Source organism: Marinobacterium iners DSM 11526 (assembly GCF_900107855.1).
GTDB lineage: Bacteria > Pseudomonadota > Gammaproteobacteria > Pseudomonadales > Balneatricaceae > Marinobacterium > Marinobacterium iners.
Genome location: NZ_FNRJ01000002.1, coordinates 122,931 through 180,078, shown reverse-complemented (window position 1 = coordinate 180,078; position 57,148 = coordinate 122,931). Strand labels below are relative to the sequence as shown.

53 protein-coding genes (1 of these 53 running past the window's edge) are annotated in these 57,148 nt (G+C 54.9%); 22 read left to right on the top strand and 31 right to left on the bottom strand.

Features of this window, described 5'->3' with window-relative positions; all coding sequences use genetic code 11:
* The first annotated feature begins 39 nt into the window (after positions 1 to 39).
* Positions 40 to 1,953 (top strand): molecular chaperone HtpG, encoded by a 1,914-nt coding sequence (gene htpG, locus BLV48_RS03790; RefSeq protein ID WP_091823333.1) that lies wholly within the window; start codon positions 40 to 42, stop codon positions 1,951 to 1,953.
* Between the two features lie 125 nt (positions 1,954 to 2,078).
* Positions 2,079 to 2,381 carry a c-type cytochrome gene (locus BLV48_RS03785; RefSeq protein ID WP_175527571.1) on the top strand — a complete coding sequence of 101 codons (303 nt, stop codon included), beginning with the start codon at positions 2,079 to 2,081 and terminating at the stop codon, positions 2,379 to 2,381.
* Positions 2,382 to 2,421: 40 nt separating this feature from the next.
* On the opposite strand, the gene BLV48_RS03780 is transcribed toward BLV48_RS03785, so the two are convergent.
* On the bottom strand, positions 2,422 to 3,660 hold the full coding sequence (locus BLV48_RS03780; RefSeq protein ID WP_091823330.1) for an EAL and HDOD domain-containing protein: 1,239 nt from the start codon (positions 3,658 to 3,660) through the stop codon (positions 2,422 to 2,424).
* A 245-nt stretch (positions 3,661 to 3,905) separates the two neighbouring features.
* Between BLV48_RS03780 and BLV48_RS03775 the strand changes: the two genes are divergently transcribed.
* On the top strand, positions 3,906 to 4,799 hold the full coding sequence (locus BLV48_RS03775; RefSeq protein WP_091823327.1) for a GGDEF domain-containing protein: 894 nt from the start codon (positions 3,906 to 3,908) through the stop codon (positions 4,797 to 4,799).
* Between the two features lie 18 nt (positions 4,800 to 4,817).
* On the opposite strand, the gene hisC is transcribed toward BLV48_RS03775, so the two are convergent.
* On the bottom strand, positions 4,818 to 5,879 hold the full coding sequence (hisC, locus tag BLV48_RS03770; RefSeq protein ID WP_091823324.1) for a histidinol-phosphate transaminase: 1,062 nt from the start codon (positions 5,877 to 5,879) through the stop codon (positions 4,818 to 4,820).
* 92 nt (positions 5,880 to 5,971) lie between these two features.
* Positions 5,972 to 6,499, bottom strand: a complete 528-nt coding sequence (locus BLV48_RS03765) for a MarR family winged helix-turn-helix transcriptional regulator (protein WP_091823820.1) — start codon at positions 6,497 to 6,499, stop codon at positions 5,972 to 5,974.
* A 270-nt stretch (positions 6,500 to 6,769) separates the two neighbouring features.
* Here BLV48_RS03765 and ectA point away from each other — a divergent pair, with 270 nt between their 5' ends.
* The 5 genes from ectA to BLV48_RS03740 all read left to right on the top strand — a co-directional run bounded on the left by ectA (position 6,770) and on the right by BLV48_RS03740 (position 11,527).
* Complete coding sequence (gene ectA / locus BLV48_RS03760) at positions 6,770 to 7,282, top strand: diaminobutyrate acetyltransferase (RefSeq protein WP_091823319.1); 513 nt, start codon at positions 6,770 to 6,772, stop codon at positions 7,280 to 7,282.
* A gap of 13 nt (positions 7,283 to 7,295) precedes the next feature.
* Positions 7,296 to 8,570 (top strand): diaminobutyrate--2-oxoglutarate transaminase, encoded by a 1,275-nt coding sequence (gene ectB / locus BLV48_RS03755; protein ID WP_091823316.1) that lies wholly within the window; start codon positions 7,296 to 7,298, stop codon positions 8,568 to 8,570.
* A gap of 81 nt (positions 8,571 to 8,651) precedes the next feature.
* Positions 8,652 to 9,050 (top strand): ectoine synthase, encoded by a 399-nt coding sequence (locus BLV48_RS03750; protein ID WP_091823313.1) that lies wholly within the window; start codon positions 8,652 to 8,654, stop codon positions 9,048 to 9,050.
* A gap of 96 nt (positions 9,051 to 9,146) precedes the next feature.
* Positions 9,147 to 10,577, top strand: coding sequence for an aspartate kinase (locus BLV48_RS03745; RefSeq protein ID WP_091823310.1), 1,431 nt, complete (start codon positions 9,147 to 9,149; stop codon positions 10,575 to 10,577).
* Positions 10,565 to 11,527: a TPR end-of-group domain-containing protein gene (locus BLV48_RS03740; RefSeq protein ID WP_091823306.1), complete on the top strand. Its 963-nt coding sequence runs from the start codon at positions 10,565 to 10,567 to the stop codon at positions 11,525 to 11,527. The genes BLV48_RS03745 and BLV48_RS03740 overlap by 13 nt, the downstream gene beginning before the upstream one ends.
* A gap of 24 nt (positions 11,528 to 11,551) precedes the next feature.
* On the opposite strand, the gene BLV48_RS03735 is transcribed toward BLV48_RS03740, so the two are convergent.
* Both BLV48_RS03735 and BLV48_RS03730 read right to left on the bottom strand, forming a co-directional pair.
* Positions 11,552 to 11,758: a PA3496 family putative envelope integrity protein gene (locus BLV48_RS03735; RefSeq protein WP_091823303.1), complete on the bottom strand. Its 207-nt coding sequence runs from the start codon at positions 11,756 to 11,758 to the stop codon at positions 11,552 to 11,554.
* A gap of 254 nt (positions 11,759 to 12,012) precedes the next feature.
* The gene (locus BLV48_RS03730) at positions 12,013 to 13,743 is read right to left on the bottom strand and encodes a PHA/PHB synthase family protein (protein WP_091823300.1); all 1,731 of its coding nucleotides are present in this window, start codon (positions 13,741 to 13,743) and stop codon (positions 12,013 to 12,015) included.
* A gap of 217 nt (positions 13,744 to 13,960) precedes the next feature.
* Between BLV48_RS03730 and BLV48_RS03725 the strand changes: the two genes are divergently transcribed.
* The 3 genes from BLV48_RS03725 (at position 13,961) to BLV48_RS03715 (ending at position 17,769) form a co-directional block, all read left to right on the top strand.
* Positions 13,961 to 16,696 carry a bifunctional acetate--CoA ligase family protein/GNAT family N-acetyltransferase gene (locus BLV48_RS03725; RefSeq protein ID WP_091823817.1) on the top strand — a complete coding sequence of 912 codons (2,736 nt, stop codon included), beginning with the start codon at positions 13,961 to 13,963 and terminating at the stop codon, positions 16,694 to 16,696.
* Between the two features lie 66 nt (positions 16,697 to 16,762).
* The gene (locus BLV48_RS03720) at positions 16,763 to 17,464 is read left to right on the top strand and encodes an AzlC family ABC transporter permease (RefSeq protein ID WP_091823297.1); all 702 of its coding nucleotides are present in this window, start codon (positions 16,763 to 16,765) and stop codon (positions 17,462 to 17,464) included.
* Entirely contained in the window at positions 17,440 to 17,769 is a 330-nt protein-coding gene (locus tag BLV48_RS03715; RefSeq protein ID WP_091823294.1) for a branched-chain amino acid transporter permease, read from the top strand. Before BLV48_RS03720 ends, BLV48_RS03715 begins: the two co-directional genes overlap by 25 nt.
* A gap of 6 nt (positions 17,770 to 17,775) precedes the next feature.
* Here the strand turns inward: BLV48_RS03715 and BLV48_RS03710 are convergent, their stop codons facing one another.
* Positions 17,776 to 18,063 carry an ArsR/SmtB family transcription factor gene (locus BLV48_RS03710; RefSeq protein WP_254774966.1) on the bottom strand — a complete coding sequence of 96 codons (288 nt, stop codon included), beginning with the start codon at positions 18,061 to 18,063 and terminating at the stop codon, positions 17,776 to 17,778.
* A 393-nt stretch (positions 18,064 to 18,456) separates the two neighbouring features.
* Here BLV48_RS03710 and BLV48_RS03705 point away from each other — a divergent pair, with 393 nt between their 5' ends.
* Positions 18,457 to 19,860, top strand: a complete 1,404-nt coding sequence (locus BLV48_RS03705) for a xanthine/uracil/vitamin C permease (RefSeq protein ID WP_091823289.1) — start codon at positions 18,457 to 18,459, stop codon at positions 19,858 to 19,860.
* Positions 19,861 to 19,898: 38 nt separating this feature from the next.
* Here BLV48_RS03705 and BLV48_RS03700 read toward each other — a convergent pair whose 3' ends face one another.
* Positions 19,899 to 21,182, bottom strand: a complete 1,284-nt coding sequence (locus tag BLV48_RS03700) for a GGDEF domain-containing protein (protein ID WP_139253879.1) — start codon at positions 21,180 to 21,182, stop codon at positions 19,899 to 19,901.
* A gap of 103 nt (positions 21,183 to 21,285) precedes the next feature.
* Positions 21,286 to 21,699 carry a YgaP family membrane protein gene (locus BLV48_RS03695; protein WP_091823283.1) on the bottom strand — a complete coding sequence of 138 codons (414 nt, stop codon included), beginning with the start codon at positions 21,697 to 21,699 and terminating at the stop codon, positions 21,286 to 21,288.
* 147 nt (positions 21,700 to 21,846) lie between these two features.
* On the opposite strand from BLV48_RS03695, the gene BLV48_RS03690 reads away from it, so the two are divergent.
* On the top strand, positions 21,847 to 22,785 hold the full coding sequence (locus tag BLV48_RS03690; RefSeq protein ID WP_091823280.1) for a universal stress protein: 939 nt from the start codon (positions 21,847 to 21,849) through the stop codon (positions 22,783 to 22,785).
* Between the two features lie 9 nt (positions 22,786 to 22,794).
* Here the strand turns inward: BLV48_RS03690 and xthA are convergent, their stop codons facing one another.
* Positions 22,795 to 23,610: an exodeoxyribonuclease III gene (xthA, locus tag BLV48_RS03685; RefSeq protein WP_091823277.1), complete on the bottom strand. Its 816-nt coding sequence runs from the start codon at positions 23,608 to 23,610 to the stop codon at positions 22,795 to 22,797.
* Positions 23,611 to 23,787: 177 nt separating this feature from the next.
* Between xthA and gor the strand changes: the two genes are divergently transcribed.
* Positions 23,788 to 25,143 (top strand): glutathione-disulfide reductase, encoded by a 1,356-nt coding sequence (gene gor, locus BLV48_RS03680; protein WP_091823274.1) that lies wholly within the window; start codon positions 23,788 to 23,790, stop codon positions 25,141 to 25,143.
* Positions 25,144 to 25,224: 81 nt separating this feature from the next.
* On the opposite strand, the gene BLV48_RS03675 is transcribed toward gor, so the two are convergent.
* Complete coding sequence (locus BLV48_RS03675; RefSeq protein ID WP_091823270.1) at positions 25,225 to 26,394, bottom strand: cation diffusion facilitator family transporter; 1,170 nt, start codon at positions 26,392 to 26,394, stop codon at positions 25,225 to 25,227.
* Between the two features lie 345 nt (positions 26,395 to 26,739).
* On the opposite strand from BLV48_RS03675, the gene BLV48_RS03670 reads away from it, so the two are divergent.
* A complete protein-coding gene (locus BLV48_RS03670) occupies positions 26,740 to 27,621 on the top strand; it encodes a bile acid:sodium symporter family protein (RefSeq protein WP_091823267.1) in 882 nt (293 codons plus the stop codon).
* Here the strand turns inward: BLV48_RS03670 and queE are convergent, their stop codons facing one another.
* The 14 genes from queE to ccoN all read right to left on the bottom strand — a co-directional run bounded on the left by queE (position 27,622) and on the right by ccoN (position 41,130).
* The gene (gene queE / locus BLV48_RS03665; RefSeq protein ID WP_091823264.1) at positions 27,622 to 28,254 is read right to left on the bottom strand and encodes a 7-carboxy-7-deazaguanine synthase; all 633 of its coding nucleotides are present in this window, start codon (positions 28,252 to 28,254) and stop codon (positions 27,622 to 27,624) included.
* On the bottom strand, positions 28,241 to 29,155 hold the full coding sequence (locus BLV48_RS03660) for a recombination-associated protein RdgC (RefSeq protein WP_091823261.1): 915 nt from the start codon (positions 29,153 to 29,155) through the stop codon (positions 28,241 to 28,243). Before BLV48_RS03660 ends, queE begins: the two co-directional genes overlap by 14 nt.
* A 79-nt stretch (positions 29,156 to 29,234) precedes the next feature.
* Positions 29,235 to 29,777: an adenine phosphoribosyltransferase gene (locus BLV48_RS03655; RefSeq protein WP_091823258.1), complete on the bottom strand. Its 543-nt coding sequence runs from the start codon at positions 29,775 to 29,777 to the stop codon at positions 29,235 to 29,237.
* Between the two features lie 230 nt (positions 29,778 to 30,007).
* Entirely contained in the window at positions 30,008 to 30,784 is a 777-nt protein-coding gene (fnr, locus tag BLV48_RS03650) for a fumarate/nitrate reduction transcriptional regulator Fnr (RefSeq protein WP_091823256.1), read from the bottom strand.
* Between the two features lie 106 nt (positions 30,785 to 30,890).
* Entirely contained in the window at positions 30,891 to 32,282 is a 1,392-nt protein-coding gene (hemN, locus tag BLV48_RS03645; RefSeq protein ID WP_254774962.1) for an oxygen-independent coproporphyrinogen III oxidase, read from the bottom strand.
* 69 nt (positions 32,283 to 32,351) lie between these two features.
* Positions 32,352 to 33,020 (bottom strand): sulfite exporter TauE/SafE family protein, encoded by a 669-nt coding sequence (locus tag BLV48_RS03640; RefSeq protein ID WP_091823250.1) that lies wholly within the window; start codon positions 33,018 to 33,020, stop codon positions 32,352 to 32,354.
* Positions 33,021 to 33,022: 2 nt separating this feature from the next.
* Positions 33,023 to 33,238, bottom strand: a complete 216-nt coding sequence (gene ccoS, locus BLV48_RS03635) for a cbb3-type cytochrome oxidase assembly protein CcoS (protein ID WP_091823247.1) — start codon at positions 33,236 to 33,238, stop codon at positions 33,023 to 33,025.
* Entirely contained in the window at positions 33,238 to 35,700 is a 2,463-nt protein-coding gene (locus BLV48_RS03630; RefSeq protein WP_091823244.1) for a heavy metal translocating P-type ATPase, read from the bottom strand. The genes ccoS and BLV48_RS03630 overlap by 1 nt, the downstream gene beginning before the upstream one ends.
* 7 nt (positions 35,701 to 35,707) lie before the next feature.
* Positions 35,708 to 36,223: a FixH family protein gene (locus BLV48_RS03625; RefSeq protein ID WP_091823241.1), complete on the bottom strand. Its 516-nt coding sequence runs from the start codon at positions 36,221 to 36,223 to the stop codon at positions 35,708 to 35,710.
* A 70-nt stretch (positions 36,224 to 36,293) separates the two neighbouring features.
* Positions 36,294 to 37,718, bottom strand: a complete 1,425-nt coding sequence (gene ccoG, locus BLV48_RS03620; protein ID WP_091823238.1) for a cytochrome c oxidase accessory protein CcoG — start codon at positions 37,716 to 37,718, stop codon at positions 36,294 to 36,296.
* Between the two features lie 133 nt (positions 37,719 to 37,851).
* Positions 37,852 to 38,847, bottom strand: a complete 996-nt coding sequence (gene ccoP, locus BLV48_RS03615; RefSeq protein ID WP_091823236.1) for a cytochrome-c oxidase, cbb3-type subunit III — start codon at positions 38,845 to 38,847, stop codon at positions 37,852 to 37,854.
* Positions 38,844 to 39,050 (bottom strand): cbb3-type cytochrome oxidase subunit 3, encoded by a 207-nt coding sequence (locus tag BLV48_RS03610; RefSeq protein ID WP_206834414.1) that lies wholly within the window; start codon positions 39,048 to 39,050, stop codon positions 38,844 to 38,846. The genes ccoP and BLV48_RS03610 overlap by 4 nt, the downstream gene beginning before the upstream one ends.
* Positions 39,051 to 39,056: 6 nt before the next feature.
* Positions 39,057 to 39,677, bottom strand: coding sequence for a cytochrome-c oxidase, cbb3-type subunit II (ccoO, locus tag BLV48_RS03605; protein ID WP_091823231.1), 621 nt, complete (start codon positions 39,675 to 39,677; stop codon positions 39,057 to 39,059).
* 22 nt (positions 39,678 to 39,699) lie between these two features.
* The gene (ccoN, locus tag BLV48_RS03600; RefSeq protein WP_091823228.1) at positions 39,700 to 41,130 is read right to left on the bottom strand and encodes a cytochrome-c oxidase, cbb3-type subunit I; all 1,431 of its coding nucleotides are present in this window, start codon (positions 41,128 to 41,130) and stop codon (positions 39,700 to 39,702) included.
* Between the two features lie 400 nt (positions 41,131 to 41,530).
* Here ccoN and rlmM point away from each other — a divergent pair, with 400 nt between their 5' ends.
* Positions 41,531 to 42,604, top strand: a complete 1,074-nt coding sequence (rlmM, locus tag BLV48_RS03595; RefSeq protein ID WP_091823226.1) for a 23S rRNA (cytidine(2498)-2'-O)-methyltransferase RlmM — start codon at positions 41,531 to 41,533, stop codon at positions 42,602 to 42,604.
* Between the two features lie 6 nt (positions 42,605 to 42,610).
* On the opposite strand, the gene BLV48_RS03590 is transcribed toward rlmM, so the two are convergent.
* Positions 42,611 to 42,892, bottom strand: coding sequence for an antibiotic biosynthesis monooxygenase family protein (locus tag BLV48_RS03590; protein WP_091823223.1), 282 nt, complete (start codon positions 42,890 to 42,892; stop codon positions 42,611 to 42,613).
* Positions 42,893 to 43,026: 134 nt separating this feature from the next.
* Between BLV48_RS03590 and tusA the strand changes: the two genes are divergently transcribed.
* The 3 genes from tusA to trxC all read left to right on the top strand — a co-directional run bounded on the left by tusA (position 43,027) and on the right by trxC (position 44,342).
* Entirely contained in the window at positions 43,027 to 43,272 is a 246-nt protein-coding gene (gene tusA, locus BLV48_RS03585; RefSeq protein WP_091823220.1) for a sulfurtransferase TusA, read from the top strand.
* Positions 43,273 to 43,842: a ProQ/FINO family protein gene (locus BLV48_RS03580; RefSeq protein ID WP_091823218.1), complete on the top strand. Its 570-nt coding sequence runs from the start codon at positions 43,273 to 43,275 to the stop codon at positions 43,840 to 43,842.
* Between the two features lie 65 nt (positions 43,843 to 43,907).
* A complete protein-coding gene (gene trxC, locus BLV48_RS03575) occupies positions 43,908 to 44,342 on the top strand; it encodes a thioredoxin TrxC (RefSeq protein ID WP_091823215.1) in 435 nt (144 codons plus the stop codon).
* Between the two features lie 3 nt (positions 44,343 to 44,345).
* Here the strand turns inward: trxC and BLV48_RS03570 are convergent, their stop codons facing one another.
* Genes BLV48_RS03570 through BLV48_RS03555 form a run of 4 tightly spaced genes read right to left on the bottom strand, consistent with a single transcriptional unit; the run spans position 44,346 to position 49,478 of the window.
* Positions 44,346 to 46,289: a bifunctional diguanylate cyclase/phosphodiesterase gene (locus BLV48_RS03570; protein WP_091823212.1), complete on the bottom strand. Its 1,944-nt coding sequence runs from the start codon at positions 46,287 to 46,289 to the stop codon at positions 44,346 to 44,348.
* Positions 46,289 to 47,002 carry a transglutaminase-like cysteine peptidase gene (locus BLV48_RS03565; protein ID WP_254774961.1) on the bottom strand — a complete coding sequence of 238 codons (714 nt, stop codon included), beginning with the start codon at positions 47,000 to 47,002 and terminating at the stop codon, positions 46,289 to 46,291. Before BLV48_RS03565 ends, BLV48_RS03570 begins: the two co-directional genes overlap by 1 nt.
* Positions 47,003 to 47,059: 57 nt before the next feature.
* Positions 47,060 to 48,133, bottom strand: a complete 1,074-nt coding sequence (locus BLV48_RS03560; RefSeq protein ID WP_091823814.1) for a DUF3080 family protein — start codon at positions 48,131 to 48,133, stop codon at positions 47,060 to 47,062.
* Positions 48,078 to 49,478 (bottom strand): MATE family efflux transporter, encoded by a 1,401-nt coding sequence (locus BLV48_RS03555; RefSeq protein WP_091823206.1) that lies wholly within the window; start codon positions 49,476 to 49,478, stop codon positions 48,078 to 48,080. The genes BLV48_RS03560 and BLV48_RS03555 overlap by 56 nt, the downstream gene beginning before the upstream one ends.
* A gap of 172 nt (positions 49,479 to 49,650) precedes the next feature.
* Here BLV48_RS03555 and BLV48_RS03550 point away from each other — a divergent pair, with 172 nt between their 5' ends.
* The gene (locus BLV48_RS03550; RefSeq protein WP_091823203.1) at positions 49,651 to 51,102 is read left to right on the top strand and encodes an NAD-dependent succinate-semialdehyde dehydrogenase; all 1,452 of its coding nucleotides are present in this window, start codon (positions 49,651 to 49,653) and stop codon (positions 51,100 to 51,102) included.
* A 57-nt stretch (positions 51,103 to 51,159) separates the two neighbouring features.
* On the opposite strand, the gene BLV48_RS03545 is transcribed toward BLV48_RS03550, so the two are convergent.
* Complete coding sequence (locus BLV48_RS03545; protein ID WP_091823200.1) at positions 51,160 to 52,902, bottom strand: PHA/PHB synthase family protein; 1,743 nt, start codon at positions 52,900 to 52,902, stop codon at positions 51,160 to 51,162.
* Positions 52,903 to 53,202: 300 nt separating this feature from the next.
* Between BLV48_RS03545 and BLV48_RS03540 the strand changes: the two genes are divergently transcribed.
* Positions 53,203 to 53,454, top strand: a complete 252-nt coding sequence (locus BLV48_RS03540) for a glutaredoxin family protein (RefSeq protein ID WP_091823197.1) — start codon at positions 53,203 to 53,205, stop codon at positions 53,452 to 53,454.
* A 7-nt stretch (positions 53,455 to 53,461) separates the two neighbouring features.
* Here the strand turns inward: BLV48_RS03540 and BLV48_RS03535 are convergent, their stop codons facing one another.
* A complete protein-coding gene (locus BLV48_RS03535) occupies positions 53,462 to 55,396 on the bottom strand; it encodes a transglycosylase SLT domain-containing protein (protein ID WP_139253878.1) in 1,935 nt (644 codons plus the stop codon).
* Between the two features lie 152 nt (positions 55,397 to 55,548).
* On the opposite strand from BLV48_RS03535, the gene BLV48_RS03530 reads away from it, so the two are divergent.
* Positions 55,549 to 57,148 carry the 5' portion of an ATP-binding cassette domain-containing protein gene (locus tag BLV48_RS03530; protein WP_091823191.1) on the top strand. Its footprint extends 275 nt past the window's final position, so the window shows 1,600 of its 1,875 coding nt (coding positions 1–1,600); its start codon is at positions 55,549 to 55,551; its stop codon lies off the right edge, out of view.

The window sequence follows — 57,148 nt, the reverse complement described above, 5'->3', positions numbered from 1 at the left end:
GACGTTGAACGTTAGTTTTCGGAGGTAGATAAGCCCGCCATGAGCACAGATACTCAGAAAGAGACACTCGGTTTCCAGACGGAAGTTAAACAGCTTCTGAATCTGATGATCCATTCCCTCTATTCAAACAAGGAGATCTTCCTGCGTGAGTTGATCTCCAACGCCTCGGACGCATCGGAAAAACTGCGTTTTGAAGCGCTGCATAACGATGCGCTGTATGAAGGGAACCCGGATCTGGATATCCGCATCGAATTCGATAAAAACGCCGGAACCGTCAGCATCGAAGACCGCGGCATCGGCATGAACCGCCAGGATGTGATTGAGCACCTGGGCACCATTGCCAAGTCCGGTACGGCCAGCTTCTTGTCCAACCTTACCGGAGATCAGGCCAAAGACAGTCAGCTGATTGGCCAGTTTGGTGTCGGTTTCTATTCCGCATTCATTGTGGCCGAGCGTGTTGATGTCTACACCCGTCGTGCCGGTGAGCCCGCCGAGAACGGTGTGCACTGGTCGTCTGCCGGTGAAGGTGAGTTTACCGTTGGCAGCATTAACAAAACCACCCGTGGCACCCGCATCGTACTCAAGCTTAAAGAGGGTGAAGAAGAGTTTGCTGATGGCTGGCGTCTGCGCTCACTGGTGCGCAAGTATTCTGACCATATCTCCATTCCGGTCAAAATGCTGAAAGAGGAGCAGCCGGCAGAAGAGGGCGAAGAGCAGACCGAGCAGAAAGCTGAGCTGGAAAGTGTCAACTCGGCCACTGCACTCTGGACGCGCAGCAAATCTGACCTGACGGACGAAGAATACCAAGAGTTCTACAAGCATATATCGCATGACTTTGCAGATGCACTGACCTGGTCACACAACAAGGTTGAAGGCAACCTGGAATATACCAGCCTGTTGTATGTGCCGGAAAATGCGCCATACGATCTTTGGAACCGCGAAGCGCCGCGTGGCCTGAAGCTGTATGTGCAGCGCGTGTTTATCATGGATCAGGCAGATCAGTTCCTGCCGCTGTACCTGCGCTTTATCAAGGGTGTGGTCGACAGCAACAACCTGTCACTGAACGTGTCCCGCGAGATTTTGCAGAAAGACCCCAACGTCGACAAGCTGCGCTCAGCACTGACCAAGCGTGTGCTGGATATGCTGTCGAAGTTGGCTAAAAACGATGCTGACAAGTACGCCAAGTTCTGGACCACCTTCGGTCAGGTCATCAAAGAGGGGCCGGCCGAGGACTACGCCAACCGTGACAAAATCCTCAAGCTGCTGCGCTTTGCCTCAACCCACAGTGGCAATGCCGAGCAGAACGTTTCGCTGGAAGACTATGTCACTCGCATGAAGGAAGGTCAGAAAAAGATCTACTACATCGTTGCTGACAGCTTCAATACCGCCAAAAACAGCCCGCACCTTGAGATCTTCCGCAAGAAAGAGATCGAAGTGCTGCTGCTGTCTGAGCGCATCGATGAATGGATGATGGGCCAGCTGTTCGACTTTGACGGCCACAGTTTCCAGGATATCACCAAGGGTGAGCTGGATTTGGGTGAGACCGAAAGCGAAGAGGATAAGAAAAAGCTCGAAGAGGTGGCGAAAGAGCACGAAGGGCTGGTGGAGCGCCTGAATAAGGTACTGGCGGATCGTGTCGACTCCATCCGCATCACCCATCGTTTGACCGAATCACCGGCTTGTCTGGTAATCGGTGACTACGATATGGGGCTGCAGATGCGTCGTATTATGGAAGCTGCCGGCCAAAAAGTGCCTGATACCAAGCCGATCTTCGAGATCAACCCGGAACACCCGTTGATCGACAAACTGGACAAGGAGCCGGATGAAGAACGCTTTGGCGAGCTTGCGCTGGTGCTGTTTGACCAGGCGGGACTGGCCGCAGGTGCTGCACTGGACGATCCTGCCAGCTATGTGTCACGTCTCAATAAGCTGTTGCTTGAATTGAGCCGCTGAAAGCGCGAGGTTGTATGAGCAAAACGGACGGCTCGGTGCCGTCCGTTTTTTTATCTGTTCCGGATCAAGGACATTCCCATATTGAGGTTGTAAGCTGTTATCAATTAACAAAATGGAGATCTCCCATGAAGCCTCTGCTCGCCATCACTGCTGCAACCCTACTGTCTCTTCCGCTGAGCGTTCAGGCCATGAGTGCCGATGAAGTGGTGCAAAAACATTGTGTTGCCTGTCATCAGGCCGGGCTGGGCGGAGCACCCAAAATGGATGACAAGGCTGCCTGGGCGCCAAGAATTGCGACCGGTGTGGATGCGATGACCGCCACTGTGCTGGCAGGCAAGGGAGCCATGCCGCCTAAAGGAACCTGTGGCAGCTGCAGTAAAGATGAAATTCGCTCAGCTGTTGAAGCGATGACGACACCACTGCAATAATTCTGAAGCCTCAAGTCGAGCATGCGGGCAGACGACTGTATCAGCCTTGTGTGCTCATCAATTGCATTGACTCGTGGGTCCATTCCAGGCTGCTGACGTAGAATGCCTGCATCGCTTTCATTCGAACCAGGTCTTTGTTTTCCCATTCGCCTTGCATGAATTGCTGCACTTGTTGCAGAAGATTGCCAAGGGGTGAGTCATCACCTCTGAGTGCACCCTTGATAGTATCGCTGACATCGACCTGAGACAGGATGTCATCTCGGCTGATGCTGAGCAGTGCGTCAAGATGTACCAGAAGCCCGGCCATGAAGGCTTGCTCAGCGTCCACATCGGCTGCGGGAGTGGCAACCAGTTCCGACATGCGCGCCAGAAGCAGAATCTGTCGTGTAAGCTCTGATGGCTTGCCGTAGTTGTCGGCCAGTGCAATCAGCGAAACCCACTTCTTAAGCTGGCTCATGCCAAGGTAGATCAACGCTTCCTGCAGGCTGCTGACTTCGCGCCTGAGGCCGAAGGCGGAAGAATTGACCAGTCGCAGCAGTTTGTAGGTCAGGGCCGGGTCTCGCTCGATCAGCTGTTTCAGTGTTTCGACCTGTACGTCAGGGTCATTCAGCGCACTGAGTAACTGCATCAGAATCAGTTTGTTGCCTTGTGGGCTGTGGCCTTTCAGCAGTTCGGGCTTGCTGAAAAAGTAGCCCTGGAACAGGTTGAAGCCCAGTTCTCGACAAAAGGCATACTCCTCGTGTGTCTCGACCTTTTCAGCCAAAAGGCTGACCTTGAAACGCTTCAGCAGCGCTACCTGCTCCTTCAGCTGTGACGCATCCATGGCGCGAATGTCAACCTTAACGATGTCCGCGATTTCAAGCAGAGGGTCGAAGCTTTCATCGTATATGAAGTCATCCAGCGCGATGCGGTAGCCTGCTTCCGCGTGTCGCTTGGCAGCTTGTATCAGTTTGGGGGTGACGACACTGTCCTCGAGAATCTCGATTACCATCTCTTGTGGAGGTACAGGCGGCAGACTGTCGGCTTCCAGCATCTGCTGGGTGAAATTGACGAAAGCGGGCAGAATGCGCAGGCTGCCGGCCTCACAAATGCTGGTGTAGGAGTGCAGAATGACGCGGCTGCTCGCCTGATCACCGCTTATTCTCGCCTGATCACCGCTAATCAGTGGCAGAGGGTTAATCCCATCTTCGCTGCGATAAAGCAGCTCATAGGCCACAACCTTCATATCCAGATTGAATATGGGTTGGCGGGCCATCAGGATTTTCGCGCTGTCAGTCATGTGCAGCCTCTATCTGTCGCCTTTGGGGGGGCGTTAACCCTTATCAGTGATGCCTACAGGCAACAGTTAACATTGTTATGCAGGTTGCACGCAAGCTCAAGTGTTCACTTCGTTTGAGTGCTGTTCTGGATCATGTGTTAATGCAGGGATTGCATACTGACCCCGTATCGGGGGTATTATCGGTCAGAGAAGTAATCAGCCCGCCGCCCGGGTGAGACATTAAACCGCATGTCTGGAGAGATGAAATGACAACGGATGCAACCGAGGCTCGTTACACGGCATTGCTACAGGTCTGTCAAGACCCGCTGCTGATTCTGGATGGCGAACGGATTGTGGACGCCGTGTCGGGTAGTGCCGGCTGGCTAAAGCCTGAGCAACTGAAAGGCAAGGTGCTGTCGGACTTTCTGGCTGAGGATCTGTTGGTTCAGGTCCGTTCGCTGATTGAGCGAGCCCGCCAGGAAAGTGCTCCTGTTCAGCATGAGTACCAGCTGAGGCCTGAGCATCTGCCGGAGCTGAGGGCGCTGGGGCTGCATGAAGCACTCTGGTATCGTGGCAGCTGGATGGTAACCGCTGCCGGTGAAATAGTCTGGAGTGCCCGTGATATCACGGCGCAGAAAAAGCTTGAACGTAAGTTGTCGCACCAGGCTCAGCGTGATCCGCTGACCGGCGCCTATAACAGGCGTGCGCTGGCGCCGGTGCTTGAGGTGTCGGTAGCTCAGGCGCTGCGATATGACGGTGCAAGCAGCTTGTTATTGATTGATATTGATGGCTTCAGCAATATCAACGAGCAGCACGGTTGGGATGCCGGTGATCAGGTTTTACAGCATACGGTTTCCGAATTGCACCGGCTCAAGCGGACAGCGGACTTTGTCTCCCGCTACAGTGATGATCAGCTGGTGATGGTGCTGCCTGAAACCAATCACGAACAGGCGATGTTGGCAGGTGAGCGCATGCGCTCTGCGGTAGAAGCGCTTGAAATTCCCTACCCTACAGGCAATCTGAACTGGACGGTCAGTGTGGGTGTGGCGTCTGCCCTCAATCTGGAGGATGATGCGGTGAGTGTGTTGCGTCGGGCTCATGAGCACCTGTTGATTGCCCAGCACAGTGGAGCCAACCGCGTTGAGGGTGAGGCGCTCTGAGCAGAGCGCCTTGTTGACCTAAAGTGACGGATGGTTGCGCAGGCAGTCGATCAAGGCCTGCATCTGTGTTTCTGTACCGATAGTGATACGCAGGTGGTTGTCGATACCCGGTTTGGTGAAATGCCGCACCAGAATCCGATTGTCTCTCAAGTACTGCATCAGCTCGGCCCCGGCCACTTTTGGGTGGCTGGCAAACACGAAGTTGGTGTGGGATGGCAGCACATCAAATCCCAAAGCTGTCAGCTGTGTTGTAGTCCAGTCCCGGGTTGCGATAATCTGTTGGCAGCACTGGTTGAAGTACGTTTGATCCTCCAGTGCTGCAATGGCACTTAGTTGTGCCAGCATATCCAGCGGGTAGGAATTGAAGCTGTTCTTGACCCGCTCCAGCCCATCGATCAATTCTGCCTGACCATAGGCAAAACCGACTCGCATGCCTGCCAGTGAGTGAGACTTTGAAAATGTCTGGGTGACCAGCAGGTTAGGAAACTCACTCACCAGCGCGGTAGCGCTTTCAGCACCAAAGTCCACGTAGGCTTCATCCACAATGACAACAGATTCCGTATTGCGCTCAAGCAGGCGGTGAATCTCGCTCAAGGGTACGGAAATGCCGGTAGGGGCGTTGGGGTTGGCAAAAATGATGCCGCCATTGCTGCCCTGGTAGTCATCCAGGTTAATACTGAAGTCGGCGTGTAGAGGTATGTGGCGTGCCTCAATGCCAAACAGGTCGATGTAAACGTTATAGAAGCTGTAGCTGGTTTGCGGCAGCAGCAATGGCTGGCTCTGGCGCAGGAAGGCCATAAAGGCCAGTGCCAGCACTTCATCAGAGCCATTTCCAACAAAAACCTGCTCTGGCTGCAGCCCCTGGTCGGTAGCAAGTGCCTGTTTGAGTGCCTGGCAGTCTGGATCCGGATAGAGGCGCAGTCGCTCGGCATCAAAGGTGGCAATCACCTGCTGTACGCCGGGTGCCGGGGGATAGGGGTTTTCATTGGTGTTGAGCTTGATCAGGCCATCAATCTTGGGCTGTTCCCCGGGTGTATAGGGGACCAGTGACTGGATGGCCGGGCTCCAGAATTTACTCATGCTCGGACTGCCCTGCAGCAATTGAATTTAAGGCTGCATGATAACAGAGCCGGCAGGCGGGAAGAAATGACGCGCCTGAATGTGGGTGCAGTTCAGTTCTTCAGCGGGCTCTGTTCATCACGCAGGTAGTCGGGGACACCGTTCTCGGTAGATCGGTCCAGTGCGCCGATATCGAGCATCGGAGCCGCATCAATGTGGTGTGCACCCAGTATGTGGGATACGCGCTCCAGAGAGGCAACGATCATCGATTGTTCCCAGTCGTGCATATCCTCGAACTCGCGGATAAAGGTGTCTTGCAAGGTGGCTGGGGCCGACTTGAGCAGTTCGAGACCAGCTTCAGTGGGGCAGGCCAGAACCTTGCGCTTGTCGGTGTGGCTGCGCTCGCGGCGGACCAGCTCCTTGCGTTCAAGCCGGTCAAGAATGCTGGTGACAGTTGCTTGTGCCAGATTCATTTCCTTGGCCAGCATACCAATTGTCAACGGGCCGTTGATGCGCAGCGTTTGCATGACCATCAGTTGTGGCATGGTGAGCCCGGTCAGGCGGCTCAAATGTTTGTCATGCAGGTCGGTGGCACGAATAATCTGGCGCAACAGCACCAGTGCGTCCTGACTCTTTTCCATAGCGCTCAGCAGATCTCCGGAAGCAGGTGTGAACTGATCGCGCTTTTTAGCCTGATTCGTAAAGTATTGCAAAATAAGTTTGTCACTCCTTGTTAAGTATTTTGTAATGCAAAGCAATGTAAGATTTCAGGTTTTGCCGTGTAAATAGCCTTGAAATGCGCTCAAATGGACTAATATATGTAGAGCATTACGATGACTTGTGAGCTTGCAATGCCATTCTAGATGTGTTTTATAATAAAAACCATAGCAATGCGAAATAAATCAAATACTATGGAATCTGACATTATTACTTTGCGTAAACCCAAGGCCACTGATGGCTATGCTCTACATAAGCTGGTGGAGCGTTGTGCTCCGCTTGATCCCAACTCTGTCTACTGCAATCTGCTTCAGTGCAGCGACTTCGCTGACACGGCAGTAGCGGCGGAAGACGAAAACGGTGAGCTGATCGGTTTCATTTCCGGCTACCGTCCGCCGAATCGTCCGGACACTCTTTTTGTCTGGCAGGTGGCAGTCGACTCACGTTGCCGCGGTAAAAAGCTTGGCCAGAAAATGCTGTTTGAGCTGGCTGAACGTTTGGCACCTGAAGGTGTTCGTTTTATCGAGACCACCATCACGCCCGGTAACGTCGCCTCGGAAACTCTTTTTGCTCGCGTGTTTGCGGCCTTGTCAGCGCCGGTAGAGCGCTCGGTCCTGTTCTCACGTGATGAGCACTTTGAAGGCAAGCACGATGATGAAGTGCTGTACCGTGCAGGCCCTTTCAAGCTCACTCCCCCGAATGCATAACCAGGAGAAATCGATGAATATTTTCCAGAAAACTGAATCTGAAGTTCGTACATATAGCCGCTCTTTCCCGGTGACATTCACCAAGGCGAAAGGTGCTGTACTGACCACTGATGAGGGCAAGGACTATGTCGATTTCCTCGCCGGCGCCGGAACACTGAACTACGGCCACAACAACGATGTTCTCAAGCAGGCACTGGTTGACTACATCATGGCAGATGGCGTGACTCATGGTTTGGATATGCAGACCGAAGCTAAGGCCGAGTTCCTGAATACGTTCCGCGACCTGATCCTTGAGCCGCGTGGCATGGGCGACTTCAAAGTCATGTTCACGGGGCCGACGGGAACAAACTCGGTAGAGGCCGCGTTGAAGCTGGCGCGCAAGGTTAAGGGGCGCAGCAACATAATCTCCTTCACCAACGGCTTTCATGGTGTGACCGGTGGAGCGTTGGCTGCTACCGGTAATCAGCATCATCGTGGTGGCATGGGAACCTCAATGCCGGACGTTACCCGCATGCCGTTTGACGGCTATCTGGGTGAAGGTGTTGATACCACAGAATATCTGGAGCAGGTGCTGAGCGATCCGAGCAGTGGTGTTGATCACCCTGCTGCGGTAATCGTGGAAACCATCCAGGGTGAGGGCGGCCTGAACGCAGCCTCTTTTGAATGGCTGCGTAACCTTGAAAAGGTATGCCGCCGCCATGACATGCTGTTGATTGTCGATGACATTCAGTCCGGCTGTGGTCGTTCAGGGCGCTTCTTCAGTTTCGAAGAGGTCGGCATTAAACCTGACATCATCACCCTGTCCAAGTCCCTCAGTGGCTATGGTCTGCCGTTTGCAGTCACCATCTTCCGTCCTGAGTTGGATATCTGGAGCCCGGGTGAGCATAACGGCACTTTCCGTGGTAATAACCACGCGTTCGTAACCGCTGCCACTGCATTCAAGACGTTCTGGAGCGATGACAGCTTCCAGAAAGAAGTGCAGCGCAAGGCGAAGAAACTGCGTGAAGGTCTGCAGGCGATTATTCGCAAGCACGGCAACAAAACCCTGGAGCTGAAGGGTCGTGGTCTGATGAGCGGTATCGAGTGCCCGGATGGTGATCTGGCCGGTGCGGTGATCAAGGGTGCCTTTGAACAGGGGTTGGTAATTGAGACCAGTGGTGCGCATGACCAAGTGGTGAAATGCCTGGTGCCGCTTGTAATCACTGATGAGCAGATCGATTTTGGTATGAAAGTGCTGGATAAGGCATTTGCAGCAGCCATGGAAAAACGTGAGCGTAAGGCTTCCTGAACCTCGGGCCTCTGCCCTGGAAGTTCACGAGCGCCTGCGGGCGCTCCGCACACTGCATAAATTCAACGGAGAACAGACTCAATGATCGTAAGAACCCTGCAGGAATGTGAAAATTCGGAACGTCGTGTCGTATCCGAGAACTGGGAAAGCACCCGTATGCAGTTGAAAAATGACAACTGCGGCTACTCTTTCCATATCACCACCATCTATGCAGGTACCGAGACTCACATCTGGTACCAGAACCATTTCGAGTCCGTATACTGCATCAGCGGTGAAGGCGAAATCGAGACTTTGGCTGACGGCAAGATTTATCAAATCCGCCCGGGTACACTGTACATTCTGGACAAGCATGACGAACATCTGCTGCGTGCCAGCTCCGAACTCAAGCTAGCCTGTGTATTCAATCCGCCGCTGAGCGGGAAGGAAGTACATGACGAGAACGGCGTTTACCCGATCGATGCAGACCCGATCGAAGCCTGATCTGCCCCGGATATCCTTCGCCTGAGGGATATCCGGTCCGTACCAGAGCGCAACCGTTCAACGGCAAATCCATGAGAGAAGCCAACAGGATATAACATGCATACTGTAGAGAAGATCGGCGGCACCTCAATGAGTCGCTTCAGCGAACTGATGGACACTATTCTGATTGGTGACCGCAGCGGAGAGGAATTGTACAACCGCATCTTCGTTGTTTCCGCCTATGGCGGTATCACCAATCTGCTCCTTGAACACAAGAAAACCGGTGAGCCCGGTGCCTATGCCCGCTTTGCCAACGCCGAAAACGAAAGTGCCTGGCGTGAAGCGCTGGCCGAAGTAAAGGCACGTATGGTCGAGATCAACCGGGAGCTGTTTGGTGATACCGACGAGCGCACACAAGCGGATGCCTTCATTACCCAGCGTATTGGGGATGTCGAGGCGATTATGTCCAACCTGGAGGAGCTCTGCTCCTACGGTCATTTCCAGCTCGATGACCACCTGATGAAGGTGCGCGAAATGCTGGCCGCCATTGGTGAGTCTCACAGCGCACACAACAGCGTGCTTGCGCTGCGCAAGGCTGGCGTCAATGCACGATTTGTTGACCTTTCAGGCTGGGATCAGGAAGAGCCGCTGGCGTTTGATGACATGATCGAACAGAGCTTTGCTGACATTGATGTCAGTCGCGAAATGCCGATTGTCACCGGCTATACCCACTGCAAGGAAGGGCTGATGCGTACCTTCGACCGTGGTTACAGCGAGATGACCTTCAGCAAGATCGCGACCAAGACGGGCGCAGTCGAGGCGGTAATCCACAAGGAGTTCCACCTCAGTACAGCCGATCCGGGTATTGTCGGGCTGGACAATGTCGTCACGATTGGTCGAACCAACTATGACGTGGCCGATCAGCTGTCCAACCTGGGTATGGAAGCGATCCACCCCAAGGCAGCCAAGGGCCTGCGTCAACAGGAGATTGAACTGCGCATCAAAAACGCGTTCGAGCCTGATCATGCCGGTACTGTTATCAGTACGGATTACTGCAGTGCCAAACCCTGCGTTGAGATTATCGCTGGCCGTTCCAATGTATTCGGTATTGAAATTTTCGATCAGGATATGTTGGGCGAGGCGCGCTACGACATTGAGCTGTCGCGCCTGCTGCATGAGCTCAAGCTCTATGTTGTCAACCGTGATTCCGACGCCAACAGTATCACCTATTTTGTGGCGGGTAACCGCAAGATGGTCAACCGTGCTGTGCGCTTGATCAGCGAAAAATACGTGAGTGCCGAGGTGGCGATGCACAAGGTTGCAATTGTCTCGGCCATCGGCTCGGATCTGAAAGTGCCTGGTATTCTGGCCAAAACGGTTTCCGCATTGGCGGCTGCCGGAATCAGTGTACAGGCGCTGCATCAGTCCATGCGTCAGGTTGAGATGCAGTGTATCGTGAACCAGGAAGATTATGAGCCTGCGGTACGTGCGTTGCATCACGCCTTGATCGAACAGGAGGATCACGGGGACGTTATATGCGCCGCCTGAGTGCGCTGCTGATGGCTGGATTGCTGCTGGCGTTGCCATCGGCAAAGGCCCAGTCTCCTTCGTCTGACACCACTGCCGCCTCCGAGGCGGCAGTGGTCGTTTCCGAGTCTGATCAGTTGCGTTCGGAGCAGCGTCAGGAGTTGCGTCAACACGTTCAGCAACTGCAGGAGCCGCTCTACAATCCGTTTATCGAACGCTACATGATCGATGAAATCAAGGCGCTGCGCTCCGATATGGAGCGGCAGCGGGTCGAAATGATTCGGGAGATTACCGACCGTGAGCTGAAGGTGGCCAACACCTCGATCTCTTATGCAACCGACACGGTAACCTATTTTTTCTATCTGATTGCAGCTGCATCATCGATCCTGTTGATTGTGGGCTGGAGCTCAATCCGTGAGATTCGTGAACGGGTACAGAGCATTGCGGATGAAAAAGTTGGCAAACTGGTGCAGGAGTATGAGGAGCGGCTTGATCGAGTCGAGAAGGAACTGCTGCGCAAATCCCGCATCATTCAGGAAAACCAGCATGAGCTGGAGATTACCAATGAAGTTCAGACCCTATGGGTCAAGGCGACTCAGGAAACGTCCTGGGAGCAGAAAATACGGCTGTATGATCGTATTCTTGAGCTGCGCCCGGATAATCCGGAAGCGCTAACCTATAAAGCCGATGCGGCGCTCGAACTGAACCAGCATCAGTGGGCGATCTCGCTGTGTAACCGTGCCTTGACGGTAGATCCTGACAGTGGTCATGCCTACTTTCAGCTGGCCTGTGCCTATGCTGACCTGGGGGCCAGCCGCATAGCGCTGGATTATCTGAAACAGGCTGTACAGATTTCGGATGAGTATCGGGAGCAGGGCCGTCAGGAGCAGCGTCTGCTGTCACTGTCGCAGGAGCCTGATTTCGTGTCAGTACTTACGCAACAGCAGGAAGGAAGCAGCAAAGAGGACTAGACTCTTTGCTGCGTGATTCAAGGATTAATGCAGGTAGAGATCCTGGTCGTCGAAGATGTCGCCAATTTGGCGCATCAGACGACGCTCTTCCATCAGGTCTTCGATCTGGCGGCGGCGCTTGCCGTTATAGCGTACACGGCTGCGGCCGATCTCTTCCTCTTCGGTAAACTGTTCGTTCCAGTCGTCCAGATCGTCATCTGCAACTTGATCGACACGGATTTTGGTGCCCATCGACATGATCTCATTTATCAGGTTTAACAGGTGCGGCAGGGCCGCGTCATGGGTGTGGGAGCGATTTCGGACCGGTTTTTAAGGTTGCCGCCGAGGCCGCGTCATGACTGGGTTTGAGCCCCGTCTCCACTTCCGCGAATATAGTTCAGTGGCCGGTCGGCTTCAAAATAAAAAATTGCTATCGCCTGGATTAAAAAAGACGAAAATGCGCTATCAGGAGAGGAGAAGGGCTGCCGGTTGGCAGCCCCTGGGGATTACTTTTCGAAAACGTAGGTGCCGGGTGCCACTGTCAGTGGTGGATATTCCTTTGATCCCATGGTCGGGGGGGCAACTTTGCTGCCGGAGTGCTTGTCCAGCCATTCGCACCAGGGCACCCACCAGGAGCCGTCCTGGCTCTCATGACGAACCAGCCAGTCATCAGCCGGAATATGTTTGTCTTCTGCAGTCTGAACACCCACCTGATAGCTGCGTCTCGGGTGGCCGGGCTCGCTGACGATACCGGCATTGTGGCCACCACTGGTGAGTACAAATGTCACTTCAGTGTTCATCAGGTCATGGATCTTGTAGACAGATCGCCACGGTGCCACATGGTCGGTCTGGGTTGCGACACAGAAAACGGGAACGCGAATGTCTCGCAGCGAGATGGCGCGATCACCCACACGGAAACGCCCGCTGGCAAGGTCGTTTTTCAGGAACAGGCGCTGCAGATACTCAGAGTGCATTTTGTAAGGCATGCGGGTGGAGTCGGCGTTCCAGGCCATCAGGTCGTTCATGTGTGGCGGTTCACCCAATAGATATTCGCTGACTATTCGCGACCAGATAAGGTCATGGGAACGCAGCAGCGTGAAGGCACCGGCCATCTGCTGTGTATCCAGATAGCCGCGGTCCCACATCAGGTCTTCCATATAGCTGAGCTGACTTTCATCGATAAACAGCATTAGCTCGCCGGCTTCAGTAAAGTCGGTCTGTGCCGTAAACAGACTGAGTGATTTCAGGCGATCATCGTTGTCTCGTGCCATGGCTGAGGCGGCAATGGTGGCAAGCGTGCCCCCAAGGCAATAGCCGACAAGGTGTACCTTCTGCTCAGGTACCACCGAGTTGATCACTTTCAGTGCGTCCATCACACCACGGCGCAGGTAATCACCCATGCCCATGTCACGATCTTGGGCGGTGGGGTTGTGCCAGGAGATCATGAAGACCGTGTGGCCCTTGTCAACCAGGTACTTGACCATGGAATTGTGCTCGGAAAGGTCAAGAATGTAGTACTTCATGATCCAGGCGGGTGTAATCAGAACCGGCTCGGCGGCAACCTTGTCGGTTGTGGGCGAGTACTGAATCAGCTCAATCAGGCGGTTACGGAACACGACCTTGCCGGGTGTTACCGCCAGGTTCTTGCCGGGCATGAATTCGGGGTCGATATCATCCGTTTCACTCAACAGGTTATGCTGGATATCCTCCAGCATGTTCTGCAGTCCCTGTACCAGATTCTGGCCGCCGGTATTAACGGTTTTCTCTACCACCAGCGGGTTTGTCATTGGGTAATTGGTCGGCGAGAACAGGTCAAGCCACTGGCGCGCGGCAAACGACACCATATTCTCATGGTGGGGGGCAACGCCGGGAATTCCGGTAGTCGCATAGTGCCACCACTGTTCCTGCAGCAGAAAACCCTGTGACATCACATTGTAGGGAAAGCGTTTCCAGGCCTCGTCACGAAAGCGACGGTCTCCCGGCAGTGGATTGATGAAAGGGGGCGCGTTGGCATCAAGACTGGCGCGGCCGGCCCAGAGAGAAAATGCACTGAGCTTGCGCACCATATTCTCACGCATCTCGTTCATTTTGCCTGGTGAATGGCTGGTATGGATCAGCCAGTCCATGTAGGCCAGGGTCAGAGAGGCGGGCGACATGCCGTTGGTGTAACGTCCCTCGATAGCATGGATGACACGGTCTATGCTGTTCTTAATGTCCGGTAGTGGCATGCGGGTCATTCGAATCTCCTTTCTTGTCCGGTGGGGGCCCGGAACCTTAGTGTTAAGAGTAACAGTCAGTATAGGGGCGGTGTATGACTATTTTTTAACCCAAAGTCGAATTGCCAATAACCTCACTTTTCGACTTTTGCTGCAGGTGCGAAAAATATAGAATAGCTTATATCACGTTATGCTTGAATGCACACCGGCGCAGCCGGCGATCAGGGGATCAAAGCGAGTGTCGACCAAATACCTCAAACGCTTCTTCAAACCCGAATCCATTGCCATTTTCGGTGCTTCCGAGCGCGAGGACAGCATGGGCGGAATCGTGCTGCGTAACCTGCTGGACAGTGGTTATGTGGGTAAGCTGATGGCGGTCAACGCTCAAGGGTATGAGCAGGTTAACGGTGTTCATTGCTATCGATCGCTGTCAGACCTGCCTGAAATGCCGGATCTGGCCATTATTTGTTCACCGCCTGAAAGCGTGGCGGGTATCATTCGCAAGCTTGGCGCCAATATGGTCAAGGCAGCCATGATTCTGACCGGGGGGCTGAGCAACTCGGACAGTGATTATTCCCGTTCACTGCGCGAAGAGGTCCGTGAGGCAGCACGCCCCTATGGCATTCGCATTCTGGGCCCAGACTGCATGGGTTTGCTGGTACCGGGATCAAAGCTCAATGCGAGCTACGCGCATGTGAACATAAGCAAGGGCAAGGTGGCCTATGTCGGTCAGTCAGGGCTGCTGGGCACGGCCATGATTGACTGGGCCAGCGGGCAGGAGATTGGTTTTTCCCACTTTCTTACACTGGGTGAAGGTGTTGACGTCGATCTGCCGGCCATTATCGACTATCTGGCAAAAGATCCCACCACCCATGCCATTCTGCTGCAGATGGATCGTATTATCGGTTCTGCGCGCGACTTTGTCTCAGCGGTACGGGCTGCGTCCCGCAACAAGCTGGTGCTGGTACTCAAATCCAATATCATCCAGGACGGTCGTATGTCGGTGGAATTGGCCCCCGGCGTCGATGATGAAGACCGTGTATATGATGCGGCCCTGCGCCGAGCTGGCGCCGTGCGGGTTGAAACCTCGGACCAGCTGTTCAATGCACTGGAAACCCTGTCACGAATGAAACCGATGCGCGGTGAGCGCCTCGCCATTGTCTGTAATGGTATGGGCCCCAACGCATTGGCCAATGATCGACTGCTGCGCAAGCAGGGCAAGCTGAGTGAAATTACCGAAGAGACTCGGACCGCACTTGAGGCCATTTTGCCGGCCGAGTGGAATGGGCGTAACCCGGTTGATCTCAACGCCGATGCGACCCCGGAACGTTTTGCCGAAGCCATTCGTTTATTGACCAAGGACCCTAACGTTGATGCAGTACTGACCATTCATGCACCGACACGCATGGCTGCCAGCGTTGCGACAGCCGATGAGGTGATCAAGGTGGCACGCAAGACGCCGCGCAATGTGCTGACCTGCTGGATGGGCCGCTTTTCGGCCATCGAGGCACGCAACCACTGCAACGCAGCTGGTATTCCCACCTTTATGACCCCGGAAGAGTCGGTGGACGCCTTTATGCAGATGGTTGATTACCACCGTAACCAGGCCGCCATGCGCCAGACGCCGGCGCCATACCATTTGCATAACCTGCCAAATCGAAAGCGGGCGCGGCAGATGCTGCAGGATGCGTATGCAGAAGGGCGGGACTATCTGACCCACTCTGAAGCCAGTGATCTGTTGGATCTGTACGAAATCCCGACACCCAATACCGGCTATGCCGATGATATCGTCGGGGTCGTGGAGTTGGCACGGCAAATGGGTGGTTCGGTAGCCGTCAAGGCGCTGCACCAGGACAATCTGTACCCCTTCTTTTACGACAGTAGCGCATACCAGCGCTGGCGTGATCTGGCGCTGGATCTGTACTCCATCAGCGAAGTGCGCCATGCCACCACCAAGCTGGCCTACAGAGTGAGTGAACGGTACCAGCCAGAGCAGACCCACGGCTTCGTGGTACAACAGATGAAGCGTGGCTTTCAATCCCTCCAGATCAATGTGGGTGTGACCCGTGACCCTGTCTTTGGGCCACTGATTCTGTTCGGTGTGGGGGGCTATGCGATTGATGTACTGGCTGATCGCAATATCATGCTGCCGCCGCTGAACTTCGCATTGGCGCGTCAGCTGGTCAAGCGCTCGCGGGTGTACAACATCATCAGCGAAAACAGTTATCAGGTTGAGCGTGATGTTGATCATCTGTGTGAGCTACTGATACGCCTGTCGGAAATGGTGGTTGATCTGCCTGAACTGAAATGTCTGGAGATCAATCCGCTGCTGCTGAACAAGCGTGGTCTGCTGGCCGTCGATTGCGCCGTATCGCTGGGTGAGGCCGCGAGGCTGTCGATCTCTCCGTACCCGGAACATCTCAACGAGAATGTCTCTCTGCGTCGCTCTGGACGCAAGGCGATTCTGCGCGCCATTCGTGGTGAGGATGAGCCGGCTCACCTGGAGTTTTTCAACTCGCTTAGTCCGGAGTCGATCCGGCTGCGTTATTTTTACAGTCGAGGTGTGCCCAGCCATGCGGAGCTGGCCAACTGGACCCAGATCGACTACGACCGTGAAATGGCTTTCATTGTGTCGGCACCGAAACTCAGTGGTGCAGGATTTGAAACCCTGGGGGTAGTGCGAGCCGTGACCGATGCCGATAATATACGCAGCGAGTTTTCCATCGTGATCCGGGACGACATGCAGGGCGAAGGGCTTGGGGTAATGCTGATGCAGAAAACCATCGATTACTGCACCAGTCGTGGCACTTTGCAGCTGGTGGGGTCCACCATGCCCAGCAATAAAGGTATGCAGGGGTTGGCTCGCAAGCTTGGCTTCAAGATCAGCTACAACATGGAAGAGGATGTGGTTGATATGAAAATGATGCTGAACGAGCCCACTGAAGACTGGCAGATCTACCGCCTGCAGCACTGATCTTCTTGACCGACTAATCCAGCCGACAGGACGCTCCCGAGTGGGCGTCCGGTATTGTTACGCATTATGAGCACAGCAACCGAACCCGATCAATCCGCTTTCCGTCTTTCGTTGCCGGTACTGTTTGGCTATATACCGCTGGGGATGGCCTTTGGCGTCCTGTTTTCCGAGCTGGGGTATCACTGGCTGTATGCAGCCCTGATGGGGCTGGTGATCTATGCCGGGGCTGGCCAGTTCATGGCAGTAGGCCTGCTGGCCAATCAGGCAGGTCTGGTTGAAGTGTTCGTGGCTACACTGTTGCTGAATGCCCGTCATATGGTCTATGGCCTGTCACTCTTGAGTAACCTCACACTGCAGGGCTCGCGCCGTTGGTATCTGATCTACGCCCTGACCGACGAAACCTATTCGCTGCTGACCATGCTGCAGGCCGGCTGTGATCGAATGCGTGCTCGGCTTCAGTTCAGGTTGGCACTGCTGAATCACCTCTACTGGGTGATCGGTTGTACCCTGGGGGCCTGGCTGGGTGGGCAAATCAGCTTTTCAACGGCGGGTATCGAGTTCACGCTGCCTGCACTGTTCCTGGTGCTGACATTGGAACAATATCGGGTGGTGCGCCGACCGGGTGTGTTTGTTCTGGCACTGGTAATCGGCCTGCTGGCGCTTTTGATCAGTGCCGACAACATGCTGATGTTATCCATAGGAATAGCCGTTTCATTGTTGATCATGGCCAGAGGAGGAGAGGCGTGGAGCCGACTGCGTATCTTCTGAGTGTCATAGCCGTGGCTGCTCTGGCCACATTTCTGACACGAGCACTGCCTTTTGTGCTGCTTTATCGTTGGGCTGACCACCCGCTGTTGAAGCACCTTGGACGCTATTTGCCACCTGTGCTGATGGTTTTGCTGCTGTTGTACGCATTGAGGGATGCGTTGATGACGGGGCAATATCTATTGCCCTCGCTGTTGTCGCTGGGACTTGTGACTGCGCTGCACTGGCTGCTGCGCAATCCTCTGATCAGTATTTTGTCCGGTACCGGTCTTTATATGTTGTTGATCCAGACAATGCCCACTGGCTGACATATATCAGGGCTGGTAGGGGCAAAACAGGTCGTGCAGGGTGCGTATAATTGTGATTGCGGTGTTACCGTTGAGCGAGTAAAAAATGGTTTGGGACTCGCGTCGGGTACGTACCAATCCATCCCGGCGCAGGACGGCCAGATGTTGCGACAGGGCTGACTGGCTCAGATCAAGGCAGCGATTGAGCTCAGAGACGGACAACTCCTTGCCGTCGAGGTGACACAGAATCAGCAGGCGACTGTCGTTGCCCAGCACGCGCATCAGTTTCGCGGCAGATGCTGCATTCTGCTTCATCATCTCGATGCTGTCAGGGCTTAACTGTGGGGCAGGTTCGGCAGGGCGGTGGTCCGTGTGGGTCACGTCACAATACTCCAATCTTGTTATTTGTTGGCAATTCTAGCCTATCACTACAGTTAATCCAATTTAACTAATATACCTAGAACGAATATTAGTCTTCTCTTATGTCATAACGTGCCGACACTTCAGACCCCCACGCCCGTGTATGTGACGCTGATTTAGGGGAAACCCTTATACTTTGGTGCAGCTCGCGACTAAAGTCGATTGTTGACACCTCGACTTGCTTTGCCTTCGCCTATAACGTTCCGCCTGCTTGTTCTCAGGGGGTTGGGGAGCCCCCTGTTTTCCTTAAATAGAAATAAAACACTGGTCAATGCCAGAGGAGCACTTATGGGACTCTATCAGCGAAAGCATGGGGAGGAGCATCCGTATTGGAAGTTCGGCCCTTTCAAAATTCGTCTGCCATTCATTCACCATCGCTGGGAATGGCCAGAAACCATCCAGGCCTTGATCATGTTCGTGGTTGGCATGGCGATGATACCGCTGCTGGAGCAGTATCTTGGCCTGCCTTACGATGTGGCACTGGCGTTTGTGGTGATCTGCGGTTTTGGCTTTATGCTGCCAACCGTGTTGGGAGTTCCGATGGTGCCGGGATGGATAACACCCGCGATTCCGGTCGTGGTGCTGTTTCTTGGCAATTTTGAGCCCGGCCCCGAAGCAATACGTGCACTGATCGGGCTGCAGCTGGTCGTCACCCTGATCTTCTTTGTTCTCGGCATTACGCGGCTGGGCAGCAAGCTTGTTGACATGTTTCCGGATTCGATCAAGGGTGGCATTCTGATGGGGGCGGGTATTGCCGCCATATCCGGTGAAATTGTGGCAGGTGGTCGACTTGAGCAAACACCGGTTTCACTGATCATCGGTGGTGCCGTGACCGGGTACGTTCTGTTTTCACTGTCATTTCGTGACTGGACGGAAAAACACCGCTGGGCAAGGGTAATCGCCGGCTATGGTATGGTCCCGGGTGCGTTGGTGGCGATGGCCATCGGTTGGGCCGTAGGTGAATATCCAATTCCTGAGGTCCAGTTTGGCCTGTCTGCACCTGCGTTTGACAAGGTGCTGGACTACACCGTATTCGGTGTTGGCCTGCCATCCCTTGAGATGGTCTGGATGGCAATTCCGACCGCTGTGATCGCCTATATTATCGCGTTCGGCGATATCATCGTGGGTAAAAGCCTGCTCAACCGTGTGGACCACCTGCGCCCTGATGAAAAAATTGAAGTCAATGTTGACCGGGTGCACCTTGTCACCGCCATGCGTAACCTGATGCATTCGCTGCTGGCTCCCTATCCGGGTCTGGCTGGCCCCTTGTTCACTGGTGCGATGGCGACCATTGCGGAGCGCTATCGTTACGGTCGCAAGGCGATGGATACCATCTACAGCGGGGCCAGCATCTTCTGGATTGTCGGGTTTATTGCACTGTTCATGCTGCCACTGGTGACCCTGTTCAAGCCTGTGCTGCCGATTGCCCTGTCCCTGACGTTGCTGATCACCGGCTATCTCTGTATCAGTGTGGGCGTTGAACAGATCGATAACGCCACCTCCATGGGCGTTGCCGGCACCATGGGGGTTGTGCTGTCAGTCTACGGTGCAGCCTATGGGCTGGCTGTGGGTATCATTCTTTACCTGCTGCTGGAGCGCCGCTCGAAAAAGGCATTGCAGGAACACGCTGGCGAGATGCCGGAAGAACCGATACACATTGAAGAAATAGCCGAGGATTACGGTAACCGTTGAAACAGGGGCTGTCGGTGCAGGGATGCACCACAGCCGGCTCAGGCTCTGGCAAAGTCGGTGCGGCTCTTGCGACGCTTAGCAGCCGGCTTGTTGTTGCCCGCCTGAGTGCAGTTCCGGCCCCGTTCCTTGGCCAAATAGAGAGCCTGATCGGCACGCTTTATGACTTCCCGCGGTGTTTCACCAGCTTTGTTTTGACATACACCGATACTGATCGTCACCTTTACGATGCTGGTATCAGAGGAGTTGCTGCCTCGCTGATTGCGACCACTCTGATCATCCTCCGGCCGGTTCTGATCACGTATCTTCATCGGGTAGTCGGCAACACGCTGGCGTACCTGCTCAAGTGCATCAAAGGCTTCCTGCTCCGAGCGGCGCTTGAACACAATTGTGAATTCCTCACCACCATAGCGAAACAGCCTGCCGCCACCGCGCACCAGATTCAACTGTGATGCAACCATCCGTAATACCTGGTCTCCGATGTCATGCCCATAGCGGTCATTGAATTTCTTGAAATGATCGATATCCAACATGGCAATCGAATAGTGTCGGCCTGGCCCAATGAGATAATGTTCAAGTGCGCGGCGACCGGGAATGCCGGTGAGTGTATCAATAAAGGCCATACCGTAGCCGTGATGAATCAAAGCGCCAATCAGTAACAGTTGTGCCAGCAGATGATAGCCGCTGTTGAGCAAAGGTTGTCCCGGCTGGCTAAGGCTGATCAGGAATGCGAACGACAGTGCAGCAGTTGCCAGTGTATCTACAGGCTGGCGCCGCAATCGCAGCAGGCAGATGGGCAGCAACAGGAGCAGGTTCCACCAGAAGGCAGCTGTTGGAAGAGCCAGTCCCGGAGCAATAAAGTTGAGTAATGCCAGTGGCAGATGCGGCAGCAACTGTGTCAGCAGTTGGGGAGACCCAAGCCAGATAAGTCCCGGGACAAGATAGATGACAATCAAACAGCCGCAGCGAAGCATGCCGCTGCGAGACAGCAGGCCTCGTTCAGGCAGAAGCAGTAATACAACCTGGCCCAAAGGCCAGAACAGACTCAGCAAAACCAGCAGCACATAACTGGCCGGATTATCGGGGCCGGCATCGGCCGTGGCGTGCAGCAGGGTGGCGGCACAGGCAAAGTGCAGTGACAGCAGGAGAATTCGGCCATGCTTGAAGCCGATAGCCAACAGCATCACCATCAGCGCCAAAAGCCAGGGTAGGGTATTCAACAGCAGCTGGTGACCGGGCGTAAGCAGGTGGAGCTGATCACGCAGCAAAAACGGAACCGGCAGCAACAGCAACGGCAGCAAACGCAACGCCAGTTTCAGAATCACGTGAACACCCACTCCATTATCCGGGCAAGAGTCGCAAGTTTAACACGCCCGGAGAGAATGAGCCTGCCGATTGTGCTGTTGAGCACAGTCGGCAGGTGTGGTGTCAGGCGCGATGAGTCGGTTTGAATCCGATCATGCGAGCGATAAGAATGGCAGGGCACCAGCCGGTAAAGGCTGACTGAATCAAGCTAAGCCCAATAATCAGCGGCAGGATCAAAAGGGTTGGGCCGACCATGCCCAATACTACGGGCAAGCTTGTGGCGAGAATCAGAATGCCGGCAATAATATGAACGCCCTGGTTGACGCTCATGCCCTTGGAGTCACACACCTCTTCCTTCAGGCCCAGCAAGCGAAACACCGTGATGGCGGGGCACCAGCGAGTAAAGGCAGACTGCAGCAGGTTGAAACCGACAAAGGCAGTCAGCCAGAGCCAGAGGGCAGAGTGGTATTGGCTAAGTGCCAGGCTTATCAGCACAACGGTACCGGCCATCAGGCGCAGGGCAGCATTCAATGTCATCGAGCATCTCCTTTGATTAGAATTTTCTGAATTATATATAATTAATGTCTAATATTAATAGTCAAAAGTCGACAGAATATCCAATGCTGTCGTTTCCATGCTCCTTCAGTCGGGCTATGCTGGAAAAAATTCTGACAGGAGACCGGCATGAGTGAGTTCAGGCGTTTATTGGTGAATCTTGCTGAAGATGAGCACCGGGGCGAGCTGCTGCAGAAGATGCGGCGTCTGCTGACGCCCGACAGTCAGGTTGAACTGTTTTCCTGTGTCTATTCGGCGGGATTGGACAGCAGTCATCTGTTCGACGCTGATGGGCGCCAGCATGCGATTCAGTCCGTCTTGAGAAAGGTGGAAAAAGGTCTGCAGTCCCATATGGACAAGCTGGTACAGCAGGAGATTGAGGCCGGGGCGGATGTCTACTGGGATCGGGATCGAGCTGAAGGCGTGGTACGCAAGGCGCTGCGCTACCAGCCCGAGCTGGTGCTGCATGCGTTGGAGCCTCATCCCAGAGTGCTGAGCCAGTTGCTGGCGGCGTCTGACTGGCGTTTGCTGCGCCAGTGCCCGACACCACTGCTGTTAAGCAAGACACGTCAATGGTCTGAGCGTCCTCGCATTGCAGCCGCCATCGACCCTTTTCATCTTGATGATGTAGCTGCTGAGCTGGATCAGAAGCTGTTGAGCCATGCAACACGGTTGGCGGCACAGCTGGGGGGAGAACTGCATGTGATTCACGTATTCAATACGCTGCCACACTCGGCCATTTTCGATGAGCACCTGGTTGTGGATTACGAGCAGCTGCAGAAAAAAGTGGCAATAGAGCACCGGCAGCGGATTGGTGAAATGATTGCGCCACTGCAACTGGAGGTCGGAGACCCCTGCGTTCACCTTAGGGAAGGTGAGTTTCATCAGGCATTGCCGAAGTTGATCGATGAACAGTCAATCGATGTGCTGGTGATGGGGTCTTTGGCGCGCGGTTTTATCGATCGATTGCTGCTGGGAAGTTCTGCTGAGCGTCTGTTGGATCAGGTCAGCTGTGACCTGATGATCGTCAAACCGGACAGCTTTCACTGCCCGGTGACAGAGTTCTAGACAGCAGGGCTAAATCTCGAAGCTGGCCCATACAGGGGCATGGTCGGACGGTTTTTCCATGCCTCGTATCTCGTAATCGATACCGGCATCTCGACAGCGCTCCAGCAATACGGGCGTGGCCATAATCGCGTCAATGCGCAGGCCGCGACGAGGATCGTCGTCAAAACCACGGCTGCGGTAATCGAACCAGCTGAACAGGTTGTCCTCCTCCGGGTGCAGTATGCGGAAGCTGTCACCCAGGCCCCACTGCTTAAGCTGGTCAAGCCACTCGCGCTCAACCGGCTGGAAGCTGGTTTTGCCGGTTTTCAGCCAGCGTTTGCGGTTGACTTCACCGATACCAATATCCTTGTTTTCCGCCGAAATATTAAGATCACCCATCACCACCAGCGGCTGCTCGGGGTTGCAGCTGGACTGCAGATAAGCCAGCAGATCAGCATAGAAACGACGCTTGGCCGGGAATTTTGTCTCGTGGGCAATGTTCTCGCCCTGGGGGAAGTAGCCGTTAAGAACCTTGATGGGCTTGCCGCTGGTCGAGTTGAACTCGGCCATGATCATGCGGCGCTGGGCATCAGGCTCATCCCCCGGAAAACCGTATTCAACATTAATCGCAGGCTCACGAGAAATCAGGCACACGCCGTAATGTCCCTTTTGACCGTGATAGACAACGTGATATCCCATCGCCTCGATCTGCTCTCGCGGGAACTGGTCATCGGCTACCTTGGTTTCCTGAATGCCGATCACATCCGGCTGATGCTTTTCGATCAATCGCTCAAGCTGGTGCATGCGTGCGCGAATACCGTTGGTATTGAAAGAGATCAGTTTCATGCTCTGTCCTGAAGGAAGCTGCGGGTCAGGTGAATCATATTATCAGAAACGGCCAGCCAGGTGGGTGCGATGCAATAGTTTTTGGCTATTACTGCGGGGCGGCAGTTCTATTGGGCTATCGTGTTACAGCCCGATACAATGTCTCTAATGAACGAGTGGATTGTTAAGGAGAGCACAGTGGCAGAATTCGATTATGACCTGTTTGTGATTGGCGCCGGGTCTGGCGGTGTACGTGCTGGCCGGATGGCTGCCGGCATGGGAGTTCGGGTAGCTGTAGCCGAAGATCGCTATCTTGGTGGTACCTGCGTTAACGTGGGCTGCGTGCCAAAAAAACTCTATGTCTATGCGTCACATTATGCTGAGTCCTTGCATGAAGCCGAGGGCTACGGCTTGAAGGCGGAGTCTGTCCAATTTGACTGGGCGACTTTGCGAGACAACAAAAAGCAGGAGATTGCCCGTCTTAACGGGATCTACACCAACCTGCTCAAAAATGCCGGCTGTGAGTTGATGGATGGCCGCGCCAGCATCACAGGGGCTAATGAGGTCAGTGTCAACGGCAAGACTTATACTGCAGAGCGGATTCTGGTGGCCACCGGAGGCTGGCCCTTTGTGCCGGACCTGCCAGGCAAGGAACATGTCATCAGCTCCAACGAAGTGTTTGATCTGGAACAGTTCCCCGAGGATGTGATCGTCGTTGGCGGAGGCTACATTGCGGTCGAGTTTGCCGGCATATTTGCAGGCCTGGGTGCGCGCACTGAGCTGATCTATCGCGGTGAGCTGTTTCTGCGCGGGTTTGATCAGGAAGTGCGAGAATTTACGGCCCAGGAAGTGGCGAAGAAGGGTGTAAACCTCAGCTTCAATACCAATATCGAGTCGATTGAGCGGTTAGCCAGCGGCCGCTTGAGTGCCCGCCTGACGGATGGACGTATCCTGGAAGCCGATCAGATACTGTACGCCACCGGTCGTGTACCCAATACCGATGGGCTTGGACTTGAAGCACTGGGCGTTGCACAGGCAAAAAACGGAGCCGTAATCGTCAACGATCAGTTTCAGACCTCGGTGCCGTCGATCTATGCCATCGGTGATGTGATTGACCGGGTGCAGCTGACCCCTGTGGCGTTGGCCGAAGGCATGGCGCTGGTGCGAAGCCTCTATGCCAAGGGTTCACCCAAGGTGGATTACGACCTGATCCCCACGGCCGTATTCTGTCAGCCCAATATCGGAACGGTTGGTCTGAGTGAAGAGCAGGCGCGTGAGCAGTACAGCAATATTCAGGTGTTCCGCTCCGAGTTTCGTGCGCTCAAGCACACGTTAAGCGGCAGTGACGAGCGCACCTTGATGAAAATGATTGTGGATGCTGACACCGATCGCGTGCTTGGCGTACACATGGTGGGCGCAGAAGCCGGTGAGATCATTCAGGGTATCGGTGTGGCACTCAAGGCAGGCGCAACCAAGGCGGTATTTGACAGCACCATTGGCATCCACCCGACGGCAGCGGAAGAGTTTGTCACCATGCGTGAGCCGGTCAGGTGATCCAGGCTTAAGCAGCAAAAAAGGCCGGGCATCAGTCCCGGCCTTTTTCGTTCTGCTCAGCCAGAGAGGAGTCGCTGCTGTCTATCGTGGCGGCAGCCAAAGATGCAGTGTACGAAACCAGTTCAACCCGGTCAGTTGCTCACGCAGACGCTCCTGCAACTCTCGCGCCGTTAGGCCTGTGTGCAGCATAAGCTGGTGAAACTGCTCAGAAGCCTTGATGTCCAGGTCGATATACTCAGGGTGGTAGTACAGGATCAGCTCGTAGTCGGGATTGTCACCCAGAATACGGCTGATGATAGCGTCCAGATGTTGGCTGACTTCAGGCCGTGTTGGCATGACAGGGCAAAATACCTCGTCATGGAATTCTTCATCATCGTAGGTATCGATATGGAAAATGATATGGCTGATATCATCGAAGCGGCTCTGCAGCTGACACACCACGTTGTCGCCGATGAAGTGCCCTTCCGCCGCACTGAGGTGAGGAGCAACCTGAAGGTGCATTTCCAACAGGCTTTGGCTACCCATGCGACGACTTTTGAAGCTGTGCACATTGATTACGCCGTCAACACTCAGCACCTGCTCGCGCAGTTTGGTGACCTTTTCTTCCGGCAGAGCCGTGTCGACCAGTTCGGTAATGCTTTTGGCGACCAGGTCCCAGCCTATCTTGCCGACCATTAGCGCAACCAGTACTGCTGCAAGGGCGTCCAGCCACCAGATGCCGGCCATGGCGCCTGCAACAGCCAGCAGTACGACGATGGATGAGAAGGCATCAGTACGACTGTGCCAGGCATTGGCGATGATCAGGTCAGAGTCCAGCTTCTTGCCTACCTTGAACGTGTACTGGAAGATCCATTCCTTGCTGACAATGGAAAGTGCTGCAACGATCAGTGCCGGCCAGCTGGGCAGAATTGTTGGTTGCTCGCTGAACAGAAGCTGCAGACTGTCATAGGCCATCACGCCACCGACACCTACCAGAATCACGCCGAGCGCAACCGTGCCGACGGTTTCAAAACGCGCATGGCCCCAGGGGTGGTTTTCGTCAGGTGCCTGGTGAGACAGACGCAACACGATGACCACCATGAAGTCGGTGACCAGGTCCGACAATGAGTGGATACCGTCCGCAACCAGCGCAGTGGAGTTGGCGATGACCCCAATCAGGATTTTAAGGATGCCGAGTACGGTGTCCAGAACAGCACCAATGATGGTGACTTTTTCGGCTGCCTTGCGGCGTATGTCCAGTTGCTCTTGCATCAATCCGAAGCTCTCTCATCCGACAGCGGGGGATGATACCTGCAACACTCGGCCAGAACCAGCGCAAAGGCCTTAAAATTAACACTTGCGTTATGTAACATATTGATAATAAATGAATAAATACAGTTGATCAAAAAATAATCAATCTGTAGAAGAGCAAGAGAACATGCCTGCTGAAGCCGTTTGGTAATCAAATTTTCACAGTGTTATCCACAGCAGATGTGGGTATACCCGGCCAGCCCAGAGGTAATGGGGGATGGCGGTAAAGTCTGTGTGAGCGATTGTCCCTCGAGGCGAGAGTAACCTAAGATGTTGCTTTGAATTTTGACCTTCACGGGAGCGAAAATGCAAACCTCAGTCATGACCCAATGGTTTTTGCCGCTGGCGCTGTTTGTCATCATGCTGGGGGTTGGTATGACGCTCAGGGTTGATGACTTCCGGCGTGTGCTCAAGGCACCCCGCGCTGTGCTGGTGGGGTTGCTGGGACAGCTGCTGTTACTGCCTTGCCTGGGGCTGATGTTGGTAACGGCGCTAGAGTTGCCGCCATTGTTGGCCGTTGGCTTGATGGTACTGACCTTTGCACCGGGTGGCGCTACCTCCAACATGCTAACCTTGTTATCGCGGGGCGACACGGCTTTGTCGGTGTCGCTAACCGCCATTTCAAGCCTGATTACGCCTTTTTCGCTACCGTTGTTGACGTTGATGGCCCTGAGTCATTGGCAGGGAGACGCTGTACTGCCCGATTTTCCTGTGTTGGAGTCGGTGATGAAGTTGGTACTGGTGACATTGTTGCCGGTGTTACTGGGCATGCTTGTCAGTGGCCACAGCCCTGGCTTCAGCCAACGGGTTAAAGGGCCTGTAAAGATACTGTCGCTGTTGTTTATGGTTGTGGTTGTTACCGGAATTGTGGCGGCCAACTGGGGACGCTTGCCGGCTCTGGTTGCCATTGTAGGGCCTGCAGCGTTGCTGCTGGCACTTTTGGCAATGGGCAGTGGCTACTTGCTGGCTCGCCTGATGCGGTTACAGGCATCGCAGCAGGTGACCCTGAGTATTGAAGTGGGAATTCAAAATGCGGGGACGGCTTTGCTTGTGACGGGCGGTTTGCTGCAGAGTGCTGAAATGTCTGCCAGTGCGCTGATCTACGGGGTGTTGATGCAATTGCCGGCCTTGCTGCTGGTGGGTTGGCGCAACCGTGATCTGGTGCTGGTGCGCCAGCGCATTCAATGATTAGTCGATACCGGTGATCTTGTGCGTCTGCAGACCCAGTTTCCACTGTGGATGCGCCATGCAGTAGTCGATGCAGCGGCGGATATTGGTAGTTTGCAGAGGGCCATCCATTGGCTGCAGATAAAAATGGTCAAAGTGCATTTCAGTGAACCGTTCGGGTTGAGCCAGTGGCTGTGGGTAGACCAGCTTCAGCTCGTTACCGCTATGTACAACCAGTTCGCTGCCGGCCTTGGGGCTGACGCAGATCCAGTCGATACCTTCGGGCAGAGGGCAGGTACCGTTGGTTTCGATGGCAATCTCAAAACCCTCGCCGTGCAGAGCGTCAATCAGATCTGAATCAAGCTGCAGGGCGGGCTCTCCACCAGTGCAGACAACGTAGGGCTTGCCGTCTGGGGCGTCCGGCCAGAACGAGCGAACCCGCTGTGCAAGCTTGGCCGCGCTGGCAAACTTACCACCATTTTGTCCATCGACGCCGACAAAGTCCGTGTCGCAGAAGTCACAGATTGCTTTAGATCGATCCTGCTCCCGGCCGGACCAAAGGTTGCAGCCGGCAAAACGGCAGAATACCGCTGCCCGTCCTGCTTGAGCACCTTCTCCCTGCAGCGTATAGAAGATCTCCTTAACGCTGTACATGCTCGCCTCCAAGCGCCGCGATCAGCTCAGGCAGCAGGCGGGCATACTCGAGCCCCATGCGAGCCAGTTCGGTATCACGGGCCGCGAGTGCCTCTTCAGGCGTGTCGGCTTCGAGCTGATCACGGTACTCATCGCACAGGCGCAGGCGGTGCAGGCTCAGGTCTTCATGCAGGACCAGCCGGATCTGCTGCTGCCATTCCAGCGCTAACCGCTTGACCAGCATGCCGGTACTGATATGTGCTGCAATCTCGTCACACAGCAGTTCCTGGCCCTTGACGCTGATTTTGCTGCCCTCGGTCATCGGGTCACGCAGCTCACATTCATCTTCCAGCGCCCAGCCCTGTGGCATGGTTTCACCCTGTACCCAGGCTGTCATGACTTTATCGGCCTGCACCTGAGTTTGTACCAGCTGTACCTTGAGTGATCCCAGTGCCTGGCGCAGCTGATTCAGCAGATCTTCTGCACGCTTGTGCGAGGAGGCATCCACCAGCAGCCAGCCCTGCTGTGGCATCAGCAGGGCGTATGTACGGCGACGACGGGTAAAGCTGCGTGGTAGCAGGTCCAGAATGACTTCATCCTTGAGTTGCAGCTTCTCTTTGCGGTAGACCTTACGACTTTGCTCGGCTTCAATCAGGGCAACACGTTCATCCAATGCCTCGCGTACAACGCTGCCGGGCAGAATGCGCTCTTCCTGCAGCAGGTTGATCAGCATGAAGCCGTTGCTGCTGAATACCAGCATCTCGTCAGCTTCGCTCACCGGTGCACTCCAGCCGCTGCGACTCAGTTCCTGGCTGCCACAGGGGGTGAATGGGTGTTCTGACAGGGCTTCGCTCAGGTGCTCAGGGGTAAACCCAGGGGTGGGTTCAAAGCGATAGACAATGGCATTACGGAACCAGAGCATGGACTCTCCAGAGGTGCAAAAGGGGTGAATTATAACAGTGTGCACCGGGAAGGCGTACCCGGTGCATCAGATGGGAAGTTCAGCAGCCTTCGTAGGCGAGCAGGGAGTAGACGGGGATGCCCAATTCCTGAATGCGGGTTGAGCCCTGCAGGTCCGGGAGGTCGATCAGGGCGGCGGCCTCGATAACCTCCGCGCCAAGTTTCTTGATCAGGGTGCAGGCGGCCAAAATGGTGCCGCCTGTAGCAATCAGGTCATCGAACAGAAGTACGCGATCACCGGACTCAACCGAGTCAATCTGCATTTCAACTGCGGCGGTACCGTACTCCAGCGTATATTCCTGATGAATGGTTTCACCCGGCAGCTTGCCTTTTTTGCGTACCAGCACCAGCGGCAGGTTAAGCTGGTGCGCCAGGATCGCGCCAAACAGGAAGCCACGGGCGTCAATACAGGCAATATGCGTAATGTCGCTGTCGATATAACGCTGGATGAACGCATCCGACACCATACGCATCGCTTTGGGGTCTTTGAAAATGGGAGTTACATCGCGAAAGGTTACACCGGGTTCGGGCCAGTCCTGCAGTGAACGGATGACAGACTTCACATAAAACTCATCGTAGGACATAAATATCTCCCGGTTAGGCGCTCAATTGACATAACTCAATGCTGCGAGGGCGGATTAAGGGTGTAATGGCTTCGTTGGGTTACACATTGAGATGGCTACTTCATTGTGCAACTTGAGGCATGGCTTCGAAAGAAGCCATGCCTTTTTTATTGGCGTGATACTGGCCCCGGTTATAAACCGCCAACCGTATGGATGGGCTTGGTAATGTTGGCAGCTTCCCCGTCATGGTGTCAGCTGGTCTGGTTTTCCTGATGCTGGGAGCATTCACCTTGGCGTGCCTCGCCAGACAAACGATACATTTCGTCCAGGTTGGTCAGCTCCACTTCCTTGCCGTCCACTTGCATCAGGTCCATCTTTTGAAAGCGCGTAAAGATGCGGCTGACGGTTTCCACGGCCAAGCCCAGATAGTTGCCGATCTCGTTACGTGACATCGACAGACGGAAGTTGGATGCAGAGTACCCGCGTGCCTTGAAGCGCTGAGACAATTTGAGCAGAAAGGTTGCCACGCGTTGTTCTGCATTTTTCTTCGACAGCAACAGCATCATTTGCTGATCATCTCGGAGTTCCTTGCTCATGCTGCGCAGCATCTGACGGCGCAGTTCGGGCAGTTGGCCTGAAAGCTCATCCAGACGTTCAAAGGGGATCTCACAGACGGTCGTGGTTTCCAGTACCTTGGCTGACATGGGATAGGTTTCGGCATCAAATCCACTCAGGCCGACCAGTTCGCCCGGGAAATAAAAGCCGGTGATCTGCTCTTCACCCTCATTGGTGAGCGTGTAGCTCTTGATTGTGCCGGCCCGAAGGGCATACACGGAGCTGAAGGGTTCACCCTGATGGAACAGGTGTTCACCTTTCTTGAGCGGGCGGCTTTTCTCGATAATATCATCGAGTCGGTCGATCTCGGTCAGGTCAAGCGATACCGGAAGACAGAGTGAGCTCAGGCTGCAGGTCTTGCAATGGACCTGTTGCAGGCTGTGAAGCTTTCCTTGAGATTTCCAGTCGGCCATGGGGTCATCCTTATTGTTGGGTTCGTCACGCTGCGAGTGCTTTCCCGCATTATGTAACATTTACCCCAGAGGGTGAAGCGCCGGGCCCGGTTAACGGGCCTCGACTTTAGATGATACGCGAGAAACTCCGTGTGGCTTCATGTTTCGGTATATAGGCATCGAACGCCATACAGATGCGTCTTATCAGCAGGCGGCCTGCTGCAGTCACGCGAATGCGACTGGATGACAACTCGATCAAGCCATCAGTACTGAACTGCTGCAGTTCAGCCTGCTCGGCATTGAAATAATCGCCAAACTGAATATCAAAGCGCTGCTCGACGGCCGCAACATCCAGTTCAAATTGACAGATCAACTCAGTAATGACCGCGCGGCGAATATGATCATCACGGCTCAGTGTTACACCGCGCTTGACGGCATGTTGCTGCTGAGCAACGGCCTGACTGTAGGCGGCAATATCATGCTCGTTCTGATAATAGACATCGCCAATCTGACTGATGGCTGATACGCCCATGGCGACCAGGTCACAATCGGAATGGGTGGTGTAACCTTGAAAGTTGCGATGTAGCTTGCCTTCCGCCTGGGCGAGGGCCAGCTCATCATCGGGCTTGGCGAAATGGTCCATGCCTATATAAACGTAACCGGCCTCAAGCAGGCGATTGATACTGTTTTGCAGTATGTTGAGCTTGGTCTCGGGGCTGGGCAAGTCTTCAGCACGAATGTGTTTCTGTGAGCGGAATCGATCCGGCAGGTGCGCATAGTTGAACACTGACAGGCGGTCAGGGCTCATGGCAATGACGGTGTCGAGGGTATCGGCAAAGCTTTCTTCGCTTTGATGCGGCAGGCCGTAGATCAGGTCCATGTTGATCGATTTGAATCCCAGTTCACGCGAGCGTTGCAGTACGCGCGCGGTCATCTCGGTGGGCTGGACGCGATTGACCGCCTCCTGTACCCGTGCATCCACATCCTGTACACCAAGGCTGATACGGTTGAAGCCGATCTCGCGCAAAACCTCCAGAGTCTGGTCACTGGCTTCACGCGGGTCAATCTCAATTGAATAGTCGCCCTTGTCGTCATCACGCAAATTGAAATTGCTGCGCAGTGCCTGCATCAGCTCACGCATTTGATCATCGCTGATAAACGTCGGGGTACCACCACCCCAATGCAGCTGATTTACCTGCCGGTCTCCACGGTACCACTGTGACAGCTTTGCCATTTCACGATAAACAGTATCAAGATAGGGCTGAGCTTTCTTGCGGTTGCGGGTGATCACCTTGTTACAGGCGCAGTAGTAGCAAACGTGAGCACAAAAAGGGATATGCACATACAGCGACAAGGGTGCATGAGGGTCACTTGTGGAGCGCCCGGTTTCGATCAACCTCTCGGGGCTCAGGCCGGAATCGAACTGGATCGCAGTCGGGTACGAGGTATAGCGGGGGCCGGACAGGTCATAACGCTTGATCAGGTCCATATCCCAACTGATGGTTGTCTGGTTGTTCACCTCAGTACCTCTATTTGTTGGCCGGCCGGGCATTATAGGGAAGAGTGACCGGGCGGTTGTTGATGGATATCAATGCGGGTGCAACAGGCCGGTCCACGGCAGGGTTGCCAGACCAAACAGAATTACCAAAAGCCCCGCTCCCTGTCTTACGCCACTGCGTTGCAATAACTGTTTCAATTGGCGTGCCAGGAGCGCCGATGTGAGCAGAGCAGGTAGAGTACCGGCACCGAATACCAGCATCAGACTCGCACTGGTGAGGCTGTTGTTGCTCACCGTACCGGCCCAGAGCAGAGTCGTATAGACCAGACCGCACGGCAACCAACCCCAGAGTGCGCCCAGGAGCAGCGCCTTGGGCAGGGTGTCGGCGGGCAGCAGGGTGTGGGTGAAAGGCTGTAACCGGCGCCAAACAACACCTCCGGCTCGTTCCAGATAGGCCGCGCCCTGCCACCAGCCGGCAATGTATAAACCCATCACAACCATGATGAGCGCAGCAACGCTACGCAGAATCAATGTAAGCTCAGCCGTTTGAGTAAACAGCTGGCCCAGCTGACCGATCAGGGCACCCGCAAGGGCATAACTGAACAGGCGACCAAGATTGTAGGCCAGTTGAAAGCGAAGGACTCGCTCACCGCCACTCATGGCCAGACTGCCGGCGATTCCGCCGCACATTCCGATACAGTGAGTGCTGCCGGCGAGGCCAAACAACAGGGCGGAAGCAAGAAGGGCGGGTTCAGGCATGCTCAACGGGTATCCTGATCCTGGCTTTCCGGCTCGGGATTATCCTTTTTCTGTCGTGCATCCTCGGGAATAAGGTCTTCATCATCATCATAGAGGATACGATGAGCCGGTGACTCAAGGTCATCAAATTGACCACTGTTCACACTCCAAAAGAATGCCCATATCGCAAAACCTGCCAGAATGATCGCGATGGGTATTAACAGGATAACAATATCCATTAACGTTCCGCTCCCTCATTGGTTGACTGAGCCGCGACGTGGCGGCGACTCAGTCGCATCGCATTGCCGACCACTACCAGCGAGCTGGCGGACATGCCGATCGCGGCCCAGTAGGGTGGCACCAGACCGGCGGCTGCAGCGGGCAGGGCAAGAAGGTTGTAAAGCAGCGCCCAGCTCAGGTTCTCACGGATAATGGTGCGTGTCTTGCGTGCCATGCGCACACAATCGGCCAATCGCATCAGGTCGTTGGCAATCAGGACTGCATCAGCGTTGGTCTTGGCCAGATCAGTTGCACTGGCCATCGCAACCGAAGTGCGGGCACCGGCCAGTGCGGGGATATCATTGATACCATCGCCCACCATAATGATCTCAGCTCCCTGCTGGCTCAGTTGGTTCAAGTGTGCCAGTTTCTGTTCAGGGCTCATACCGCTGAATACCTGATCAATTCCAAGATGAGAGGCGACCTTTTGTGCAGCATCGGAGGCATCACCGGTGAGCATTAGTGGCGTCAGGCCAAGTGCGCGCAGTTCAGTGAGTGTTTGTGCGGCTTCGGGGCGAATCTGATCATCGAGCCGGAACCAACCCAATGGTTGTTCAGCATCTGCAAGCAATAACCACAACCCGCTGCTTTTGGGTTGTTGAGGCGTATCGTCAGGGCAGGCAAAACCGGGTTTGCCAATTCGATAGCGCTTGCCCTCAACCATACCGCTAAGGCCTTGGCCAACATGCACCTGTACATCCGTGGCGGCCTGAACAGCGTGGGCACGAAAGGCACGGGCAATAGGATGTTCGGAACGGCTTTCGAGTGCGGCGGCAATACTCAACAGTGTTTGGCTGTCGAGTGTGCTGACAGGACATATCTCCTCAATGTTAAGGTTGCCCTCGGTCAATGTACCGGTCTTGTCGAAGATAATGTGGGTTGCCGTGGCAAAGCTTTCCAGCACGTGCCCGCGACTGATCAACATGCCACGCTGGCGTAGAGTGCCTGTGGCAGCAGTCAAGGCGGTAGGCGTTGCCAGTGAAAGGGCGCAGGGGCACGTGACCACCAGCACGGACAGCGTGACCCAGAATGCGCGTGCAGGGTCATAAAAGTACCAGAATACCGCCACGGCTGCTGCCGTCAAAAGCGTGGCTGCCACAAACTGGCTGGCAACACGGTCGGCTATGCGAGCAACGCTCGGCTTCTCTGCCTGGGCCCGATCCAGCATGCGGACAATGGCGGACAGGCGGCTTTCACTGCCCGTCTCGGTTACTTCGATCTGAAGCGGGTGCTCGATATTGAGAGTGCCGCCGATGACCAGTTCGCCAGTGCTTCGTGACTGGGGCAGGTACTCACCGGTCAGAGCCGACTCGTCCACTGAACTGCGCCCCTCGATAACACGGCCATCAGCCGGAATGGTATGCCCCGACTTGACCAAGACCCTGTCTCCGGTTCGCAGTTGAGTGGCGGGCACAAGCGTTTCGGTATCGCCGTCAAGGCGAATGGCACTGGTTGGCAGCAGATCAAGCAGTGCGTTGCCGGCCCTGCCGGTTCGATGACGAGCGGCCATTTCCATGAAACGCCCGACCAGCAGGAAAAAGGCGAACATGGTGACTGACTCGAAGTAGACATCGCCGCTGCCAGAAACCGTTGACCAGACACTGGCAAAATAGGCCAGCAAAATTGCCAATGCGACTGGCACGTCCATGCTCAGGCTGCGTGTTTGCAAGTCGCGCCAGGCGGCTTTATAGAAGGGCACGGAAGAGTAAAGCGCTACGGGGGTTGCCAGAACCATGGATGCCCAGTTCATCAGGGTGATGATATGGGCGTCCATGGAATGGCTGAGTTCGCCGGCATAGAGTGCTGCGGCGAGCATCATGGTCTGAGCCATGCATACACCCGCCACCCCAAGGCGGCGCACGGCGCGTTTACGCTCTTGCTCAAGCAACTGCTCTTCGCGGTTGGGCTGATAGGGGTGGCCCTGGTAGCCCAGGCGATCAATTTCTGCCAGCAGGTGGCTCAGACGTGTGGTTCCACTGTGCCAGCGGATACGGGCACGGTGGGTGGTCATATTGACACTGGCAGCGGTAACACCGGGTTGGCTTGTCAGGTGTTTTTCCAGCAGCCAGACACAGGCGGCACAGGTGATGCCCTCAATAACCAACACAGCTTCACGCTGATCGTCCCCGGCGTTATGTACAAAGCTGCTTTGCACTTCGGGGTTGTCATACAGCTCCAACTCTTGCTTGCGCCGGCTACCGCTGTTGGTGCGGATCAGCTCACTGTCGGCACTCTGACTGTCGCGATGGCGATAGAAGTTGTCCAGCCCCCCATCTACGATGGTCTGTGCAACCGCCTGGCAGCCAGGGCAGCACATGGAGCGTTGTTTGCCCTCAATGCTGACAGTGTACTGGCTGCCACGAGGAACAGGCAGGCCACAGTGATAACAGGGCGTGCGCGCCGGGGGCTGCTGTGCGGTCATGGCTGGCTCATTGCGCAGTGAGCGTAAGGCTAATCAGTTCAGAATAAGGCGGTACCATTTCCTGGCGCAGCTGCCAACTTTCGTCGGCAGGAGACAGGGAAAGGTAGCGTTTTCCGATCAGACCTGCAGTGAGGCTGCCGGAATAGATGCCTTTGCCATCAACGCTTTTCAGAATCAGGATTTGGTCAAATTTCTGATGGGTTGGATGAATGATATTCAGACTGAGAGTCTGCGGGAAGCTTGTCAGCATACCACTCAGGCGCAGGTTGATATCACCGGTTACGGTATCAAAGTTGAGGGTGCCTTCAAGTCCCAGTCTGCTTGCTGCATCAGATTTGGACGTGTCGATATTCATTCCGCGGGCGACCTTGTAATAGTCTTCCTTAACAATGCCGTCGCTGGTGGTTACTGCAATGTACATGAAAAATGAAGCATAGATGAACACCGCAATCAGTGGCGCCAAGATGAACCAGAGCCAGGGCTGCTTGTACCAGGGGGCGGGGGGAGTTGCGTGTGTATTCATGACACTCCTTGAATGGAAACGGCCGGAATGAACCGGCCGTTATTCTAACCTAATTAAGCCGAATGAAGCACTATCGCTGTGGAGTGGGACCCAGGAAACGGCTTTCAGTTTCAATATGGATTGAAGGATCTTCAGCGGCCTCGACAGTAAAGCTGAAAGGAGTGTTGGCCTGACTCAGCTGCCCCGGTTCTATTTGAACCCTGACAGGGTATGTCAGAAGCTCTCCAGCCTTTACTGTCACAGTATCTGTCGAGATCATGTTCAGTCCTTCCGGACCATCAATTTCGATGCGGTAGCTGTGGTCTATCTGCTCCTTGTTGGCGATCTTGAGTGTGAAAACGTTCTCGATCATGCCGGACGGTGTTGTGGTGTACAGCTGGCCACGATCACGGATCACGTCAACTTCAAGCGGAACGCGGTCGCCGATGGCCCAGATGAAGGCACCAAACATCACCATCAATGCAACAAAGTAACCGATCAGACGGGGGCGCAACAGCTTGGTTGTGTTGCCGTTCAAGGCGTGTTCAGTGGTGTAGCGTACAAGCCCGGGTTCATAGCCGACACGCTCCATCATGTCATCGCAGGCATCAACGCAGGCACCACAGGCCACGCATTCGTACTGCAAGCCGTCACGTATATCAATACCGACTGGGCAGACGTGAACGCAGGCATAGCAGTCGATACAGTCGCCCAGGCCGGCCGCTTCTTTGTCGACCCCTTTTTTGCGGCTGCCACGAGGTTCTCCACGCTTCTCATCGTAGGAGATAATGAGGGTATCCTGGTCGAACATGACGCTCTGGAAGCGGGCATAGGGGCACATGTAGATACATACCTGCTCACGCAGCCAGCCAGCGTTACCATAGGTAGCTACGCTTAAGAACGCCAGCCACCAGGTTTCCCATGGCCCCAAATCCCACGCTAAAACATCGGGTACCAACTCACGGATTGGAGAAAAATAACCGACAAATGCTATAGCCGAGGCGACAGCGATGATAATCCAGATGGCATGCTTGGCGCTCTTACGCAGAAACTTTTCAGCGCACATGGGTTGTTTATCAAGCCGCATGCGCTTGTTGCGGTCGCCTTCGGTGATACGCTCTGCCCAGATAAAGAGCCAGGTCCAGACAAACTGGGGACAGGCATAACCGCACCAGAGGCGCCCTGCAAAAACTGTTACGAAAAACAGAGTAAAAGCCAGAATAATCAGCAGCCAGGAGAGCAGCATGAAATCCTGGGGCCAGAAAGTCATGCCGAAAATATGAAATTGCCGGTTGGGCAGATCAAACAGGATGGCCTGTCGGCCATCGTATTGAAGCCAAGAAGCGCCGTAAAACATCGCCAGCATGATGAAACCGGAGATGGTACGGAAGTTTTTGAAGAAGCCTTTGTAATACTTGACGTAAATGTGTTCCCGCTTGGCATAGAGGTTATAGGATTCGGCCTCTTTTTTGCCTTTTTTGCCCGGGGTTACGTCCTTTACCGGTATCTGATTCATGCCAGTACCTACTGCTGGTTGTGTCGACAGGTCCATGCGCTCCATTAGGAGCGTCGAATATTATACTAAGCCGCTAATAAAAAAGGCGACATGACTTGAATCATGTCGCCTTTTTTTGGTGCTTGTCCAGTGCTTATTTATTGGACAGGCTGTAGACGTATGCTGTGATCAGGTGGATCTTGTCGTCAGACAGAAGATCCTTGTGTGCCGGCATCACGCCAAATCGGCCAATGCGAATGGTGTGGGCAATCTGGTTGAAGTTGCCGCCATACAGCCAAGTGTCATCGGTCAGGTTGGGTGCACCGAAAGACCTAATGCTTTTGGCTTCATTGCGTTTCCGATTTGCTTCTTCGGCCTTGCCTTCTGCGTCTAAGGCATTGGCTTTAGTCAACAGAGCATCACTTGTTCCAATAGAGCCTAAACCCTCTTGACCGTGGCACATTGCACAAAGCGCCTGATATTGCCTTTCTGCTTGGGCTATATCAGTGCCTGGCATAGCAGTTTTACCACTTAGTGTCATAACATAGCTGGCCATGTCACGGACGCCGTCTTCTCCAAGTGCATCAGCCCATGCCGGCATACCGCCGTTACGACCCTGAGTGATGGTGTGCTTGATGGTGGCGGGCTCGCCACCGTAAAGCCAGTCGTTGTCAGTCAGGTTGGGGAAGCCAACCGCACCGGTGCCGGCAGCGCCATGACAAACGGAACAGTTGTTGGCAAACATGCGCTGTCCCATCTTGAGACCGCCTTCGTTCTCCGGCTTCTGCAACTCTTCAATGGAAAGAGCGGCATACTTGGCGAACACCGGGGCGTATACCTCTTCGGCATGCTGCATCTCTTCTTCCCACTGACCGTGGGAAGTCCAGCCCAGCAGGCCTTTGAAGTTACCAAGACCCGGGTAAAGCAGAAGGTAGCCAAGGCCGAAGATCACGGTTGCGACGAACATGTAAAACCACCACTGCGGCAGGGGGTTGTCATATTCTTCGATACCGTCGAACTCGTGACCCAGGGTGTTCTCGGTCGTTTCCTTGAATTTTTCGCTTTTGCGGGTAGCCAGCAGCAGCCATGTACAGCCGATAATAACGGCCAGGGTGATGACTGTTACCCACGCGCTCCAGAAAGCACTCATTTGTCGTCTCTCCTGTTATGGGTCTCTTCCGGTCGGCCCTGCTCCTCTTCGCTTTTCTTGTGCTGTTCTTCATCAGCAAAAGGAAGCTGGGAGGCCTCATCGAACCTTTTCTTGTTCCCCGGCAGGAGAACCCAGATGAAAAGGCCGATGAAGGTGATCAGCATTATGACCGGTATGTAAGGACCATAAACCTCGTAACTCACTGAAAATTACCGCTTGTTGGTGTAAACAGAGTGTGTTTTACCCAGTGACTGCAGGTAGGCGACCAGAGCGTCAATCTCGGGTTTACCTGCTACTTCTTCACGGGAAGCGCTGATCTGTTCATCTGTATACGGTACCCCCAGCTTGCGCAGAGTTTCCATCTTCGCTGCCGTTTCCTTGCCACTCAGACGGTTTTCAAACAGCCAGGGGTAGGCAGGCATTTTTGATTCAGGAACCACATCACGCGGGTTGTAGAGGTGCGCGCGCTGCCAGTCATCAGAGTAACGTCCACCTACGCGGGCCAGATCAGGACCGGTACGCTTGGAACCCCACAGGAATGGGTGTTCCCATACGTGTTCGTCAGCGGTGGAGTAGTGACCGTAACGCTCGGTTTCAGCACGGAACGGGCGAATCATCTGAGTGTGGCAGACGTGACAGCCTTCACGGATGTAGATGTCACGGCCTTCAAGCTCCAGAGCCGAATAGGTACGCAGACCATCAATCGGCTTGGTGGTAGAGCTCTGGAAGAACAGCGGAACGATCTCCGCCAGGCCACCGCCGCTGATCACGATAATGATCAGCAGGATCATGAGGCCGATGTTCTTTTCAATCGTTTCGTGTTTGATCATTTTCTTCTGCTCCTCGTCTCAATCAGGCCGCTTGCGCAGAGGGTTCAGCTGCCTTGACGGAGCTGCCGCTGCGAACGGTCTGCCAAACGTTGAAGGCCATCAGCAGCATACCGGTCAGGAAGAACATGCCACCGATCCAACGCACCAGGTAACCCGGGTGGCTGGCTTCAAGCGCTTCGACGAAGCTGTAGGTCAGAGTGCCGTCTTCGTTAACTGCACGCCACATCAGACCCTGCAGGATACCGTTAACCCACATGGAGCAGATGTACAGCACGGTACCGATGGTTGCGAGCCAGAAGTGTGTGTTGATCAGGCCAACAGAGTACATCTGAGCCTTACCGAACAGTTTCGGGATCATGTGGTACACGGCACCAATGGAGATCATCGCAACCCAACCCAGAGCGCCAGCATGTACGTGGCCAACGGTCCAGTCAGTGTTGTGTGACAGGGCGTTGACGGTCTTGATGGACATCATCGGGCCTTCGAAGGTAGACATACCATAGAAGGACAGAGATACCACCAGGAAGCGCAGTACCGGGTCGGTACGCAGTTTGTGCCAGGCGCCGGACAGGGTCATCATGCCGTTGATCATACCGCCCCAAGAGGGAGCCAACAGGATCAGTGACATGACCATGCCAACAGACTGAGTCCAGTCAGGCAGGGCAGAGTAGTGCAGGTGGTGACCACCGGCCCACATGTAGGTCGCGATCAGCGCCCAGAAGTGAACAATGGACAGGCGGTAAGAGTAGATCGGACGCTCGGCCTGCTTGGGTACGAAGTAGTACATCATGCCCAGGAAGCCTGCAGTCAGGAAGAAACCTACCGCGTTGTGGCCATACCACCACTGAACCATCGCATCCACGGTACCCGGGTACATGGAGTATGATTTGGTCAGGGATACCGGCATCGCCATGCTGTTGACGATATGCAGCACCGCAACGGTGATGATGAACGCCATGTAGAACCAGTTACCCACATAAATGTGAGACGTCTTGCGGTTCTTGACAGTGCCCAGGAAGACAATGGCATAGCTGACCCAAACCACGGCGATCAAAATGTCGATCGGCCACTCCAGTTCTGCGTACTCCTTGGCGGAGGTCAGACCCAGCGGAAGGGTAACAGCGGCTGCCAGAATCACGACCTGCCATCCCCAGAAAGTGAACGCAGCCAGGCCGTCCGAAAAAAGACGGGTCTGACAGGTGCGCTGCACCACATAGTAGGAAGTGGCAAAAAGTGCACAGCCACCAAACGCGAAGATTACCGCGTTGGTGTGTAACGGACGAATACGTCCGTAGGTCAACCAGGGAATATCAAAGTTCAGTGCAGGCCACACCAGCTGGGCGGCGATCAAAACGCCGACGCCCATACCGACGATGCCCCAGACCACCGTCATGATGGCGAACTGGCGCACGACTTTGTAGTTGTAAGTCGGGTGTTCAGTTGCAGTGCTCATGTCAGGCTCTCATCAACAAGCTAATAGTAGTAAGAAGAGTTCCACCCGCAATTATCTGGGAATACCCACGCCATTTCAATGCGATGGAACCTTTAACTGTGGTTTATTGTCGCAGGGGGCATTTATCTTCATTATATACCCGATCAAAAAAGACGGTTTTTTGTAACTGTTTGAATTTAATTTGGTAATTGGTTTTGTGTGCTGTCGTGGTAAAGCGGTTTATGCTTCAGAAGCACGGTTTTCAATGGTCTTTCGCTGAACTCGAGTGTTGATTTGATCTTTTGCTTGATATGGATCAAGCGCTTTTTTTGAGGTCATTTTCCATGCCACTGTGCGATGGCTTCTGTTGTTATCAGACTAAAGGATTACTATAGTGCGCCCACCGAGTCAGGAGAAAGTAATGAGTGAATTCAATACGCTGGTGCTGTATTGCCGTGCCGGATTCGAGAAGGAGTGCGCAGCGGAAATTTCCACCCGTCTTTCTGTAATGGGTATTTATGGCTATCCACGTTTCGAAACGGGGCAGGCCTATGTGATATTTCACTGTCAGCAACCCGGTGGTGCGACAGATGCGATTCAGCGGCTGCGTTTTCGCGACCTGATTTTCACTCGACAGTGGTTTGCGGCTTTACCACTGTTCGAGCAGCTTCCTGCGGATGATCGCATTACGCCGATTCTGGCCAGTGCCGGTAGCCTGCCTGTTGCAAGTGAGCTGGTTGCTGAAGTGGTGGATACCACTGAAGGGCGTGAGTTGCAGAGCTTTGCGCGCAAATTTGGCTCAGCCCTGTCGCAGGCGTTGCGACGTGAGTCGATTCTGCTTGAGCGCAAGCGTCGTGCCGACTGGCGCTTGCATATGTTGGTGCTTGATGGCCGTACGCTCTGGCTTGGCGCCGCACCGATAGGTAACAGTTCACCCTGGTCTATGGGTATTCTCCGGCTGAAGTTTCCTCAGCAGGCTCCTAGTCGCTCAACGCTCAAGCTGGAAGAAGCCTGGCGCTACTTTATACCGGCACAGCGGCAGGATGAGCTGCTTGGTGGAGGGTTGAGAGCGGTCGATTTAGGCGCGGCCCCCGGAGGGTGGACATGGCAGCTGGTGAAGCAGAACATGTTTGTCATTGCTGTCGACAATGGCCCAATGAGCCCTGACTTGATGGAGAGTGGGCAGGTTGAACACCGGCGTGAAGATGCATTTACCTTTGTGCCACCCAAGCCGGTTGACTGGATGGTATGCGACATTGTTGACAAGCCAGCGCGCGTGACCGAATTGGTGTTGCACTGGGCCGAAAACGGTTGGTGCCGGCATGCAATTTTCAACCTCAAGCTACCGATGAAGCAACGTTTTGCTGAAACTGAAAGCTGCCTTGGCTATCTGCGCGACTCCCTGGCCAATGCAGGTATCGGGTTCCGACTGCAGGCGCGGCAGCTCTACCACGATAGAGAAGAAATCACCTGCTGGCTGTCACTGGAACCCTGAGAGGTTTCAGTGAGCAAATACCGTAATCTTCTCTTCGCCCTCCAGCATGAGGGCGATCTGCTCCATCATTTCGCGGCGCTCTTCCGAGTGGTACCACTGCAGCCAATCGTTTTCACTGCGATAGGTGGCCAGAATCAGTCGGTGGTTGGGGCTGTCAACATTATGCAGTGCCTCGCCAGAGATGAAGCCGGGGACGTGCATGGCTTTCTGCAGGGTTTCACGTGCTACCCGGTCGTAATGAAGTTCCAGTTCATCGGCGACGTGGCGCTCAATCAGAACACGAATCATGGCATGACTCCTTGAGAGATGGTGTTTATATCAGGATAATCGCTTCCAAGGCGTGCGCAAGCCTGTATGAGCGGTTCCGCGCCCGGATTTAATTTGCGACAATAGCGCTTTGTAATTCAAGGTAGTTGTAATCCATGAGTGACCCTGTTGCTGACCACCTGCTGGATGCCAGCGGCCTGCTGTGTCCTGAGCCGGTAATGATGCTTCACAACAAGGTGCGGGAGATGCAGGCAGGAGAGTTGCTGAGGGTGTTGGCCACAGATCCATCTACCCAGCGCGACATACCAAAGTTCTGCGCTTTTCTCGGACATGAGCTCGTAAAGCAGCGGGTAGTGGATATGCATAGTTTCGAGTATTTAATTCGCAAAGGGGCTGGCTGAGTGTCAGAACTGAATCATCTGCAGCAACAGATTGAGTCTCTGCTGCAGGAGTGTGATCAAAGGCTGTCGGCTGCAGAGCAGCAGGGCAGTCGGACGGGACCCCGGACAACAGAGAGTGAAACAGTGAATCAGACGGCCAACAGCAAGAATCGCTCCAAGAACAGGGCAGCCAATCAGGCGGCTCTGGAACAACTGATCGAAGCCTACCCGCAGACTTTCAGTCGTGACAACGTCCGACCGCTCAAGATCGGTATTCAGGAGGACTTGATCGCTGATGACAAACTGGCTCGCAACAGAATCAAGCGTGCGCTGGCAACTTATGTGCGTTCGATCCATTACCTGCGCAGCGTGAAGGAAGGGGTTGATCGTGTCGACCTGGCTGGTGAAATGGCAGGCAGCGTGACGGCTGCAGAAGCTGAGCATGCGGCGGCACGCCTGAAAGAGATTCAGGCTGAGCGCAAGGAGCGGCAAAAACAGGAGCGGATGAAGGAACAGGAAGCGCGCAAACAGCAAAAGGACGACCGCCTTAGCCGGAAACTTGAGGCGTTGGTTAACCTCAAGGGTCGTTAATACTTGAAATAGCGATGTGCCGCCTCCAGATTATTAGACAATTTTAATATTTTGGAGGCCAATCCATGTCTGACTCTCTTCATATTTCCTGCCCCTCCTGTTTGGCAACAAATCGCATTCCCGCTTCCAGGCTCACACAGAAACCTGTCTGTGGTCGCTGTCACCAACCGCTGTTCATGGCTACTCCGCTTGAGCTCGATGAAACCGCTTTTGCTCGTGTTCAGGCCAATACGGACCTGCCGGTTCTGGTTGATTTCTGGGCATCATGGTGCGGTCCCTGCAAGATGATGGCACCGGTATTCGAGCGTGCGGCTGCCGAGCTGGAGCCTGCATGTCGTCTGGTCAAGATCAATACCGAGCAGTGTCAAAACCTGTCGGCACGCTACCAGATCCGCAGTATTCCAACGCTATTGCTACTGCAGGGCGGACAGGAGGTGGCGCGGCAGGCAGGTGCCATGGACCAGGTCAGCCTGGTCCGCTGGGTACGCCAGCATCTCTGACCGTCAAGGGAGCGGGGTCGGAGCGCCATACAGATAGCCCTGAGTGCCATCGATTTGCATCTCTTCCAGCAACTGCTGCTGCATTGGGCGCTCTACATGCTCGGCGTAGGCCTTTATTTCCAAACTGTGCGCTACGCTTATCAGGCTACTGACAAAGAAACGATCCTCCTCGCTGTGATCCAGCTGTCGAATCAGTGAACCATCAATCTTGAGGTAGTCGGGTCTCAATGCATAGAGGTAACTGAAGCCGTTGGGGTGTGTGCCGAAGTTGTCCACGCCAAAGCTGACCCCGAGCTGCTGTACTGAACGACGCAGGGATAGAATCGATTCCTGATGTGCCAGAATTGCGGTCTCGTTAATTTCAATGTTGAGCCGTCCTCGGTGTGAGCTGGCGCTGAGTTGCTCAAGCAGCCAAGGCACAAAGGGCGGGTGTTCCAGTGTCTGGTTTGCCAGGTTGAGACTGAGTGCGGGTGCGCCTGGGTTGTGGCTCAGGTAATTCAGAGCCTGTCTGACGATGGCGCGATCGATTCGTTCCATCAGGCCGAGATCCAGCGCTACGCTGATGAATTCGCCGGCGCTGCAAGGTTCATTATCGAGGTTCAGAATGCGGGCAAACACCTCTGCATGAATCGCTTCCTGCTTGGTTGACTTAAGGATCTGATGTTGCAGGAAGATTTGCTCATTGTTAATTGCATTGGCCACGTGAGACTGCCATTGCTCCGACCAGGTATGCTGGCTCTGGCGTGCGTGATAGTGCACCACTGCATCATGACCTGCCTCGGCTTCGTTAACAGCCAGGCGTGCCTGTGACATCAGCTGCTCAGGTGAACAGTGGTCATGACCGGAGGCGATGCCAATGCACAGTATCGAGGGTGTCGCGTCCTTCTTGCTGAGCTGTTCATACAGAGTGTTGATCTGCATCAGGCCGGGTTGCAGGCGGCGTTGCCAGTCATCGAAGTTGCGCTGCCTTGCCAGTAGTACCAGGTCAGCGCCACCGAGTCGACCGGTGATACTGAGTCCCGTGGATTGTCCAAGGTCTTCGATCATGCTGGCACATGCCTTGATCAGATGGTTGGCGGCATCTTCACCGAGATCACGGTTAACCTGCTGCAGGTCTCTCAGGTGGAACAGCAGTAGTGATGCGGGGCCAAAGTCCTGGCGGTATTCCAGATGCTCCTGAATCTGGGCCAGCAGGGCGCGACGATTATTCAAGCCTGTGAGGCTGTCACGGTAGGCTGTGCTGCGAAGGGCCTCAATATTTCGGTTCTGTTCCTCGAACATGTGTTGTACCTGCTTCACCATCAGGTTCATGGCGATAACAACGCGTCGCAGTTCGCGGGTTCGTGGAAGGTCAGGTTGTTCGATATATTCGCGCCGGGCAAGTGCCATTGCCTGATGCTCCACCCCGTGTAGAGGGCGCATGATAAAGCGCAGCAGCAGTGTCAGGAGCAGTGCAGAAACCAGAGCGAGTACGCTGAACAGCAGCATCGTATCGCGCACCCCGGCCCACAGTCTCTCATAGGCATATCCAGCACGGCTGCGCACATGGATCTCACCGACCTGTTGCCATTGATAGGCGATGGCGCGAGACATGGCGGGCGGCGTGATGCGCATCATGCTGATGAACCAATCCGGAGCATTGACTGCGGCTTCCGGATTGTAGCTCTTGCTGTACAGAACCGAGCCATCCTGTCCGGTCACTTCAATCTGCTGGTAGAAGCCACTATCGAAAATGGCATTGACGGCGGTTGCGATGGTCGCGCTGTCGGATTGCTGCATATAAGGTGCGAGGTACAGTCCGAGATGAGTGGCGCCATCTTCGGCATGCGATTCGAGCTGGCGTACCAGTGTGTCGCGCGAGCTGTCCGAAAGGAGGTATACGGTGCCCAGAACCAGCCCCAGCAATACGGTGAATACGGCAGCGATCAGTTGGTTGGTAAGGGACATTATTGGCGCTCCTGCGACTGTTGAATGTTGACCCGGTTGTTTTCCATGCGTGACTGCAGTTGTACCCATGGCTTGAGGCGGTCGGATGTACCCACCAGCTCGGCTCGCTGGCCTTTCTTGCTGAGCCAGAGGCTTTCACCGTTAAAAGTATAGACGTGCAGCAGGTCTGGGCGCTCATTGGCCGGGCGAATCGAGTTGATCAGATTGTCCAGTACCAGCGGCATGGCGGTGGGGTTGGGGTAGTAGGTCAGCACCATATGTGCCTGGTTCAGCTCAAGGGCCTTGACGTAGCTCAGGCTCAAACGCTCTTCAGCGACACCCATCACCCTTAGTGTGTAGTACTTGGCGATTGAAAAATCCTCGCAGTCACCGCCATTGCTGATCAGGAACTCTACCGGCGTCGCCCAATAGTCCTCCTTACCCCAGTGAGCAATATCATCCAAAAAACGCACCTGATTGAAAAATCGGTTAACCCGTTCCAGTTTCTCCGGTTCGCTCAACTGGTTGCCTTCGCGTATCAGGTTTTGCCAGGCCGTCAGCCTGCGTGCTGCCTGTTCTCCATACAGCTCACGGTAGCCTTCAATGCTGGCATCTGAAAGCAGTTGGGGCTGGTCGGCAGTGGCTAGCAGTGTGAGACCGGCGAACAGGGCTGCAACGCAGCACCGATACAGACAGCGTCCGGGTCTGCGCAGGCACATGAGGATGTTGCTCAAACGGGGCTTCCCATTAATGGTCTTATCAGTTCATGATGGTTGAAAAACGCGCGCCGCTCAAGCGTCATCCTGAACAGAGTGACCAGGCATCAAGCCACATTGACTGAGCAGGCGCTGCCAGGCGTCGGTATGGCGGTCTCGTGCCCGGATGTACTGTTGCCACAGGCTGTTATGGTGATCAGACAATGTTGCCTGAAAATAGTGCTTCAGGGCCGGGCTGGTTGGCAGTTCTGTGTAGAGAGGTTCAAGGCCGTTGCGCCATTGTTCACCGCTGCGGTGCAGAGTGGACATCATCGGTTGCAGTTCGCTTGCGTACCAACCGTTCAATACGGACTGAATGATACGCGCTCGGTTGTTGGGGCGATTATTGAAACAGATCGGGCGCTCATCGAGCCGAGCATTGATGGCGCTGGCGGTCTGGTCCAGTGTTTGGGTGAGCATATTCAGACTTTTCAGCCAGGGTGCGCCGAAGGGACGGGTATGAAGTTCGAAGTAGGATTGCTCAAGTTGGTCGCTCCAGGAAGGCAGAGACCAGTCAGGCTGTTGGCTCATTCTAAGCAGTTGCTCGAAACGCTGCAGAGGGGGCTGGAGCGCTCCGGATTGCTGAGCCTGTTTCATCTCTAATGCAGGGTGAGTGCGTGAAAATTGGGAGACCATTTCGCTGGAATTGAAAATGGCGTTACTCAGTACCCGTGGCAGCTGCTGGCGTTTGACCTGTTCGATGTGCTGCAGCCGTTCAAGCAGCTCATTTTCGCTCGTGTCACGTTTCGGCTGCTGTTGAAGCTCATGTATACAGTGGCGCAACGGTGGCAAAAAACGCAGCTCATAGAGCAAGCGCTGCGATGGCAATGCCAGTTTGCCCAGTGAGCTGTTGCGCTCTCCGATCAACTCCATCAGGCCGCAGCGACGCAGATCAAACACATCCACAACGCCCTCTCTCAGCTCAGGTATATCAAGCAGTCGCTCCCGTGCTTGAGGGTAAGGCGGTATGGTTGTATCAAGCTCCAGATTGATGGGGTAATCGATGGCATTGGCAACGCGACTGGCATAGTCCTCCAATCGCGTCTGGGGATTTTCAGTGCTGCAGGCGCTCAACAGAAGCAGCGCCAGAGTTGCTATCAACATCCGCATGACGTGCAATCCTGACCAGGCGTGTTGTCAGTAGTACGGCACCGACGCTGAGCCCGATCAGCAGTCCATACCAGAGTCCGGCTGCCCCCTGTGGCGCTGTCAGCCATTGAGTGAATCCCAGTACATACCCGACCGGAAGGCCGATCAGCCAATAAGCAATGAACACCATCAGCAGGGGGACGGCCGTATCCTTGTAGCCACGCAAGGCGCCGGCTGCACTGACCTGAAGTGCATCGGAAAACTGAAAAACGGCCGCAATACTGATCAGGGTGGCGGCCAGGCCAATAATCGCTTCACGGTCAGTGTAGAGTCCTACAATGGACTCGGCCAACAGTAGTGAAAGTGAGCTGCTGACCAGGGCGATGGTCAGGGTGATCATAACGCCGGTGATCACGGCATGTCGTGCGGCATCGCCTTGACCGGCCCCGACAAGCTGGCCTACACGGATGGTCAGTGCCATTGCAATGCTGAGTGGTACCATGAAGATCATGCCAGTATAGCTAATGGTGATCTGGTTGGCGGCGATCACCGTCTCGCCCAGCGGGGCCAGCAGCAGCGCCAACACGCAGAACATGCTGACCTCAATCAGCAATGCAAAGCCGATCGGCAGGCCGAGCCGAAGGAATGTCAGAATCACACTGCCTTTGGGGCGCTGCCAGTGACTGTAAAGACGCAATGGCCTGAAGCGAGGGCTGCGCAGCAGGTAGGCAATACCGGTCAGCAGCATGACCCACATCACAACGGCGCTGGCATAGCCGCAACCAACACCTCCCATTTCCGGCAGCCCCAGCTTGCCGAAAATCAGTACATAGTTAAGCGGGATATTACAGAGCATGCCCAGTACGGCGATGCGCATGACCGGATGGGTTTTGCCAAAGCCTTCACTGTAGCTGCGTACCACTTGATAGAGCAGAAAAGCAGGGAATCCCCAGCTTATTGCATCAAGGTAGTCGCGTGTAGTCTGCTCTAGTCGGGCTTCCAACTGCAGCAGTTCGAGTATCGGGCCTGGGTTGCGCAACAGCAGGACCCCCAGCAGGCTCAACAGCAGCGCAATCCATACGGCCTGCTGCAGCACCTGGCGGCTGCGGCGCTCGCGATGGGCGCCTATCAGGTGGGCAACCAGCGGAGTGGTGGCCATCAGTATACCGCCCAGTGCCAGAAACAATGGCAGCCAGAGGCTACTGCCAAGTGCAATGGCCGCAAGGTCGTTGGCTCCCGCACGAGCAGCCATCAAAGTGTCGATAAAGCCGATGGCGCTCTGAGCCAGCTGAGCTACCATGATCGGCCAGCCAAGCAGTAGCAGGGTGCGAATTTCCTCGCTGCGGTTGAAACCAGACCTCAACATGTCGCAGGTGCGGCGTGCTGAGCGTGTGTGGTGTTCATTGAACGGGGCCTTTTCACGGTGTGGCTGCGCATGTTGGAATATCCTCCTGTGGCGGGGCAAGGATAAGGGTGCGCTAACAGTAGTGCAACGCTAAGATGCAATGATACTGATAGATCAATTCCGGAGGTGAGTGATGAAGCTGCAAGACAGCAGTCTGCTGCGTGGGCAGGCCTATGTTAACGGTGAGTGGATTGACGCGAAAAGTGGAGAGACCTTCGCTGTCTTCAACCCTGCTACGGGTGACGAGCTGGTCCGGGTGCCACTGATGTCAGAGGCGGATGCCAAGGCAGCCGTGGCCGCCGCTCATGAGGCCTTCAAGCAGTGGCGTACGACAACCGCCAAGGAGCGAGCGACCGTGCTGCGACGCTGGTATCAATTGATGCAGGACAATATGGAAGACCTCGCACTGTTGATGACGCTTGAGCAGGGCAAGCCGTTGGCCGAAGCTCGTGGCGAAGTGCAGTATGCTGCAAGCTTTGTCGAATGGTTTGCCGAAGAAGGTAAGCGTGCCTATGGCGAGCTGATTCCAACTCACAAGCAGGATGCTCGCATTCTGGTCAGTCGTGAACCGGTCGGGGTGGTTGCCGCCATCACGCCCTGGAATTTCCCCGCCGCCATGATTACCCGCAAGGCCGCTCCTGCTCTGGCAGCAGGTTGCAGTTTCATCTGCAAACCGGCAGAAGATACACCGCTTTCTGCACTTGCACTGGCCGAATTGGCTCACCGTGCCGGTATTCCGGCCGGGGTGTTCAACATTCTTACGGGAGATCCAAGGGCGCTGGGCTCGGTGCTGACCGGGCATGAGCTGGTCCGTAAACTGTCTTTTACTGGCTCCACCCCGGTTGGCAAGCTGTTGATGGCGCAGTGTGCCAATACAGTGAAACGGGTCTCTCTGGAGCTGGGCGGTAATGCCCCCTTCATCGTATTTGATGATGCGGATCTTGAGCGGGCGCTGGATGGCGCCATGGCATCCAAATATCGCAATGCCGGCCAGACCTGTGTCTGTACCAACCGCTTTTTGGTGCAGGACGGAATCTATGACCGCTTTGTCGAGGCGTTGGCTGAACGTACGCGACAGTTGAAAGTGGGAAGTGGCACTGACGCGGATGTGCAGCAGGGGCCTCTGATCAACGCCGCTGCAGTGGCCAAGATCCAGAGCCACATTGATGATGCCGTTGCCAAGGGTGCAAGTGTGGTGTGTGGTGGCAAGCTACATGCCCTGGGACGCACATGGTTCGAGCCTACTGTGCTGCGTGATGTAACGCCACAGATGCAGGTGGCAACAGAAGAGACTTTCGGGCCACTTGCTCCTGTTTTTCGCTTCAGTGATGAAGCGGAGGCCATCGCCATGGCGAATGATACCGAATATGGTTTGGCGGCCTACTTTTTCAGTCGTGATCTTGGACGGGTCTGGCGGGTGGCTGAAGGCCTTGAATACGGCATGATCGGCATCAACGAAGGGATTATATCTACCGAGCTGGCACCGTTTGGCGGGGTGAAGGCATCCGGGCTGGGGCGTGAAGGGGCACGTCAGGGGTTGGAAGAGTACCTGGAGTGCAAATACATGCTGATGGGTGGTATCTGACATAAAAACACCGGGGCTGTGCATGCAGCCCCGGTGTTTTTTAAAGCGTTGACTGGATTAGTCCAGACGCTTGCGGACGTAGCTGCCGGGGGCAGGCTCAATCACTTTGTAATCACTGTTGCCGTAATCCTTCGGCGCATCAACTTTCTTGCCGGCACGACGACGCAGCCAGTCGTTCCAGTTGTTCCACCACGAGCCTTCCTGGCGCTCAGCGGTTTCCAGCCAGGCTTCGGGACCGCGTCCCATTTCGCCCTTGATCCAGAAATTGCGGCGATTCTTTTTCGCTGGATTGATAACGCCGGCAACGTGTCCACTGGCACCCAGCACAAATTCCACTGTGCCGCCAAACAGATCCAGCGCCTTGAAGGTGCCTTTCCAGGGGGCGATATGGTCTTCCATGGTCGACAGGAAGTAGCAGGGAGTTTTGACCTTGCGCAGATCAATCGGCTCGCCGCATATGGTCAGACCGTCAGGCTCAACCAGCTTGTTTTCAAGGTACATATTGTTTATGTAATAGGTGTACATCGCTGCCGGCAGGTTGGTCGGGTCGCTGTTCCAGTAGAGGATGTCGAACGGCGGTGGTGTCTGTCCCTTGAGGTAATTGTTGACCACATAGGACCAGATCAGGTCATTGGAGCGCAGCATGTTGAAGGATGTGGCCAGTTCTCGGCCGTGCAGAATGCCTTCACTGTTGACCTTGGATTCCAGCTGCTTGACCTGATATTGATCGATGTATACGCACAGGTCACCGGGGTTGCTGAAATCGATCAGCGTGGTGAGGAAGGTGCAGCTGCCGACCGAGTTGTCCTTGCGGTTGGCCAGCACAGCGAGGGCCGAGGCCATCAGGGTACCGCCAACGCACCAGGATACGGTGTTGACCTTTTCCTGACCGCTAATTGACTTGGTGACTTCAAGTGCCTTCAGAATACCGTCGCCAACGTAGTCATCCCAGCTCAAATCGCGTTGCTCTGCACCGGGGTTGGTCCAGGAGATGAGGTAAACATCCTGTCCCTGCTCCAGGCAGTAGCGGACAAACGAGTTATCCTGCTGCAGATCCAGAATGTAGAACTTGTTGATGCTTGGCGGCACGATAAGGGTTGGGCGCTCGTAAACCTGTTCGGTCAGCGGTTTGTAGTGGATCAACTGGAAGATGTCATTCTGGAAAACAACAGCACCTTCAGTCGTTGCCAGATTCTTGCCCAGTTCAAATGACGACTCGTCGGTCATTGAGATGCGGCCTTTCTCGATGTCGCCGAGAAGGTTTTTCAGACCGTTAACCAGACTTTCTCCTTTGGTTTCCAGTGCCTGTTGCAGCACTTCGGGGTTGGTGATGGCAAAGTTGGTGGGGGAGAGCGCATCCACATACTGGCGGGTGTAAAACTCCAGCTTCTGCTGCTCCTGCGGCGACAGATTGGCATTGTGGGCCATCTCGGTCAGCATGCGTGAGGTCAGTAGATAGGACTGTTTGATATAGTCGAAAACCGGGTTTTTGGACCATTCATCCGCCTTGAAGCGGCGATCGCCGGGCGGTGGTTCGGCAACCGGGCTGCTGGTATTGCCCGTCAACAGGTTGCGCCAAAGGTTAAATTGCGCCTGCTGATAGTCAGCGATGGCACGTACCCATACAGTCGGATCTTCAAGAGAGCGGGTGGCCAGTTCAGTCCATGATTGCGTGAACTGACGCAGGATATCGTCACCGCCGGTTGCCGAGAACATCTCCAGCATTTTGCTGGTCTCGTGATTGACGTAATTGATGAATTCCTGCGGGTCTGTTGCGATGTTGCCTTGTTTATCCGTCATAACTGCCTGCTTTCGGTCTCTGTTGTCCGGTATGAACGCAGGCTCCCTGGCCCTGAATACGCTTACGCCGGAATCAACCTGTGGTTTTGGCTTGTAGCGGGAAACTGTTTTGAGCATAGACCGGTGCCTATGGCACTGACAAGCCCTCATAAAGTATTAGCATCAGGCTTTGCTATTGCACCTGTGTTACTGCGATGCAATATTTCGCGTTTTGCTGTCGAGAGAGCATAGCCGAGGTGAAGGTTGTGTCAGTATAAGTAATAATGTTGCATGCGCTTAAAAACAGGATGAAAAGTGATCATGTACCAGCTTGACCTGATGACCACAGAGGGCTGTCACCTGTGTGATGATGCCGTTGCCATACTTCAGCTGGGGCTTGAACCGGATGAGGCTGAAGTGGATCTGGTTGATATTGTCTACGATGAAGCGCTGATGGAGCGCTATGCGACACGGATTCCCGTATTGGTCGATCGGGTCGGTGGTGGCGAGCTTAATTGGCCCTTTGATGGTCAGCGGCTGGCGCAGTTTCTGCAAAACTGCGCTCAGCCTTAGGGTCAGGTTAACCGTCGTTCTGCTGATACAGTGCCAGCATATTGAACTCCTGTGGACTGAACAGGGTCACCGGGCGCTGAGCCAAACGTTCGTAAATGACTCTGAATGCCAAAACGTTTTGGACGTAGTTGCGGGTTTCGTCGAAGGGGATGGTTTCGATCCAGATGTCCAGTGGCAGGTCACCCCGTGCATCCAACCATTGGCTGACGCGATAGGGGCCGGCATTATAAGCGGCTGATGCATAGGCCAGGTTGCCGTTGAAGCGCTCAGCCATCTCGCTCAGATAGGCGGTGCCCAGGCGAATATTGGTGTCTGGCTCGGACAGCAGGCTGAGCCTGGGCAACGGAATGGCATGGCGTTTGGCCGTGGCGCGTGCCGTTGCCGGCATCAACTGCATCAATCCCAGCGCGCCGGCATGGGAGCGTGCCTGCATCCAAAATGCACTCTCCTGACGGGCAATGGCAACCGCCCAGGCCGGATCGATGGCGCGATTCTGGGCGTGCTGTTCAAACAGCTCCGGCAGGGGGTTGGGGAAGCGCAGCTGCATGTCGTTCCAGCGCTGGCTGCTGATGGCGCCCCGAATGCCTTGATCGTACCAGCCCCATTCTCTGGCCAGGTGGGCGGCCGCGTGAATTTGCTCGGGCTTCATGTGGCTGATCGCAAGATTCCACTCCGAGCGGGCATCATAATAGCGCTCAAGCGCGAGCAATTCACGAATGCGGACAAACGCAGGCAGTTGTGCCAGCTGTTGTTTGGCGTCTGTGCTCTGAACCAGTGGCGTATCATTGAGCTGGTAGGGTGTGTCCAGCATCTGGGCTGCCATAAAGCCATAGAATGAGCGCTCGGTGGCAAGATCTCGCAACAGAGCCTCTCGGCCGGGCTTACCTAGCTGTTCCAGAGCAATCGCTTTCCAGTAGCGCCAGCGGTCGGTGTGTCTCTCAGCCTCATCCAGCTTTTCAATCAGGGACAGCGCTTCGGCCCAGTCCTGTCGTACCAGCGCCAGACGAACTCGCCACCCAGAAAGGTCGGCCAGTTTATGCTCGGGATCCAGTGAGGCCAGCAGGGGATCGGTTTCGGCCGGGAAGCGCTTTGCCATCAGCACGCCCAGACGCCTGCTGACGGAGTCGTATTGTTCGGCCGGTACCTGCAGTCGATCGCGCTCACGTACCCAGAGTCGAATGGCCTGCTCAAGGTCCTGACGTGCCAGTCGGTTGACCGCCAATACCAGCATCTGATCGGCATGCGGTGTTTCGGGGCTGAGCAACTGGGGTTGCTGTGTCAGTTGCTCCGGGTTGTCATACAGGGAACGAGCCAGTTTTGCCTGCTGCTGCAACTCGCTTTGCGTAATGAAGCGTGCCGCATAGGTTGCCAAGCCGGGGCGTCCCCGCATCAATGCAGCCAAGTGGCGATTGAGTGCATCCTGCTGGCTGAAGTGGCTTGATTTCAGCCACTGACTGAAAACGGGGTCGCATTCGTCAGGCTGTGAATGGCCAACGGTCCAGAGCGTGCGGGCCGCTTCCCAGGCGTCCTGCTGTTGCTGCGTGTCCAGAAGGTAGCTCGCATGCAGGCACTGCAACCGAGTGTCGGGGCGCTGAATTTGTTGCCAAGCTTGGCTGAAAGCTGGCCAGTCTTTTTTTTCACCACTGCTGCGAGCCCAGGCAAACAGCAGTCGACCCGCCAATGGGGTATCCGCATTGGCATCGATAAATGCCTGCAGTTGTTCAGCAGAAGCGCTGTCGATCCGGCTGTTGATTTGCTGGTACTCGAGATAGGGGTACAGAGGATATGCGCTGAATGCGGTTTTTTGCTCATGGCTGAGCGGGGTGGCCTGCAGCAAGGCGCTTCTGAACTGTTCACGCAGTTCATCGTGATGATCGTGTGCGCTGGATACGCCAGCTTGCAGCAGTGGCGGCAACAATAACAATAACTTCAGCCTGAACATAATAATCTCCGAACAGCCGTAACCAATCTGAATACTGTCGGCCAGTGTATCCTGCTCTAAAAGCAAAAATAACCATTGTTCTGCTGTTTTCAACAGAAGCACTGAATTCAGGTACACTAGCGTGCTTGAATGTTTGTAAGGTACGGGTTTGTATGCCGCTGATAAAATTGGAAGGTGTGTCGGTCAGCTTCAGTGCTGCGCCGCTGATGGATGGTGTTGATTTTCAGATTGATCCAGGCGAGCGGATTGCACTGGTTGGCCTCAACGGGGCGGGGAAGTCGACCCTGATGAAGCTGGTGTCCGGCGAGATTCATTCTGATCAGGGCTCTGTCTGGCGGGATCCGGCCATTCGTATCGCTCAGCTGTCCCAGATGCTGCCGGCAGCCGATGAGCGGACGGTACATGATGTGGTAGCGTCCGGTCTTGCCGAAGTGGTTGAGCTGCGCCGTGCCTACGATACCCTTTCACACAACACGGATGCCGCTTCACTGAAGCAGCTGGAAGAGCTGCAGCATCAGTTGGAAGCCCGTGACGGCTGGCATCTTGAACAGCAAGTACAATCTGTGCTGGATCGGCTTGGGCTGCAGCCGGATACCCGTATGGCAGAGCTGTCCGGTGGTTGGCGTCGCCGTGCCGCCCTGGGGGCGGCACTGGTGCAGAAACCAGATCTGTTGCTGCTGGATGAGCCGACCAACCATCTCGATATCGAAACCATTGAATGGCTTGAGCAGATGATGCTCGACTTCCGGGGAGCCATTCTGTTTGTCTCGCATGACCGTGCGCTGGTGGAGAAGCTGGCAACACGCATCGTAGAGCTGGATCGCGGTGTGCTGACCAGCTTTCCGGGCAGCTACAGCCGTTACCTGGAACTGAAACAACAGCTGCTGGATGAGGAGGCGCGTCACAACGCCGAATTTGACAAGAAGCTGGCCCAGGAGGAACGCTGGATTCGTCAGGGGATCAAGGCACGCCGCACCCGCAACGAAGGCAGAGTTCGTGCGCTGGAGCAACTGCGACGCGAGCGTTCACAGCGCCGTGAGCGCCAGGGCGGGGCAAGCTTTGGCCTTGAAGAGGCGCAGAAGTCAGGCAAGCTGGTGGCAGAGCTGGAGCATGTCTCGATGAGTTACGCCGGCAAACCATTGTTGTGTGACTTCTCACTCAAGATTCAGCGTGGTGACCGAATCGGTTTGATCGGTCCTAACGGCAGCGGCAAAAGCACTTTGTTGAAGATTGTACTCGGCCAGCTTGAGCCGGAGTCTGGTGTGGTCAGGCTCGGCACCAAGCTGGAGGTGGCCTACTTCGACCAGCTAAGAGGACAGCTTGACCCCGAAAAAAGCGTGATCGACAACGTATCAGGTGGGCGCGAGAGTATTGACGTCAACGGTCAGTCGCGCCACATTATCAGTTATCTGCAGGATTTTCTGTTCAGCCCCGAGCGTGCGCGGACCCCGGTCAAGGCGCTTTCCGGTGGGGAGTGCAACCGACTGCTGTTGGCGCGTCTGTTCAGTCAGCCGGCCAATGTTCTGGTACTGGACGAGCCAACTAACGACCTTGATGTGGAAACGCTGGAGCTGCTGGAAGAAATTCTACTCAACTTTGATGGCACCATTCTTCTTGTCAGTCATGACCGTCGTTTCCTCGATAATGTGGTCACCAGCTCGGTGGTGTTTGAAGGGCAGGGTGTGGTCCGTGAGTATGTGGGTGGCTATGCCGACTGGTTGCGGCAGCGGCCACAGCCTGTCGCAGCGGCCA

Bases quoted from the DNA above. Each gene is read 5' to 3' on its own strand.
- tusA (WP_091823220.1), top strand. From the start codon at position 43,027: ATGAGTGACCCTGTTGCTGACCACCTGCTGGATGCCAGCGGCCTGCTG.
- BLV48_RS03785 (WP_175527571.1), top strand. From the start codon at position 2,079: ATGAAGCCTCTGCTCGCCATCACTGCTGCAACCCTACTGTCTCTTCCG.
- BLV48_RS03545 (WP_091823200.1), bottom strand. From the start codon at position 52,902: ATGACGGATAAACAAGGCAACATCGCAACAGACCCGCAGGAATTCATC.
- BLV48_RS03690 (WP_091823280.1), top strand. From the start codon at position 21,847: ATGAGTGAGTTCAGGCGTTTATTGGTGAATCTTGCTGAAGATGAGCAC.
- BLV48_RS03570 (WP_091823212.1), bottom strand. From the start codon at position 46,289: ATGTCCCTTACCAACCAACTGATCGCTGCCGTATTCACCGTATTGCTG.
- BLV48_RS03535 (WP_139253878.1), bottom strand. From the start codon at position 55,396: ATGTTCAGGCTGAAGTTATTGTTATTGTTGCCGCCACTGCTGCAAGCT.
- queE (WP_091823264.1), bottom strand. From the start codon at position 28,254: ATGTACAGCGTTAAGGAGATCTTCTATACGCTGCAGGGAGAAGGTGCT.
- ccoN (WP_091823228.1), bottom strand. From the start codon at position 41,130: ATGAGCACTGCAACTGAACACCCGACTTACAACTACAAAGTCGTGCGC.
- BLV48_RS03560 (WP_091823814.1), bottom strand. From the start codon at position 48,133: ATGCGGATGTTGATAGCAACTCTGGCGCTGCTTCTGTTGAGCGCCTGC.
- hisC (WP_091823324.1), bottom strand. From the start codon at position 5,879: ATGAGTAAATTCTGGAGCCCGGCCATCCAGTCACTGGTCCCCTATACA.
- BLV48_RS03710 (WP_254774966.1), bottom strand. From the start codon at position 18,063: ATGAAGCAGAATGCAGCATCTGCCGCGAAACTGATGCGCGTGCTGGGC.
- trxC (WP_091823215.1), top strand. From the start codon at position 43,908: ATGTCTGACTCTCTTCATATTTCCTGCCCCTCCTGTTTGGCAACAAAT.
- BLV48_RS03670 (WP_091823267.1), top strand. From the start codon at position 26,740: ATGCAAACCTCAGTCATGACCCAATGGTTTTTGCCGCTGGCGCTGTTT.
- BLV48_RS03625 (WP_091823241.1), bottom strand. From the start codon at position 36,223: ATGAATACACACGCAACTCCCCCCGCCCCCTGGTACAAGCAGCCCTGG.
- BLV48_RS03775 (WP_091823327.1), top strand. From the start codon at position 3,906: ATGACAACGGATGCAACCGAGGCTCGTTACACGGCATTGCTACAGGTC.
- BLV48_RS03745 (WP_091823310.1), top strand. From the start codon at position 9,147: ATGCATACTGTAGAGAAGATCGGCGGCACCTCAATGAGTCGCTTCAGC.
- xthA (WP_091823277.1), bottom strand. From the start codon at position 23,610: ATGAAACTGATCTCTTTCAATACCAACGGTATTCGCGCACGCATGCAC.
- BLV48_RS03675 (WP_091823270.1), bottom strand. From the start codon at position 26,394: ATGCAAGAGCAACTGGACATACGCCGCAAGGCAGCCGAAAAAGTCACC.
- BLV48_RS03730 (WP_091823300.1), bottom strand. From the start codon at position 13,743: ATGACCCGCATGCCACTACCGGACATTAAGAACAGCATAGACCGTGTC.
- BLV48_RS03765 (WP_091823820.1), bottom strand. From the start codon at position 6,499: ATGGAAAAGAGTCAGGACGCACTGGTGCTGTTGCGCCAGATTATTCGT.
- BLV48_RS03630 (WP_091823244.1), bottom strand. From the start codon at position 35,700: ATGACCGCACAGCAGCCCCCGGCGCGCACGCCCTGTTATCACTGTGGC.
- ccoP (WP_091823236.1), bottom strand. From the start codon at position 38,847: ATGAGTGCTTTCTGGAGCGCGTGGGTAACAGTCATCACCCTGGCCGTT.
- BLV48_RS03720 (WP_091823297.1), top strand. From the start codon at position 16,763: ATGAGCACAGCAACCGAACCCGATCAATCCGCTTTCCGTCTTTCGTTG.
- htpG (WP_091823333.1), top strand. From the start codon at position 40: ATGAGCACAGATACTCAGAAAGAGACACTCGGTTTCCAGACGGAAGTT.
- BLV48_RS03780 (WP_091823330.1), bottom strand. From the start codon at position 3,660: ATGACTGACAGCGCGAAAATCCTGATGGCCCGCCAACCCATATTCAAT.
- BLV48_RS03655 (WP_091823258.1), bottom strand. From the start codon at position 29,777: ATGTCCTACGATGAGTTTTATGTGAAGTCTGTCATCCGTTCACTGCAG.
- ccoO (WP_091823231.1), bottom strand. From the start codon at position 39,677: ATGATCAAACACGAAACGATTGAAAAGAACATCGGCCTCATGATCCTG.
- fnr (WP_091823256.1), bottom strand. From the start codon at position 30,784: ATGGCCGACTGGAAATCTCAAGGAAAGCTTCACAGCCTGCAACAGGTC.
- BLV48_RS03590 (WP_091823223.1), bottom strand. From the start codon at position 42,892: ATGATTCGTGTTCTGATTGAGCGCCACGTCGCCGATGAACTGGAACTT.
- ccoG (WP_091823238.1), bottom strand. From the start codon at position 37,718: ATGAATCAGATACCGGTAAAGGACGTAACCCCGGGCAAAAAAGGCAAA.
- BLV48_RS03705 (WP_091823289.1), top strand. From the start codon at position 18,457: ATGGGACTCTATCAGCGAAAGCATGGGGAGGAGCATCCGTATTGGAAG.
- BLV48_RS03740 (WP_091823306.1), top strand. From the start codon at position 10,565: ATGCGCCGCCTGAGTGCGCTGCTGATGGCTGGATTGCTGCTGGCGTTG.
- ectA (WP_091823319.1), top strand. From the start codon at position 6,770: ATGGAATCTGACATTATTACTTTGCGTAAACCCAAGGCCACTGATGGC.
- rlmM (WP_091823226.1), top strand. From the start codon at position 41,531: ATGAGTGAATTCAATACGCTGGTGCTGTATTGCCGTGCCGGATTCGAG.
- BLV48_RS03640 (WP_091823250.1), bottom strand. From the start codon at position 33,020: ATGCCTGAACCCGCCCTTCTTGCTTCCGCCCTGTTGTTTGGCCTCGCC.
- BLV48_RS03735 (WP_091823303.1), bottom strand. From the start codon at position 11,758: ATGGGCACCAAAATCCGTGTCGATCAAGTTGCAGATGACGATCTGGAC.
- ccoS (WP_091823247.1), bottom strand. From the start codon at position 33,238: ATGGATATTGTTATCCTGTTAATACCCATCGCGATCATTCTGGCAGGT.
- BLV48_RS03550 (WP_091823203.1), top strand. From the start codon at position 49,651: ATGAAGCTGCAAGACAGCAGTCTGCTGCGTGGGCAGGCCTATGTTAAC.
- BLV48_RS03540 (WP_091823197.1), top strand. From the start codon at position 53,203: ATGTACCAGCTTGACCTGATGACCACAGAGGGCTGTCACCTGTGTGAT.
- BLV48_RS03555 (WP_091823206.1), bottom strand. From the start codon at position 49,478: ATGTTGAGGTCTGGTTTCAACCGCAGCGAGGAAATTCGCACCCTGCTA.
- ectB (WP_091823316.1), top strand. From the start codon at position 7,296: ATGAATATTTTCCAGAAAACTGAATCTGAAGTTCGTACATATAGCCGC.
- BLV48_RS03750 (WP_091823313.1), top strand. From the start codon at position 8,652: ATGATCGTAAGAACCCTGCAGGAATGTGAAAATTCGGAACGTCGTGTC.
- BLV48_RS03695 (WP_091823283.1), bottom strand. From the start codon at position 21,699: ATGACATTGAATGCTGCCCTGCGCCTGATGGCCGGTACCGTTGTGCTG.
- BLV48_RS03660 (WP_091823261.1), bottom strand. From the start codon at position 29,155: ATGCTCTGGTTCCGTAATGCCATTGTCTATCGCTTTGAACCCACCCCT.